Source organism: Corynebacterium sp. HMSC034H07 (genome assembly GCF_001815175.1).
In the GTDB taxonomy this organism is placed as follows: domain Bacteria; phylum Actinomycetota; class Actinomycetes; order Mycobacteriales; family Mycobacteriaceae; genus Corynebacterium; species Corynebacterium hiratae.
In genome coordinates, this window is record NZ_KV819536.1 from 55,775 (window position 1) to 104,604 (window position 48,830).

42 protein-coding genes and 4 tRNA genes (1 of these 46 cut by a window edge) are annotated in these 48,830 nt (G+C 62.0%); 29 read left to right on the forward strand and 17 right to left on the reverse strand.

The window, feature by feature from the left end; translation table 11 throughout:
• The 4 genes in view from HMPREF3009_RS09070 to HMPREF3009_RS09085 are tightly spaced (each overlapping or abutting the next) and all read right to left on the reverse strand, a layout consistent with a single transcriptional unit that may run on beyond the window.
• Positions 1-845, reverse strand: partial view of a metal ABC transporter permease gene (locus HMPREF3009_RS09070; RefSeq protein ID WP_010189755.1) — the 5' portion only. 10 nt of this gene lie to the left of the window's left edge; the window shows 845 of its 855 coding nt (coding positions 1-845); it begins with the start codon at positions 843-845; its stop codon lies off the left edge, out of view.
• Positions 842-1,696 carry a metal ABC transporter permease gene (locus HMPREF3009_RS09075; RefSeq protein ID WP_010189752.1) on the reverse strand — a complete coding sequence of 285 codons (855 nt, stop codon included), beginning with the start codon at positions 1,694-1,696 and terminating at the stop codon, positions 842-844. The genes HMPREF3009_RS09070 and HMPREF3009_RS09075 overlap by 4 nt, the downstream gene beginning before the upstream one ends.
• Complete coding sequence (locus tag HMPREF3009_RS09080; RefSeq protein ID WP_046647782.1) at positions 1,693-2,403, reverse strand: metal ABC transporter ATP-binding protein; 711 nt, start codon at positions 2,401-2,403, stop codon at positions 1,693-1,695. Before HMPREF3009_RS09080 ends, HMPREF3009_RS09075 begins: the two co-directional genes overlap by 4 nt.
• Positions 2,403-3,329, reverse strand: a complete 927-nt coding sequence (locus HMPREF3009_RS09085) for a metal ABC transporter substrate-binding protein (protein WP_010189749.1) — start codon at positions 3,327-3,329, stop codon at positions 2,403-2,405. Before HMPREF3009_RS09085 ends, HMPREF3009_RS09080 begins: the two co-directional genes overlap by 1 nt.
• A gap of 107 nt (positions 3,330-3,436) precedes the next feature.
• Between HMPREF3009_RS09085 and HMPREF3009_RS09090 the strand changes: the two genes are divergently transcribed.
• Complete coding sequence (locus HMPREF3009_RS09090) at positions 3,437-4,126, forward strand: metal-dependent transcriptional regulator (RefSeq protein WP_070681484.1); 690 nt, start codon at positions 3,437-3,439, stop codon at positions 4,124-4,126.
• Here HMPREF3009_RS09090 and menE read toward each other — a convergent pair.
• The 5 genes from menE to dcuC all read right to left on the reverse strand — a co-directional run bounded on the left by menE (position 4,123) and on the right by dcuC (position 8,964).
• A complete protein-coding gene (menE, locus tag HMPREF3009_RS09095) occupies positions 4,123-5,271 on the reverse strand; it encodes an o-succinylbenzoate--CoA ligase (RefSeq protein ID WP_070681486.1) in 1,149 nt (382 codons plus the stop codon). The genes HMPREF3009_RS09090 and menE overlap by 4 nt on opposite strands.
• Positions 5,272-5,293: 22 nt before the next feature.
• Positions 5,294-5,455: a hypothetical protein gene (locus HMPREF3009_RS13575; RefSeq protein ID WP_168162652.1), complete on the reverse strand. Its 162-nt coding sequence runs from the start codon at positions 5,453-5,455 to the stop codon at positions 5,294-5,296.
• 26 nt (positions 5,456-5,481) lie between these two features.
• A complete protein-coding gene (locus HMPREF3009_RS09100) occupies positions 5,482-6,462 on the reverse strand; it encodes a 1,4-dihydroxy-2-naphthoyl-CoA synthase (RefSeq protein WP_070681490.1) in 981 nt (326 codons plus the stop codon).
• A gap of 366 nt (positions 6,463-6,828) precedes the next feature.
• A complete protein-coding gene (locus tag HMPREF3009_RS09105) occupies positions 6,829-7,290 on the reverse strand; it encodes a DIP1984 family protein (protein WP_010189741.1) in 462 nt (153 codons plus the stop codon).
• Between the two features lie 264 nt (positions 7,291-7,554).
• Positions 7,555-8,964, reverse strand: a complete 1,410-nt coding sequence (gene dcuC, locus HMPREF3009_RS09110; RefSeq protein ID WP_070681493.1) for a C4-dicarboxylate transporter DcuC — start codon at positions 8,962-8,964, stop codon at positions 7,555-7,557.
• A gap of 89 nt (positions 8,965-9,053) precedes the next feature.
• Here dcuC and HMPREF3009_RS09115 point away from each other — a divergent pair, with 89 nt between their 5' ends.
• Genes HMPREF3009_RS09115 through HMPREF3009_RS09145 form a run of 7 tightly spaced genes read left to right on the forward strand, consistent with a single transcriptional unit; the run spans position 9,054 to position 17,132 of the window.
• Entirely contained in the window at positions 9,054-10,073 is a 1,020-nt protein-coding gene (locus tag HMPREF3009_RS09115; protein WP_175974027.1) for an o-succinylbenzoate synthase, read from the forward strand.
• A gap of 48 nt (positions 10,074-10,121) precedes the next feature.
• A complete protein-coding gene (locus HMPREF3009_RS09120; protein ID WP_049154840.1) occupies positions 10,122-12,473 on the forward strand; it encodes an ATP-binding cassette domain-containing protein in 2,352 nt (783 codons plus the stop codon).
• A 10-nt stretch (positions 12,474-12,483) separates the two neighbouring features.
• Positions 12,484-13,098 carry a hypothetical protein gene (locus HMPREF3009_RS09125; protein ID WP_046647774.1) on the forward strand — a complete coding sequence of 205 codons (615 nt, stop codon included), beginning with the start codon at positions 12,484-12,486 and terminating at the stop codon, positions 13,096-13,098.
• On the forward strand, positions 13,091-14,779 hold the full coding sequence (gene menD, locus HMPREF3009_RS09130; RefSeq protein ID WP_049154839.1) for a 2-succinyl-5-enolpyruvyl-6-hydroxy-3-cyclohexene-1-carboxylic-acid synthase: 1,689 nt from the start codon (positions 13,091-13,093) through the stop codon (positions 14,777-14,779). Before HMPREF3009_RS09125 ends, menD begins: the two co-directional genes overlap by 8 nt.
• Positions 14,780-15,223, forward strand: coding sequence for a DUF3592 domain-containing protein (locus tag HMPREF3009_RS09135; protein WP_049154838.1), 444 nt, complete (start codon positions 14,780-14,782; stop codon positions 15,221-15,223).
• Between the two features lie 8 nt (positions 15,224-15,231).
• Positions 15,232-16,431, forward strand: coding sequence for a glycosyltransferase family 4 protein (locus HMPREF3009_RS09140; RefSeq protein ID WP_046647903.1), 1,200 nt, complete (start codon positions 15,232-15,234; stop codon positions 16,429-16,431).
• A gap of 11 nt (positions 16,432-16,442) precedes the next feature.
• Complete coding sequence (locus HMPREF3009_RS09145; protein WP_046647771.1) at positions 16,443-17,132, forward strand: demethylmenaquinone methyltransferase; 690 nt, start codon at positions 16,443-16,445, stop codon at positions 17,130-17,132.
• 20 nt (positions 17,133-17,152) lie between these two features.
• Here HMPREF3009_RS09145 and HMPREF3009_RS09150 read toward each other — a convergent pair whose 3' ends face one another.
• Positions 17,153-18,391, reverse strand: coding sequence for a geranylgeranyl reductase family protein (locus HMPREF3009_RS09150; protein WP_070681497.1), 1,239 nt, complete (start codon positions 18,389-18,391; stop codon positions 17,153-17,155).
• 93 nt (positions 18,392-18,484) lie between these two features.
• Here HMPREF3009_RS09150 and HMPREF3009_RS09155 point away from each other — a divergent pair, with 93 nt between their 5' ends.
• Positions 18,485-19,489: a polyprenyl synthetase family protein gene (locus HMPREF3009_RS09155; protein WP_046647769.1), complete on the forward strand. Its 1,005-nt coding sequence runs from the start codon at positions 18,485-18,487 to the stop codon at positions 19,487-19,489.
• 76 nt (positions 19,490-19,565) lie between these two features.
• Positions 19,566-19,647 (forward strand) — tRNA-Tyr (locus tag HMPREF3009_RS09160).
• 50 nt (positions 19,648-19,697) lie between these two features.
• Here HMPREF3009_RS09160 and HMPREF3009_RS09165 read toward each other — a convergent pair.
• Entirely contained in the window at positions 19,698-20,801 is a 1,104-nt protein-coding gene (locus tag HMPREF3009_RS09165) for a glutathione S-transferase C-terminal domain-containing protein (protein ID WP_049154836.1), read from the reverse strand.
• A 244-nt stretch (positions 20,802-21,045) separates the two neighbouring features.
• Between HMPREF3009_RS09165 and HMPREF3009_RS09170 the strand changes: the two genes are divergently transcribed.
• The 7 genes from HMPREF3009_RS09170 to rplA all read left to right on the forward strand — a co-directional run bounded on the left by HMPREF3009_RS09170 (position 21,046) and on the right by rplA (position 24,246).
• Positions 21,046-21,121: transfer RNA gene (locus HMPREF3009_RS09170), tRNA-Thr, on the forward strand.
• Positions 21,122-21,155: 34 nt separating this feature from the next.
• Positions 21,156-21,227 (forward strand) — tRNA-Met (locus tag HMPREF3009_RS09175).
• A 127-nt stretch (positions 21,228-21,354) separates the two neighbouring features.
• Positions 21,355-21,430 (forward strand) — tRNA-Trp (locus tag HMPREF3009_RS09180).
• A 25-nt stretch (positions 21,431-21,455) separates the two neighbouring features.
• Complete coding sequence (gene secE / locus HMPREF3009_RS09185) at positions 21,456-21,782, forward strand: preprotein translocase subunit SecE (RefSeq protein ID WP_046647902.1); 327 nt, start codon at positions 21,456-21,458, stop codon at positions 21,780-21,782.
• A 138-nt stretch (positions 21,783-21,920) separates the two neighbouring features.
• Positions 21,921-22,835, forward strand: a complete 915-nt coding sequence (gene nusG, locus HMPREF3009_RS09190) for a transcription termination/antitermination protein NusG (RefSeq protein ID WP_046647768.1) — start codon at positions 21,921-21,923, stop codon at positions 22,833-22,835.
• Positions 22,836-23,000: 165 nt separating this feature from the next.
• Complete coding sequence (rplK, locus tag HMPREF3009_RS09195) at positions 23,001-23,444, forward strand: 50S ribosomal protein L11 (protein ID WP_010189723.1); 444 nt, start codon at positions 23,001-23,003, stop codon at positions 23,442-23,444.
• A 97-nt stretch (positions 23,445-23,541) separates the two neighbouring features.
• Positions 23,542-24,246: a 50S ribosomal protein L1 gene (rplA, locus tag HMPREF3009_RS09200; RefSeq protein ID WP_070681499.1), complete on the forward strand. Its 705-nt coding sequence runs from the start codon at positions 23,542-23,544 to the stop codon at positions 24,244-24,246.
• A gap of 103 nt (positions 24,247-24,349) precedes the next feature.
• On the opposite strand, the gene HMPREF3009_RS09205 is transcribed toward rplA, so the two are convergent.
• The 5 genes from HMPREF3009_RS09205 to HMPREF3009_RS09220 form a co-directional block, all read right to left on the reverse strand.
• Positions 24,350-25,738, reverse strand: coding sequence for a type III PLP-dependent enzyme domain-containing protein (locus tag HMPREF3009_RS09205; RefSeq protein WP_070681500.1), 1,389 nt, complete (start codon positions 25,736-25,738; stop codon positions 24,350-24,352).
• Positions 25,735-27,036: an FAD/NAD(P)-binding protein gene (locus HMPREF3009_RS09210; protein ID WP_070681504.1), complete on the reverse strand. Its 1,302-nt coding sequence runs from the start codon at positions 27,034-27,036 to the stop codon at positions 25,735-25,737. Before HMPREF3009_RS09210 ends, HMPREF3009_RS09205 begins: the two co-directional genes overlap by 4 nt.
• Positions 27,033-28,049 (reverse strand): pyridoxal-phosphate dependent enzyme, encoded by a 1,017-nt coding sequence (locus tag HMPREF3009_RS09215; RefSeq protein ID WP_070681507.1) that lies wholly within the window; start codon positions 28,047-28,049, stop codon positions 27,033-27,035. Before HMPREF3009_RS09215 ends, HMPREF3009_RS09210 begins: the two co-directional genes overlap by 4 nt.
• 33 nt (positions 28,050-28,082) lie before the next feature.
• Positions 28,083-28,376 (reverse strand): hypothetical protein, encoded by a 294-nt coding sequence (locus tag HMPREF3009_RS13820; RefSeq protein ID WP_232761058.1) that lies wholly within the window; start codon positions 28,374-28,376, stop codon positions 28,083-28,085.
• Positions 28,377-28,680: 304 nt separating this feature from the next.
• Positions 28,681-29,475, reverse strand: a complete 795-nt coding sequence (locus tag HMPREF3009_RS09220; protein WP_070681510.1) for a siderophore-interacting protein — start codon at positions 29,473-29,475, stop codon at positions 28,681-28,683.
• Between the two features lie 125 nt (positions 29,476-29,600).
• Between HMPREF3009_RS09220 and HMPREF3009_RS09225 the strand changes: the two genes are divergently transcribed.
• From HMPREF3009_RS09225 to HMPREF3009_RS09255, 7 genes are all read left to right on the forward strand, one after another.
• Entirely contained in the window at positions 29,601-30,545 is a 945-nt protein-coding gene (locus HMPREF3009_RS09225; protein ID WP_070681514.1) for an ABC transporter substrate-binding protein, read from the forward strand.
• Positions 30,546-31,613: a FecCD family ABC transporter permease gene (locus HMPREF3009_RS09230; RefSeq protein WP_083312732.1), complete on the forward strand. Its 1,068-nt coding sequence runs from the start codon at positions 30,546-30,548 to the stop codon at positions 31,611-31,613.
• A complete protein-coding gene (locus tag HMPREF3009_RS09235; RefSeq protein ID WP_070681516.1) occupies positions 31,610-32,662 on the forward strand; it encodes a FecCD family ABC transporter permease in 1,053 nt (350 codons plus the stop codon). Before HMPREF3009_RS09230 ends, HMPREF3009_RS09235 begins: the two co-directional genes overlap by 4 nt.
• A gap of 6 nt (positions 32,663-32,668) precedes the next feature.
• The gene (locus HMPREF3009_RS09240) at positions 32,669-33,463 is read left to right on the forward strand and encodes an ABC transporter ATP-binding protein (RefSeq protein ID WP_049154831.1); all 795 of its coding nucleotides are present in this window, start codon (positions 32,669-32,671) and stop codon (positions 33,461-33,463) included.
• 338 nt (positions 33,464-33,801) lie between these two features.
• Positions 33,802-34,323, forward strand: coding sequence for a 50S ribosomal protein L10 (gene rplJ / locus HMPREF3009_RS09245; RefSeq protein WP_010189711.1), 522 nt, complete (start codon positions 33,802-33,804; stop codon positions 34,321-34,323).
• Between the two features lie 86 nt (positions 34,324-34,409).
• Positions 34,410-34,796 (forward strand): 50S ribosomal protein L7/L12, encoded by a 387-nt coding sequence (gene rplL / locus HMPREF3009_RS09250; RefSeq protein WP_046647762.1) that lies wholly within the window; start codon positions 34,410-34,412, stop codon positions 34,794-34,796.
• 173 nt (positions 34,797-34,969) lie between these two features.
• Entirely contained in the window at positions 34,970-35,314 is a 345-nt protein-coding gene (locus HMPREF3009_RS09255) for a HigA family addiction module antitoxin (RefSeq protein ID WP_230308966.1), read from the forward strand.
• Between the two features lie 17 nt (positions 35,315-35,331).
• On the opposite strand, the gene HMPREF3009_RS09260 is transcribed toward HMPREF3009_RS09255, so the two are convergent.
• On the reverse strand, positions 35,332-36,576 hold the full coding sequence (locus tag HMPREF3009_RS09260; RefSeq protein ID WP_070681519.1) for an MFS transporter: 1,245 nt from the start codon (positions 36,574-36,576) through the stop codon (positions 35,332-35,334).
• A gap of 159 nt (positions 36,577-36,735) precedes the next feature.
• Between HMPREF3009_RS09260 and HMPREF3009_RS09265 the strand changes: the two genes are divergently transcribed.
• The 5 genes from HMPREF3009_RS09265 to HMPREF3009_RS09285 form a co-directional block, all read left to right on the forward strand.
• Positions 36,736-37,692: a cell envelope lipid trafficking protein PgfA gene (locus tag HMPREF3009_RS09265; protein ID WP_070681522.1), complete on the forward strand. Its 957-nt coding sequence runs from the start codon at positions 36,736-36,738 to the stop codon at positions 37,690-37,692.
• 294 nt (positions 37,693-37,986) lie between these two features.
• On the forward strand, positions 37,987-41,466 hold the full coding sequence (locus HMPREF3009_RS09270; RefSeq protein WP_046647757.1) for a DNA-directed RNA polymerase subunit beta: 3,480 nt from the start codon (positions 37,987-37,989) through the stop codon (positions 41,464-41,466).
• A gap of 102 nt (positions 41,467-41,568) precedes the next feature.
• Positions 41,569-45,564: a DNA-directed RNA polymerase subunit beta' gene (locus tag HMPREF3009_RS09275; protein WP_070516456.1), complete on the forward strand. Its 3,996-nt coding sequence runs from the start codon at positions 41,569-41,571 to the stop codon at positions 45,562-45,564.
• A 237-nt stretch (positions 45,565-45,801) separates the two neighbouring features.
• Positions 45,802-46,449 (forward strand): ECF transporter S component, encoded by a 648-nt coding sequence (locus HMPREF3009_RS09280; RefSeq protein WP_070516453.1) that lies wholly within the window; start codon positions 45,802-45,804, stop codon positions 46,447-46,449.
• A 366-nt stretch (positions 46,450-46,815) separates the two neighbouring features.
• On the forward strand, positions 46,816-48,830 hold a 2,015-nt coding region (locus tag HMPREF3009_RS09285; protein WP_198531133.1), incomplete at its 3' end, for a hypothetical protein.

Consider the following 48,830-nt stretch of genomic DNA (forward strand, 5'->3'; position numbering starts at 1 on the left):
ACTGGTGTGGTGTGCTGCGGCAATGAGCTGGTGCGTTGGCGAAAGCGGTAGATGATGAGCACTGCAACGAAAATAACGGCATTGGTGACTGTCATTGCGGCAGAGGTAGCCGCGTCAAGGACATAGGCAACCCAAAATCCCACGACCGCGCTGATAGCGGCAACGCCACAGGCGGTCAACACCAGCGTGGGCACGCGCTGAGTAAGCAGCCGCGCGGTCATCGTCGGGAATACCATGAGAGCGATGACCAGCATGGCACCGGCAGCGTGAAAGGCGGCGGTGGCGGTGCAGGCAACCACGGTCATAAATATGATGTGAAGAACGCGCGTGGGCACCCCGCGTGCGGCACAAAAATCGGCGTCAAAAGTCGTGGCGGATAAACGCGGCAGTGTAAGGGCGAGGAAGAGAGCATTGATACCCAGCACTGCGGCCATGATGTAGCAATAGTTGGGATTGGAGAAGGCCGCGAGGTTGAGATCACCGACGAGAACGGCGTGGACATCAAGGTGCACGTGGCTCATGTGCGTAGAAATCAGGATGACTCCGGCGGCAAACAGGGCGGGAAAGACCAATCCGAGGGCGGAATCAGCAGTCACCAGCGGGCTGCGCTGTAGTGCGTCAGTTCCCAACGCCACCACCAAGGCGCCAGCGGCCGCGGTAACGAGCAAGATGGGTGAATCTAGATCTGCGGTAAAGAGGTAGCCGACGGCAATTCCGGGAAGGACGGCATGGCCGATGCCGTCGATAAGCATGGCCTGGCCTTTGAGGACAACAAAGGTGCCGGGGATAGCACAGGCCAAGGCCGTCAGAACGGCAAGGAGACAAGCGGTCGCGGCGAGGGTCATGAGGCTAGCTTTCTACTGGTGAGGCTGATAGTGACGAGCGCCGCCTGAGCCAGGACGATGACCGGACCGGTGGGCAGCGGGCCGTGCGCAATGGAGACATAGCAGCCGAGAGCAGCGGTGGCCGCGCCGAAGAACCCGGAGAGCGCGATGAAAGGTAGCAAGCGCGTGGTCCAGGGGCGGGCAGCGGCGGCAGGGCTGATGACCACGGCGACCATGAGCACTACGCCGACGACTTTGACGCCGAGCACCGTGATGGCGGTGAGGGCGAAGAAACTAGCCGCGTTGAGGAACGAGGTGCGGATGCCGGCTACCTGGGCAAAACTTGAATCAAAAGTGACTGCGGCCTGCCGGGTGTGAATGAGGAAAAGAAAAAGCAGCACGCAGCCACCGATGATGAGTGTGGACCGTACATCCGCGCGAGTGAGCGTGGAGGCATTTCCCAGCAAATAATCCTGGATTCCGGCCTTGCCAGGCAATGGTCGGCGGGAAATATACTGCATGAGCAGCATTCCCACCGAGAAAAATGTGGTTAGCGTGGCCGCCATCGCAGTGGTTTGCCCCAGGGGAGTTAACCGCGGGATGAGGTGAATGCACCCCACCGCGAGGGTTCCGGTGAGCAGGGCGCCGCAAGAAAGAAGCCAGACATTTCGCCCGTCCCAGCCAATGGCGGTGGCCACGAGGAAGGCGGTGAGCAGTCCAGGCAGGGAAGAATGCGAGATGGCATCGGCCAGCAGGCTGGTGCGGCGAACATATACCAGTGGGCCTAGCGCGCCAGCGCAGCCACCGATGAGCACGGTGCCCAGGAGTGCCTGGGTATAGGTGTAGTTCTGAAGAAGCTCGAGTGGGTTCATGATGGCAGGGAAAACATGTCGGCAATGGCGGACTCGGTAAGTACCTGCTCGGTGGGGCCAGCAGCAATGAGCCGGCCGTGGCCGACCATGAGGACCTCATCGCAAAAGTCGGCGACCTCCGCCAGGTTGTGATGCACCAGCAGGATGGTCACGCCGTTCTCGCGCAGTTCCTTGAGTACATCCATGATGGCGCGCTGACTCGCGGCATCGACACCAGCGAAGGGCTCGTCGAGGATGATGAATTCCGGCTCGCTAACGAGCGTGCGCGCCAACAACACGCGCTGGCGCTGACCACCAGACAGGGCGGAAATCGGCAGCTGCGCGTGTGCCTGCATTCCGGTGCGCGCAAGTGCTGCGTGGGCGGCGTCTTTGTCAGCGCGGCTGGGCCACTGCCACCAGCGCAGCCCGGCGGTGCGGCCCATCAGGGCGATGTCGAAGGCGGTGGCAGGGTAATTCCAGTCGATATCCGCATGTTGTGGCATATATCCGAGCCGCTGCCGAAAATGTGCCAGATCGACGCCATCGAAGGTCATCGACCCGCAGGCTAGAGGCGGAAGGAGCCCTACCAGCGTGCGGACCAGAGTAGACTTTCCCGACCCGTTCGCACCCACCAGCCCGGTGATAGTCGCGGGGGTGAGGGTGAAGGAGGCGTCGTGAAGCACCGGCGTGCGGGGATAGCCGGCGGTGAGGTTTCCTACGCTGAGCATTAGCTTAGTGCTTTCGCCACGGCGCTAGCGTTATGTTCGAAGGCTCCGAGGTAGGTATCGGTTGGGGCTTCCGGGCCGAGGGTATCGGCAAAGAGCTCTTCATCCGAGATGGTGACGGTCCAGTTGCGGGTTTCTACGGCTTCCTTGAGAGAAGTGATGGCCTGTGGGTTCGCCTGGTTATCTTGGAAGATAACGGGGACCTTCTTCTCCGCGATCGTATCCGCGAGCTCGGAGATCTCAGTGGCGGACTTGGTGGCTTCGGTGGTCACGAAGTCGGTGGCTTGGACTTCAAAGTCGAAGGTCTTGCCGAAGTAGTTGAAGGCGTCATGGCCGGTGATAAGAACGCGCGGGGAGGCGCTTTCGAGTTCCTTAGCGGCCTTGTCGTGCGCGGCTGCAATCTTGTCTTCATAAGCATCGGCGGCCGCGGCATAGTCTTCGGCATTGTCAGAGTCGATTTCGCCGAGTTTGGTGCCGATATGATCGACGACCTGGCTCCACAGCTCGGGGCTATTCCAGATGTGCGGGTCGTAGAGTTTTTCGCCCTTGTCACCTTGCTCGGGCCACGGCAGAAGGTCAGCAGTATCGAGCTGTTCGCCGACAGCTAGCTGCTTTTCACCGAGGGAGGAGAGCTGGTCCACCATTTGCGCCTCGAGGTGAAGGCCATTCCAGAGGACGAGGTCGGCATCCTGCATCTTTTCAATATCGCGCGTGGTGGGCTGGTAGGTGTGTGGATCGCCGCCGGGGCCGACCATGGTGGTGATGTCGGCGTCCGGGGCGATATTGGCGGCCGCATCAGCCAAGTAACCGGTCGTGGCGAAGATCGTCAGGTTATCGTTCTGGGCTTCGGTGGAGTCGCTGCTGGTGCAGGCGCTCAGCGTGCTTGCGACCACGAGGGAAGCGAGGGGAAGCGCAATAAGTTTCTTCACGGGAAACCTCTCTTATTAAAAGTGAATGTCGATGTTCAATGGATTGAACTTGAAAGAGCATAAGTGCTGAAACCGTTGGAAGCAATAGGCTGAACTACGATGGGGGTATGCACATCAGCGAGCTGCCCGAACGCACCCAGGATTACCTCAAGATCCTCTGGACCTATGAGGAGAAAGAGGGCGCTAATACCGCGATGCCGCTGGGGGACCTAGCTAAAGCGGCGGGGCAGAAGCTGCCCACCACGTCGGAGGCGGTCAAGCGCCTGGCCGCGAAGGGGCTGGTGGAACACGAACGCTACTTTGGTGTTCGGCTTGTTGAGGAAGGCCGGCGGCTGGCTGTGGCAATGGTGCGCCGGCATCGACTCCTGGAAACCTTCCTCGTGCGCACTCTGGGCTATACCTGGGATGAGGTGCACGATGAGGCGGAAATGCTAGAGCACGCGACGTCCGACAGGCTCGTTGAACGCCTCGATTCTTTCCTGGGCAACCCCGCCCGCGATCCGCATGGTGATCCCATACCTGCCCCGGATGGCACTGCCGAGCCGGTCTCGCGCATTACGCTTATCGACGTCCCCGCGCAGACCCCCGTCACCGTGGAGCAGGTCACTGACGCGGATGGCGAATTTCTGCGCTACCTGGATAAAAATGGAGTGCGGCCGGGAGTGGAATTGTCCGTCGTTGCCCCCTCGGTTGCGGGTGTGCTCGAGGTTGCCGTCGACGGCGGTGCGCACTTCCCCCTCGGGGAATCCGCTGCGCGCGGCATTGCCGTACGCAGCATTAGCGAAGCGGAGGATTAGGCGCTCCACAGGCGGGCGACGGCGAGGCGGTCAACCTTGCCGGGGCCGGTGGTGGGGAGCTCGGTCAGGCGCTTGAAATCCTTGGGGGTTTGCCAGCGGGGAAGGCCAACGTCGTCGAGAGCCACAAGGATATCGCCGACATCCGCCCATCCGGTATAGGCAGCGACGACCATCTGACCTAAGCGCGGGTGGGGGATGCCCACGACGCACACGCCGTCCACTCCCGGCACGCGCAGGATGTGCTGCTCGAGCTGTTCTGGATGGAGCTTTAAACCGCCGGTATTGAGGATATTATCGAGGCGCCCCGTCACGGTGAGGGTATCGCCGTTCAACGCCCCGGCATCCGAGGTGGCAAACCACGAGGTGCCGGACTCATCGACCACGAAGGCATCTGAGTCCACGTTTCGGTAGCCCTGCGCAATCATGGGTCCGCCGAGGTAAATGCGGTTCTCCTCGCCGATGCGCACCCGCGCGCTATCGAGGGGACGGCCGTTGTAGACGCATCCGCCGGCGGTCTCCGAGGAACCGTAGGTGGTAACGATGTTGATGCGCAGCTTCTTCGCCGAGTCCAGCAGTTGCGGGTGGGTGGCAGCACCCCCGACGAGGATGGCATCAAAGGTGCGTAGGGCGTCGATTCCCTCTAGTGAATCCATGGCCTTGGCCAGCTGCATTGGGGTCAGCCCCGTGTACGAGCGATCTCCGGTGGCGGCCAGCTCGTGCGCGGCGTGGGCGAAATCGGGGATGGAAAAGCCTTCCGAGAGATCGAGGCACAGCGGCTCCACGCCCGCGACGAGCGAGCGGATTAATACCTGGATGCCCGCGATGTGGGAGGCGGGCATGGCCAGCAGCCACTGGCCGGTGCCGCCGAGAGCGCGGTGCGTGGCATCGGCGCTGGAGACCAGGTTGGCGGCGGTGAGCTGCGCGCCTTTCGGCGTGCCCGTGGACCCGGAGGTGGCCACGACGAGCGCGATGGAGGAATCGATGGGCTCGCCTGCGCGCATGTGGTTGCGCAGCAGCTGCGCGCGGGTGCGGTCCTCTGCCGGGACGGGCAGGAGCGTTGCCTGCCCGGCGATGGCCGCCTCCAAGTCGTCGAGGATGGCGGCGGGGTCATGTGGGTTGACGGACAGAGGGGAGAGGATAGTCACGGTTAGCTAGGTTACCGCTAGGTTACCGCCCGCGGTGTTCGTAGGGGTTGATGAGCTCGTCCTCCTGGTCGAAGGGGCGCTCACCGTCCCTTTGGGCCTGCTTGATGTGGCGCAGCATCCACACGCGAGATGCAATGACGGCAACCAGCGCGATGGCCGCGAGGGCGATGGCGAAGTAGAGCACTGTGGGTTCTCCTCGTGGACTGACGGTTAGTAGTAGTACGGGAAGTCATCCCAGTTGGGCTCGCGCTTTTCCAGGAAGGATTCCTTGCCCTCGACAGCCTCGTCGGTCATGTAGGCCAAGCGGGTGGCCTCACCCGCGAAGACCTGCTGGCCCATGAGGCCATCATCGGTGAGGTTGAAGGCGAACTTGAGCATGCGCTGGGCGGTGGGGGACTTCATGTTGATTTCGCGCCCCATCTGGATGGCGGCGTCCTCCAGCTCGGCGTGGTCAACTACCTCGTTGACCGCGCCCATCTCGTACATGCGCTGTGCGTCGTAGGTGCGGCCCAGGAAGAAGATCTCGCGGGCGTACTTCTGGCCCACCATCTTGGCCAGGTAGGCCGAGCCATAGCCGGCGTCGAAGGAGCCGACGTCGGCGTCGGTCTGCTTGAAGCGGGCTTCCTGGCGGGAGGCAATGGTCATATCGCACACCACGTGCAGGGAGTGTCCGCCGCCGGCGGCCCAGCCGTTGACCACGGCGATGACCACCTTGGGCATGGTGCGGATGAGGCGTTGGACCTCCAGGATGTGCAGGCGGCCGCCCTCAACTTTTTCGCGGGCGGTGTCGACGGTGGATTCGTCGGCAGTCGCGTCATCATGCGCGTGCTCCGTGGCATAGCGGTACCCGGAGCGGCCGCGGATGCGCTGGTCACCGCCGGAGCAAAACGCCCAGCCGCCGTCCTTCTGGGAAGGCCCGTTGCCGGTGAGAAGTACTGTTCCTACATCCGGCGTGCGGCGCGCGTGGTCCAGCGCGCGGTAAAGCTCATCCACCGTGTGTGGGCGAAACGCATTGCGCACCTCGGGGCGGTCGAAGGCGATGCGGACGATGCCGTCCTTGCGCTGGGGCTTTGGACCGTCACTGATGAGCCGGTGGTAAGTGATATCCGTCAGGTCCTCAAAGCCCTCGACGGGCTGCCAGAGCTCCGGTTTGAAAGGATTATCGGTGCTGTAGTTCTTCTGCTCGCTCATGGCACACCAGCTTAATTGGAAAGCGGTGCGCCGGAAGTATAGTCCCCATTCCCAAACCCTCACCCACACTCTCCGCCCAGCGCGGCGGTGATAATCAATACTCAATACTGCGGGATTTCCCGTCAATGTGCACGTGTACTCCGTACCAGCGCGGTACACCATACAGTGGGACGGAATCGAACCTCCCTGCCTTCTTGCGCTACGAAGGCGCCTGAGAAGCACTGGGCTCTTCCCTGCCCAGAAGGGGTGCGCTCGCTACGAAGGGTGTGGGCTACCGTCGCGCGCGTGGCGCGCGACATGACGTGCCGCAAAAATGCGACACAAAGCGAAAGCGCCGCAAGAATGCGGCACAACTAGCGGCAGACCTTATTTAGTTATCAGTTCTGTATTCCAGTTCAGCTGCTGGATGCGGGTATCTAGCTCGCGGTACTGGCGGGCCAGATCGTCGGCGCGCTCGCGCAGCTTCGGCACGGGCACCGTGGCCACGAACTTGATCTCTGAGCGGGAGTAACGGTCGTGGCGCGCACCCGCACGCTCTGCCAATCCCTGGTAGATGCGGCGCTTGCGCAGCAGACCATCACGCAGCGCCAGGGCTTCCATGAGCGTGATCTCATCGTCGAACGCGGTGGCCGTGTTCGTGGCGTTGATCGCGATGACGAGCTCATCGATGCGCTTGGTCACGCCCTCGAGTTCGCGGAGGAGATCCGTGGGGTTCTCATCCGGTTCATCGCCTTCCTGAATGCGGACCGTCGCCGCGAGGCGGTCACTCAGCGAGTTGAGGCGCTCCTGCGCCTGGGCGCGCTCGGCCAAGGCTTCAGCAAGTAGCATGGTTGCTCCTTCACCCTTGATGGGATTCATTGTCTAAGCAATTGTACGGCAGTCAGTAGGCTCCGCCTTAGAGCCGTGACGGTTCTAACAAATAGGGCCCCAAAACTTCGATGATCTGGGGCCTTATTTGATCGTTGTGTACGTTGCGCACGGTTGGTTGGTACGTTTTCGTAAATATGCCCGCAGTTTTTCGGATTTGGGGGACCTTATTTACCAAAACGTACCGCGGGCTCCGTGATTAACGTTGAGCCCGCGCGGAAACCGCTACCCAATAAACATGAACGCAAACAGCGTGTTGAGCACCGTCGCCACGATCATGGGCACGGAGGTGCGCTTGACCAGTTGGATGGGGTTGACCTTGATAGCGCCGGAGACAATGAGCACCGCGGCGTTGACCGGGGAGACCTGGCGCATCAGGTTGGAGGTACCCCAGATGGCGGTGAGCATCTGCGGGGCGTGGATGGAGGTCTGCGAGGCCAGGTTGGGCACCACCTCAGAGAAGGCGAAGTAGGGCGCGGTACCGGAACCGGTGAGTGCGGCCATCGCGGCGGTGGCAGCGACGAAGACGAGGACGATGAGGACGGCGGCGCCGGAGGAGCCCTCGGCGGCGTCGATGAGCATGTCGATGACACCCATCTGCGTAATACCCTCCACCAGGACAGCAGCAGCCACCAGCAGGGCCACGACGCCCGCAGCACCTTCGCCCATGCCTTTGAAGAAGCTGGAGATGGAATCCACAGCACCGGTGACGGTGCGCTTGCGGATGGACTCGATGATCATCGCGATGAACAGGGAGACCACGGTCACCGGGAGGATGCCGCCCTCAAAGGGGATGACACCCAAACGGTTAAGAATGGCGGAGATAATGATGAGCAGCAACGGCATGAGCGGGAGCACGGCGTAGTAACCCGGCAGGGAGGCTGCGCGGGCGATGGCTTCCTCGGTAGCGTCATCGTGCATCGAATCGGCGCTGACCTCACCGGAGCTTTCGGCCTTGCGGGCATCCACCTTGTCGCAGTGGCGTTGCCACCACATGTGTACGAAGGCCGTGATGAGGAGCGTGGGCACCGTGGCGTAGGCGACGGCGCCGTAGACGAACTCGGTTGGCGTCATGTTGGTGAGATCGGCGCCCTGAATGAGGCCGGCCTCAAGCGGCGTGGGCACGATGGTGGAGGAGGTCACCACGATGGCGCCCACGGTCAGGGGTGTCAGGCCCGCGGCGATGAGTGCCGGCAGGAGCGTGGCCACGAGTAATAGGGATAGCGCTGCAGCCGAGGGGATCACCAGCGAGAGCAGCGTGCCCAAGATGAAGCCCACTGGAACCAGCCAGTAGGAGCCTTTGAAGCGCTTGAGCGGTGAGGAGAGCACCACGACCGTCTTGGCATCAGCACCAATGTGCCGCATATAGGACACGAAGCCGAAGAGCACCATAATCGCCATGCCGATGCCGGAGAAGCGTGCTTTGAATAGCGCATCCACGACGAGCAGCTGGTCATAGAAGGCATTGCCCGTGGCTTCGATTTCGGTGGTGCGGAAGTCCGCGCGCCCGGTGAGAGCGGCGAGCATGAGCAGGATTACGCCAACGGCGAAGATGGAGGCCGCGGCGTGGACTTTCTTATAGATGAGATAGACAACTGCGGCGATGGCCAGCAGTGCGATGAGAAGGTAAAGCATCTGAGGATCCTTCTTCTGGTTATATCCACTTACCGTTATAACCTAACACCGGCTATGACAGGTGTCGCGCTGAGCCCCCCACACGTACGATGAACCTCATGCATATTGATGACGTCCTCGACCGCGCCCACGTGGTATCCCTTCCACTCGCCGTGAAATTCCGCGGCATTACTACCCGGGAGGCGCTGCTTATCGACGGCCCCGCGGGTTGGGGCGAGTTCGCCCCCTTCCTGGAGTACGGGGCGGAGGAATCCGCCCGCTGGCTCGCCGCCGGACTGGAGGCGGCTTACGAGGGCTTTCCGACACCCGTGCGCGAGTGGGTAGAAGTCAACGGCACTATCCCCGCGGTCCCCGCCGAGCAGGTGCCCGAGGTCATGGCGCGCTACCCCGGTTGCCGCACCTTCAAGATCAAGGTGGCGGAGAAAGGGCAGAGCTTGGAGGATGACATCACCCGCGTGGCTGCCGTCCGCGCCCATATCGAAGCTCAGGGCCGCGTGCCGGTTCTGCGTGTCGACGCCAACTGTGGATGGAGCGTCGAAGAAGCTGTTACAGCGGCAAAGGAAATGATGCCGCTGGATTACATGGAGCAGCCGTGCCAGACCGTGGAGGAGCTCAAGGAGGTGCGCACCCAGCTCATGCGCGCCGGGATTTTCGTGCGTGTGGCGGCAGATGAGTCCATCCGCAAGGTCAGCGACCCCTACCGTGTGGCGGAATTGCAGGCGGCGGACGTCGCCGTGGTCAAGCCCGCGCCGCTGGGTGGTGTGCGTAAGGTGCTCGAGGTGGCCTCCCACCTGCGCGAGCGCCACATGGACATCACGGTGGCCTCCGCCCTGGACACCTCGGTGGGCATCTCGATGGGCTTGGCCGCGGTGGCGGCACTGCCGCAGATCTATGACGACGAGGACATCGACGTCACCCCGGCCGCCGCGGGGCTGGCCACGGGGTCGCTGTTCCTGGAGGACGTGACGGAGCCACGCGAGCTTGTCGACGGTTTCTTGCGCGCCGAAGCCCTCGCCCCCGCCCCGGATCGCCTCAGCGCACTGGCGGCACCGGCGGCGCGGCGCGACTGGTGGTTCGAGCGTGTGCGCCAGTGCTGGCCGCACCTTTAAAAATACAGCTCACGGTCCATGTCCGGGGTGCAGCGTAGGCTGGCGGGCATGACCATTTCCGTGAGAGACGCGCACCTGCACAACCTTCGCAACGTCGACGTGGACCTCCCGCGCGGCCAGCTCGTGGCCGTGACCGGGGTGTCCGGCTCCGGCAAGTCCTCTCTTGCCTTCGGCACCATTCATGGCGAAGGGCAGCGCCGCTATCTGGAGTCCGTCGCGCCTTTCGCCCGCCGCCTCATCGCCTCAGCGGTGGACCCGCAGGTCGGCCGCATCGAGGGGCTGCCGCCGACGGTGGCGTTGCAGCAGTCGGCGTCGGCAAGCAGCGCGCGCTCCACGGTGGGCACGATCTCCGCCATGTCCAATTCCGTGCGTCTGCTCTACTCGCGCTGCGGTGACAACCCGGAGGGCCTGTACTCCGATTCCTTTTCACCCAATACCCCGGAGGGCATGTGCCCGGAGTGCCAGGGCACCGGCGTGGTGCATGAGCCCACGGAGGCCTCCATGGTGCCGGACCCCAGCTTGAGCATCGAGGATGGGGCGATTGCCGCCTGGCCCGGGGCCTGGGCGGGCAAGAATTTCCACGACATCCTCCAGGAGCTGGGCTATGACCTGGACTCGCCGTGGGAGCAGCTGCCGAAGAAGGACCGCGAGTGGATCCTCTTCACTGAGGAACGCCCGGTAGTAACCGTCAAGCCGCACCGCGGGGCGGATCAGATCCAGCGCAACTACGAGGGCACGTGGCGCTCCGTGGCTAGCTACCTGACCAAGACTTATGCGGAGACGAAGTCGGATACGCTTCGCGCCCGCGTCTTGAGTTTCATGGAAACCCGCCGCTGCGATGTTTGCGATGGGCGGCGGCTGACGGCGAAGGCGCTCAAGGTGACCTATGCCGGGCTGCCTATCGACCGTTTCAATGCCCTCCCGCTCAGCGAAACCTTCGAGCTCCTCAAAGCCCAGAAACCGCAACCGAATGACGCTGAGGACCTGCTCCTCAAGGCCCTCCTGCCGGCTTTCGAATCGGCCTTGGAACTCGGACTTGGGCACCTCAGCCTGGATAGGCCGACGGACACGCTCTCGGGCGGTGAGGTGCAGCGCCTGCGCCTGGCAGCGCAGCTGCGCTCCGGGCTCTATGGCGTGACCTATGTCCTGGATGAGCCCTCTGCGGGCTTGCATCCGGTGGAGCGGGGCGCGGTGCTCGACATGTGCCGTCGCTTCATCGCGGAGGGCAATTCGGTGCTGCTGGTGGAGCACGATATGGAGCTGGTCAAGCACGCCGATTGGATCGTGGACGTCGGCCCGCTCGCCGGTGAGCGCGGCGGCCAGGTGGTGTACTCGGGTCCTGTTGCTGACTACATTGCGGCCGCGGACTCCGCCGATACCCCGACTGCGCGTGCCTTGGCCCGCCCACGCCCCACGCCCAAGGCCGAAGCGCGCTCGGCTCACGGGGATATCGCGCTGCGCCAGGTGCACTCGCACACCATCGACGGCCTCGACGTGGACTTTGGGCTTGGCCAGTTCACGGCTATTACTGGGCTCTCGGGTTCCGGTAAATCCACGTTGCTGGCCGCGCTTCATGACACGCTCACGGGGCCAGAGTGTCCGGAGCAGGTCAAGCGCGTGGTCTCCATTACCCAAAAGCCAATCGGCCGAACCCCGCGCTCCACGGTGGCGACGTACACCAACCTCTTCGACAATGTCCGCAAGCTCTTCGCCGCCACGCCGGAGGCCAAGAAGAAGAAATGGACGGTCTCGCGCTTTTCCTACAACGTCAAACAGGGCCAGTGCCATACCTGCGGCGGTGCCGGCCAGATCGAGGTCGAGCTGGTTTTCCTGCCCGGCTCCTATACCCAGTGCCCGGACTGCCAGGGACAGCGTTATAACGATGACACCTTGTCCATCCGCTGGCAGGGCCGGACCATCGCGGACATCCTGGACCTCACGGTGGAAGAAGCCCTAGAGGTCTTTGCAGATGAAGCGCCGATCCTCCACGCGCTGCAAACCCTGGAAGCGGTAGGTCTGGGTTACCTGCGCCTAGGCCAGGGTGCACCGGAGCTCTCCGGCGGTGAGGCACAGCGCATCAAGCTCGCCACGGAGCTTCAGCGCTCCCGCAATTCGCACCGGGGCCATACCGTCTACCTGCTGGATGAGCCCACTGTGGGCCTGCACCCGGCCGATATTGACCTGCTCATTACTGAGCTGCACTCGCTGGTGGATGCCTCGCATAGCGTCGTGGTGGCAGACCACGACCGCCACCTCATCGCTGGCGCTGACCGCGTCATCGAGATGGGCCCGGGCTCAGGCGCGGAGGGCGGACAGGTCGTGGCGGATGGCACACCGGCTCAGGTCGCGGCGGGTGAGACGCCCACCGGCCGGGTGCTAAGTGGCGCGGGTGCACGATAAGGTAAATCCCATGACCAACAACAACGGCGACAACGAGACGCGGCAGTTCGGCCGCGTCAACGGTGAGAACGAAACCCGCCAGTTCGGCGCGCCCCAGCAGCAGCCGCCACAGCGTCCCCAACAGCACTTCCCGGAGCCCGGTTCCCAGAACACGCAGGCTTTCGGCCAGTCCTATCAGCAGGGCTATGACCAGAACTATCAGCAGCCGCAGTATGACCCGGTTCCGTCGAGCTACCAGGTGGAGGAGCCGAAGAAGGGCGGGGGAGCCCTGTCCTATGTCTTCGCGGCCATCGCCGCTATCGCCGTCGTTTTCGCCGGCGTGCTGTTCTTCCTCTGGCGCGGTGCGGCCGCAGATGCCAACAAACCCGCCCCGGAACCGGTCACCGAGACCGTGACCACCGAAGTCCCCACTACGGTGACCACCACGAAGGAATCTCCGTGGGATCGCCTCCCCACTGAGATTCCTACTGAGCTGCCGCCGGAGGTCCCGACGGAGCTGCCCCCGAGCATCCAAGATCAGCTGGATCAAGGCGGATCTGACCTAGAGAGCTTGCTCAACGATCTCTTCGGTGAATTAGAGTCGGGCAACGGTGAGCCCGGTGCGGGCGGTGCAGAGAATGCCTAATACGCCTAAAACACAGCCCGCGGAGTCTTCGCAGCCGGAGTCGATGCAGCTGGCTGAAGCACTAGCAGCTCAGCTCTCGCGGCACCTCACCGACGTCGTCCTCTGCCCCGGCTCACGCAACGCGCCGCTGTCTCTGGCGCTGCTCGCGCGCAGCGATATTCGCGTGCATACCCGCCTCGATGAGCGCTCCGCTGCCTTCGCTGCCCTCGGCCTCGCCCGCGTCCAGCGCCGGCACGTAGGCATCGTCATGACCTCCGGTACCGCGGTGGCCAACGCTTTGCCCGCGATGGTGGAGGCGCATTACTCGCATACCCCGCTGGCCGTCATCAGCGCGGACCGCCCCGCCCGCTTGGTGGGCACGGGGGCCTCCCAGACTATTGAGCAGCCCGGCATCTTCGGTGTGTATGCGGAGACTACCCAGGTGGAGACCACGGGTGATATCCCGCGCGTCGCCGAGCGCTTCCTGAATGATCGCCAGGTGCACATCAACGTGGCCCTCGATGCCCCGCTGGTAGGGGAGGAGCTGCCCGGTACCCCGACGGATCGTACGCAGCACCGCGCTCGTACCCCGCGCTGGTCCAACCACGGCGAGGTGGCCGTCGATCTCAGCCGCAACACCCTTGTCATCGCGGGCGACGAAGCCTGGGAAGTAGATGGGCTGGAGGACGTCCCCACCATCGCCGAGCCCACGGCACCCGCGCCCTATCACCCGGTGCACCCGGCTGCGGCCCACCTCTTCCGCCGCGCTCAGGTGTCCGCCAATGACTACGTGGTCAACACCAAGGTGGACCAGGTCATCGTCGTGGGCCACCCCACCCTGCACCGCGGAGTTCTGGCACTGCTCAGTGATCCCGATATCGACCTCATCTGCCTGTCCCGCACGGAGGACTTCACCAACCCGCGCGGTGAGTCCGCGCAGTTGGGAACCACCGTCAAAATCAGCGGCGCGCCCACCCGCGAGTGGATGAAAATCTGCGAAGGCGCGGCCCAGATGGCGGCCGACGGTGTTCGTGAGGTCTTGGCGGAGACCACCGGTGAGGACGCCACCAAGCCCGAGATCGGCTTTACCGGCCTCCACGTCGCCGCCGCGGTGGGGGACACCCTCGCCGTCGGCGACACCCTCGTCCTGGGCGCCTCCAATGCGGTGCGGGATGCTTCCTTTATCGGCCTGCCCTTCGACGGGGTCGAGACCTACTCGCCGCGCGGGGCTGCCGGCATCGACGGCACCGTCGCGCAGGCCATCGGTATTGCGCTGGCCGCTCAGTCCCGCGAGGCCGACGCACCCCGCGCCCCGCGCACCGTGGCGCTCATGGGGGATGTCACCTTCCTGCACGACGCCACCTCCCTCATCCTCCCCGAGGACAATCCGCGCCCGGAGAACCTCACCGTCGTCGTTTCAAACGACGACGGCGGCGGCATCTTCGAGGTGCTCGAGCAAGGCCGCGAGCCCCTGCGCCCCTCCTTCGAGAAGGCGTTTGGAACGCCGCATGGGGTGGGCGTCGCCAAGCTGGCGGAGGCTTGCGGCGCTGAGCACCGAGAGGTGAGCTCGGCGCAGGAGCTTCTCGATGTTCTCGCAGAGCTCAAGGAATACTCCACCGGCGTCACCGTCGTGGAGGCGCATACCACCCGGTCCTCGCGCCGCGCGCTGCAGGAGGCGCTGAACGCCAAGGTAGGCCAGTAAATGCCGCGGCGCCGGGTACGCCAGCTGATCCTGGTGCTGTATGCCGCGGCATTAGTGGGCATGGCGGGAATGGTCATCGGCCCTTTCTTGAACGACCGCACCATCAACGCCAACCCCGGGCGCGCCCTGGCCACGGTGACGGATGTCGGCACCTTGCGTACCTTCGTGGATTTCCAGGATGCCGAAGGTATCTACCACACCCCACCCACCGGGCTGCTGTATCCCACCGGGCTAGGAGAGGGCCAGCAGGTCTGGGTGCTCTACGCCAAAAGCAACCCGGACTTGGTCAAGGTAGAAGGCCGCGAATGGACCCTGTCCATCATTCCGGCGCTGTCTTCGGCAGCCGTCGCTACCCTGTTAGCGGGTGCCTTGTGGTGGGCAAGCGGGAAAATTAACCGGAATTTAGCACGTGCTTTACCAACCGAGCACTCAGGAAAGGAATGATGGGGCGCATGCGTGTTGCCATCGTCGCGGAATCCTTCTTGCCTAACGTCAATGGAGTGACCAACTCCGTGCTGCGTGTCCTCGAGCACCTCCACGAGCACGGCCACGAGGCCATCGTCATCGCCCCCGGCGCTCGGGATGGACAGGAGGAGATCCCTGATTACCTCGGGTTCACCATCGTGCGCGTGCCCACCGTGCGCGTGCCGTTAGTGGATTCGCTCCCAGTCGGCGTTCCCACCTCCGCTGTGGATGAGGCGCTACGAGAATTCAAGCCGGACATCATCCACCTGGCCAGTCCCTTCGTGCTGGGCGCTGCGGGGGCCTTTTCCGCCCGCCAACAACGTATTCCGGCCGTGGCGTTGTACCAGACTGATGTGGCAGGCTTTGCCACCAAGTACCACGCCTCCGCGCTGGCCTATGGGGTGTGGGAGTGGCTGCGCACCATCCACAATGCGTGCCAAATGACTCTCGCGCCCTCCTCACTGACCATCGCCGACTTGGAGAAGCACCACATCAAGAACGTGCGTCACTGGGGCCGCGGCGTGGATTCGGAGCGCTTCCACCCCTCGAAGCGCTCGGAGGCGCTGCGCCGCGAGTGGGATCCCACAGGAAGCAAGAAGATCGTCGGCTTCGTGGGCCGGTTGGCCGCGGAAAAAGGCGTGCACCGCCTTTCCGCGCTCAATGATCGTGAGGATATCCAGCTCGTGATTGTGGGTGATGGCCCAGAGCGCCCGCTGCTGGAGGCGCAGCTGCCGGAGGCGGTCTTTACCGGGGCGCTGGGTGGCGAGGAGCTCGCAGCCGCATATGCAAGCCTCGACATTTTCGTGCACGCCGGCGAGTTCGAGACCTTCTGCCAGGCTATCCAGGAGGCTCAGGCCTCGGGCGTGCCCACCATCGGCCCCCGCGCGGGCGGCCCGGTGGACCTCATCGAGGAGGGCTATAACGGGCTGCTTCTCGACGTTTCAACGTTCGTCGAGGACCTCCCCAATGCGGTGGACGCGCTGCTCAACCCGGAGATTCACCAGGAGTTGCGGGAGAACGCCCGGAAGTCGATTGCCTCCAAGACCTGGCCGGCGTTGTGCGAGCAGCTGCTGGGCTACTACGACGAGGTTTTGGAGAATGTCCGTGAGGTCCCGCTGACCATTTTGGGCCAGCGTCCGGAGCTGCCGCGTTGGGCCGCCCGCGCTCTGGGAGCGCGCGTCGCCTAAACTAGGCGCTTGTGTCTAAGGCAGATCTGGAGAAGAAGCCCTTCGATGTCGCGCGCATGTTTGACGCGGTGGGCAAGAAATACGACATCACCAACACGGTGCTGTCCTTTGGTCAGGATGCACGCTGGCGCCGGCTGACCCGCGAGCGGCTCAACCTGAAGCCGGGGGAGAAGGTCCTCGACTTGGCTGCCGGAACGGCCGTCTCGACGGAAGAGCTGTCCAAGTCCGGCGCGTGGTGCGTGGCCTGTGACTTTTCCCTCGGCATGCTTGCAGCTGGCGCGGAGCGCGATGTACCCAAGGTGGCCGGCGATGGAATGCGCCTACCCTTTGCGGATAACACTTTTGACGCGGTGACCATTTCCTATGGCTTGCGCAATATCCACGACTTCGAGCTGGGCCTGCGGGAGATGGCGCGCGTGACCAAACCCGGCGGGCGCCTGGCAGTAGCGGAATTTTCCAAGCCGGTCATCCCGGTCTTCGGCACCGTCTACAAGGAATACCTGACCCGCTTGCTGCCGCCGATTGCCAAGGTGGTCTCCTCCAACCCGGAGGCCTATATCTACCTCGCAGAGTCCATCCGTGCGTGGCCGGAGCAGCACGAACTGGCCGCTGCCATTAACCGCAACGGCTGGGAACAAGCAGGCTGGCGCAACCTGACCTTCGGCATCGTGGCGCTGCACTCCGCAGTGAAGCCCGCCTAGGGGCCCTAAGGCCAAAGGGCTCAGGACCAAACGGGAGTATCGCGGCGCAACGCGGAGACCGCCCCGCCGGCCAGCCGCCAGGCGCGGGCAAGCAGATCCTTGTCCTCGTCGGTGATGAGGTTGCCCATGAGGCGCGCTGCGGCCGGCATGAGCATGCGGCCCACCGGCCCACGCATGGCCACAGGTCCGGCCAGCGGCAGGAATTGTGGGTAGGTCAGCAGGCGCGCGGCGGTGCGGGCAAGTAGGAAGGCCTCGCCATACTCGGCGCGTAGCCGGTCTGGCCACGCCAAGGTGAGGTCCTTGGTGCCGAGCATCTCCACGGCGAGCGCCGCCGTTTCCAAGCCATAGTCGATGCCCTCGCCGTTGAGCGGGTTGACGCAGGCGGCGGCGTCACCGATGAGCATCCAGTTCGCGCCGGCAACTCCAGACACCGCACCACCCATGGGCAGCATCGCCGAGGTGACGTTGCGCAGCTCGCCCAGACCCCATTCCGAACGCTGCTGCTCAGCGTAGAAATCCAGCGCCTTCTTCGTGTTGAGGCGGGCCGGGCGGGCGGCCGTAGAGAGCGCGCCCAAGCCGATATTGACCCCCTGGCCCAGCGGAAAGATCCAGCCATAGCCCGGCTGCACCACGCCCTCGGGGTCCTTGAGCTCAACGTGGGAGTGCATCCATTCCTCGCCGTCCTGCGGTGAATCGGCATAAGCGCGTGCAGCAATGCCATAGACCTCCTCGCGGTGCCAGGTGCGGCCCAACTGCTTGCCAAATGTCGAGCGCACGCCGTCGGCCACGATGACCCACCGGGCGCGCACGCGGCGCTTGCCGACGGAGAACTCGACCAGCCGGTTGCCGTCCAGCTCCGGCTGCGTTGCCGTGCCGGTTATAAGCTGCGCGCCGACGTCTCGGGCGGCGTCAACCAGCAGCGCGTCGAATTCATAGCGCGGCAGCGCCGTGCCTTCGTGCGAGGGGTAGGCCTCAGGCCACGGAGCGGTCACGGTGCCGCCGAAGCCGTGTAGCTTGAGCCCGCGGTTGCGGTAGGACGCGTTGACCTCGATGCCGAGGAGCTCCAACTGGTGCATGGCGCGCGGGGTCAGTCCATCGCCGCAGGTCTTGTCGCGGGGGAAGGGGGAGGCGTCGACAAGCAGCGTCTCATGGCCGGCGCGTGCGGCGTGGATAGCGGCGGCAGCGCCGGCGGGCCCGGCACCTACGATGGCGACGTCAACAAGGGTGGAATCGATCTGCTCCGACATGGGGACTATCATTGCACGGGATAGTGGCCACAAGTGTGTTGAGGGCCGTGCCATGGGCTACGGTAAGTAAACACTAGGATTTTTGAGCTTAAAGGAACACGTTTAATGTCACACGGCCAAACTCACGCCAAGCACGTGGACTTGGGGGATGCGCAGCTCACCGAGCGTATCAACGCCGGGATGGCTGCTGTAGAGGACCTGCTGAATACGGAGCTCGACCGCGGGCAGGACTTCATTAAAGACAAGGTGCGCCACCTCTCCCTGGCCGGGGGCAAGCGTTTCCGCCCGATGATGGCGTTGCTGGCTTCCGAGTTTGGTGAACGCTCGCAATCGCCCGAGGTGATTAAGGCGGCCACCGTGGTGGAAATGGTCCACGTGGCCACGCTCTACCACGACGATGTCATGGATGAGGCGGAGCGCCGCCGCGGCGTGGATTCCGCGAACTTTCGGTGGACCAACTCGGTGGCCATTCTGGCGGGCGATGCACTGCTCGCGCACGCCTCGCGACTGATGAGCCAGCTGGATACCCACACGGTGGAGCACTTCGCGGAGACTTTCGAGGAGCTCGTCACCGGCCAGATGCGGGAAACCATCGGTGCTGGCGAAGCCAATGCCGTGGAGCACTACACGGCGGTGATCCGGGAAAAGACCGCGGTGCTGATCGCGTCCGCCGGCTACCTGGGTGCCTACCACGCGGGTGCGGGCCCGGAGCAGTGCGAGGCCCTGCGCCAAATCGGTGCGGCCGTGGGCATGATCTTCCAGATCGTCGACGATGTCATCGACATCTTCTCCGACTCCGAGGAATCCGGGAAGACCCCGGGCACGGACTTGCGCGAGGGTGTGTTCACCCTGCCGGTGCTCTATGCCCTGGAGGAGGAAGGCGAGGTTGGCGATGAGCTGCGCGCGCTGCTGACGGGCCCGCTTGAGGACGACGCCTCCGTACAGCGCGCCATCGAGCTGCTGTGGCAGTCGGGCGGCCGCGATAAGGCGCTGGCCGACGTTAACGCGTACCTGCGCGTGGTCGAGGACCAGCTCTCCCTGCTCCCGGAGTGCACGGCTAGTGAGGCTCTGCGCCAGCTGGCGGACTATACCGTTCAGCGCGTTGGTTAAAATACCCTCCTGCCTGGCGATTTGCATGTTGGGCGGGAGTTCGTAGTAAAGTACATAACCGCACTCAAGAGTGCTTGCCAGGTTGCCCGAGCGGCCAAAGGGAGCGGACTGTAAATCCGCCGGCATTGCCTTCAGAAGTTCGAATCTTCTACCTGGCACAACATGAATCCCGCAGACGCAAAAATGTGTCTGCGGGATTTTCTTATCGCTATCGCTGGAAGTCCGCGGGGTTCTTCAACTGCTCGGCCTCAGGCAACGGCCCCGGCAGGGTGGTGCCTTCAGCGAATGGTGCACCCGGCAGATGATCGCGGCCGTGGGGCTGGGCCAACCCAGACAGATCCGGACCGGCCGGCACGATTTGGGTGGGATTAATCTCGCGGTGGACGATGTAGTAGTGCTGCTTGATCTCCGTGAAGTCGGTGGTATCGCCGAAGCCCGGGGTCTGGAAGAGTTCGCGCAGGTAGCCGTAGACATTCGGCATCTCGCTGATTTTGTTCCGGTTCGTCTTGAAGTGGCCGTGGTAGACGGCATCAAAGCGGATCAGGGTGGTGTATGCCCGGATATCGGTCTCCGTGATGTGCTCACCCATGATGAACCGGCGGTGGGCTAGCCGTTCTTCCAACCAATCGAGGACCTCAAAGACATCCGCATAGGCCTCTTCATAAGCCTCCTGGGATGCGGAGAATCCCGCGCGATACACGCCGTTGTTGAGTTTCCTGAAGATGAAGTCGTTAATTTCTTCCATCTCCTCCTGCTGCTCGGCCGGCGGCAGCAGGTTGGGCGCGCCTTCTCGCTGGTACTCGGTCCACTCGGTTTGGAAGTCTCGCACCATGGAGTTGAAATCATTGGTCACGACTTTGCCGCTGGATTCCTCCACGATGGCTGGCACCGTGATGCCTCGCGGGTAGTCAGGGAAGCGTGCGAAATACGCATCCTGCAGGCGGGGGATGCGCAGGACTGGGTCGAGCCCGTCGGGGTCGAGATCAAAAGTCCAGGAGCGCTTGTCGTGGGTCGGGCCCGCCAAGCCTGAGGAGATGACATTTTCCAGTCCCAACAGGCGCCGCACGATGACGGCGCGGTGTGCCCACGGGCAAGCGCGCGCGGCGATGAGACGGTAGCGGTGGGGCTGCACCGGCCAGTCCAAAGTCTCGCCACTGCCACTCACGGAGGGCTGTGGATTGTCACCAGTGACTGAGGCGAGGATGCGGTCACCGATGTAGTTGGTGTCTCGCTTGAATTCGCCGTCCGTCGAGGCATTCTGGGCGTCGCCGGCCCAGTCCTTCGGTGTCTGTTTCTGGGTACCAGAGCTCATGTGTCCTCCCTAGAGCACATAAAGTATTTGATACATCAACAATAGCTGGATTTGGCGCGCCTGGAGTGGGGGTGGTCTACCGCGAGAGTGGTGCAAGGGTGATGCGTGTGAGTTTAGGTGCCTGAAAAGTGCGCAAAAACCCTTGTCGTACTGGCGATTTGTGTTGTTTAAGCGTTTCGGGTTAATCTTTTCAAGGCTTCAACGAGAGCACAGCGGAAGAAACTCCGTGACTCAAAGAGGCTGTGCCCCCTTAGCTCAGTCGGCAGAGCGTTTCCATGGTAAGGAAAAGGTCGACAGTTCGATTCTGTCAGGGGGCTCCATTCATGTTTCTGGAAGCTTTCAGAAAGTGAATATGGCGGTGTAGCTCAGTGGTAGAGCAAGCGACTCATAATCGCTGTGTCGCGAGTTCAATTCTCGCCATCGCTACCGGGAAAGAAAAGCGCCCGCATACGGGCGCTTTTTCACTACCGACTCCCAGCCTTATACGGCACGTGGTTTCCATGGGGAATCATCGTTCTGGTAGGGTTGTGCGTTGTCCCAAAAGGGCACGCAGAGGGGCGTGGCGCAATTGGTAGCGCAACGGTCTCCAAAACCGTAGGTTGCAGGTTCGAGTCCTGTCGCCCCTGCCACATCACTTCCAAGGAGGGAATCGCCGTGAGCGATGAAAAGCAGCCGAGCACCGGGGCTCCGCGCCCAACCGGCAAGCGTCAGCTCTCTGGCGCAGCGACCACCTCTACCGGCTCCTACACTGACAAGCGTGTTGTGCGCGTCGAGGACAAGAAGGAAGATTCCTTCGGCGGATCCGTCGGCTCCTTCCCGGGTGAGGTTGCCTCCGAGCTCAAGAAGGTTGTCTGGCCGACCGGCAAGGAAATGGTTCAGTACGTTCTGGTGACCTTCGCCTTCCTTATCGTCCTCACCGCTCTGGTGTGGGGTGTGGACGCGCTGACCGGTCTCGGAGTTGAAGCAATCCTCGCGCCTTAGTAAACTAATTACATACTTTCATCCCGCCGCCTTCCCGCTAGCTCGACTAGGGGAAACGGCGGGATACTTTTTGCCCTAGTCCGGCCGAGTACCCTGGTGGGGACTAGAAGAATAAATACCAATTTGGAGTAGCAGACAATGAGCGAAGAAAACACTGGCACTTCCCTTGAGCAGGCCATGATCGATAACGTCCAGGAACAGGCCGCTGAAGCGGTCGAGGCTACCGAGGAGGTCCAGCAGCCGCAGGAGGAACTCTCCGCAGAGGAGAAGGAAGCCGCCGAGAAGGAAGCTGCCACCAAGGCCGCCGAAGCCGCTCTCGGTGGCGGCTCGGACGAGGCTGAGGCTGAAGGTGAGGGTGCAGGGGAGGCGTCGGCAAGCGCTGACGCGGACGCTGCCGCAGCAGCCGACGCTGAGTACAAGTCCCGCCTGCGCGCCTTTACCCGCGAGCTGAAGAAGCAGCCTGGCCAGTGGTACATCATCCAGTGCTACTCCGGCTACGAGAACAAGGTAAAGACCAACCTCGATATGCGTGCTCAGACCCTTGAGGTGGAGGACTCCATCTTCGAGGTTGTCGTCCCGGTCGAACAGGCCATTGAAAAGAAGGACGGCAAGAAGAAGGTAGTTAAGCGCAAGCTGCTGCCGGGCTACGTGCTGGTGCGCATGGAGCTTAACGACGCTGCCTGGTCCGTCGTTCGCGATACCCCGGGCGTGACCTCCTTCGTGGGCAACGAAGGTAACGCCACCCCGGTCAAGATCCGCGACGTGGCTAAGTTCCTCATGCCGAACGATCCGACGGTCTCTCCAGAAGCTTCCGCAGCAGATTCCGAAGGCGAGCAGGTCGTGGCTATGCCGGAGAAGGAGGCCGCCAAGGCCTACGCGCACGACTTCGAGGTGGGCGAGGCCGTCACCATCCTGTCTGGTCCGCTGGCCTCCGTGTCTGCCACCATCTCCGAGATCGACCCGGAGACCGGCAAGATGCAGGGCCTGGTGTCCATCTTCGGCCGCGAGACCCCGGTGGAGCTGTCCCCGACGGAGATCGAGCGCATCTCCTAAAAAGCGATTTTGAGCTGGGCGCACGGTGTTCTAAACTTGAACGCCGTGCGCTTTCGCGCATGTTGAAACGTTCATCCTCCGGTGGCCCACAATGCGTGAGCATCCGGACGGGGCGCTGTTATTCATCGTGGCGGCACTCCGGTACCACAGGAAAGAGGTAATTCGATGGCTCCCAAGAAGAAGGTCACTGGCCTGATCAAGCTCCAGATCGAGGCAGGCGCTGCTAACCCGGCTCCGCCGGTCGGCCCGGCACTCGGTGCCCACGGCGTCAACATCATGGAGTTCTGCAAGGCCTACAACGCTGCGACCGAGTCCCAGCGCGGCAACGTCGTGCCGGTGGAGATCACCGTCTACGAGGACCGCTCCTTCGACTTCAAGCTGAAGACCCCGCCGGCAGCGAAGCTCCTGCTCAAGGCTGCTGGCATCAAGAAGGGCTCTGGCGTTCCGCACACCGACAAGGTTGGCTCCGTGACCTGGGATCAGTGCAAGGAGATTGCACAGACCAAGTTCGAGGACCTCAACGCTCGTGACATCGAGAACGGCGCCCGCATCATCGCTGGTACCGCTCGCTCCATGGGCATCACCGTTGACGGCGTCCCGGCTAAGTAAAAATTCGATTTAATGCGCGATACGTTCTGTGTCGCGCGTGGCAGGGCCAGCTTCGGCCCGCTAACACCACATCAATCCAAGAAAAGGAATTGCACTTATGAGCACCAAGTCCAAGGCATACAAGGCTGCCGCTGAGCTGGTAGACCGCTCCCGTCAGTACCGTCCGATCGAGGCCGCCAAGCTGGCCAAGGAGACCTCCTCCAAGAACTTCGACGCTACTGTCGACGTTGTCTTCCGCCTGGGCGTTGACCCGCGTAAGGCTGACCAGCTGGTTCGTGGCACCGTCTCCCTCCCGCACGGCACCGGTAAGGACGTCCGCGTGGCCGTCTTCGCTGAGGGTGACAACGCTGAGGCCGCTAAGGCTGCTGGCGCCGACATCGTGGGCACCGAAGAGCTGATCGCTGCCATCAACGAGGGCAACATCGACTTCGACGTTGCTATCGCCACCCCGGATCAGATGGCCAAGGTTGGCCGCGTTGCACGCGTGCTGGGCCCGCGTGGTCTCATGCCGAACCCGAAGACCGGCACCGTGACCGCCGACGTGACCAAGGCTGTTGCTGACGTCAAGGGCGGTAAGATCTCCTTCCGCGTTGACAAGGCTTCCAACCTGCACGCCATCATCGGCAAGGCTTCCTTCGACGCTGAGAAGCTGGCTGAGAACTACGGCGCGCTGTATGACGAGATCATTCGTCTGAAGCCGTCCTCCGCTAAGGGCGTCTACGCTAAGAAGATCACCATCTCCACCACCTCCGGCCCGGGCATCCCGGTCGATGCTTCCGTGGAGAAGAACTACACCGAGTAAATCGGTCTAGCGCATCGCGCTAAATGACAAAGGGCTTCGAGCTTTATCCTCGGAGCCCTTTTCCTATGCGCTGCCAGTCCCGTGCAGATAGCGGCGGGGATTGTTAGGCGTCGATATCGTCTGGCACCCAGCCCCGGCTGTCTGCGTCCAGGTAGACATTGCGTGCTAACGGAATCTGGTGAGAGGCAGATTCCAAAATATGCATGAAGTAACCGGCGGTGTTCGGGATAGCGAGGGTATCGCCCACCGCTATGCCCTCCGGGAAATCGAGCTCGCGGCGTAGGATGACTTCATCTTCGATGCAATAGGCCCCCACCACGAACCCAGTGCGCGGTTCCCGGTCCACCGCACCGCGGTCTCCGGCAGTGGGCACGAGGAGCGGGTCGAGCAAGATATCATCCGCCGCGGTACGGCACTGGGTGCGGTTCATGGCGGCGCCGATGAGAGGTAGGCCGTCGGAGCGCTCTTTGAGGAAGCTGACCTCGGCGAGGATGATGCCGCAGCCATCGAGCAGGCTGCGTCCCGGCTCCAAGTGAAGAGAAATATTCCGCTCGCGCAGTGCACGGCCGGTGGGGCCAAACCCGGCCACCTCACCAGAAAGGAGTTGGTCTAACCACCGGCCGCGGGTAGGCGTCTGCCAGAAGGGGTAGGTATTAGAGAGCGGGTCGGACTTCCACGTAAAAGGCTCACCCGTGCCGGCACGCTGGGCTGCGATGCGCTGCTGGTAATACTCCCATTGCTCGCGGGATTCGAGGTAGCTCATAGGAACACCGCCGCCGATATCGATGAAGGAAGCAGGCTGGCCAACTAAGCGGAGGTGCTCGATGAGGGCGATGGCCTCCGCGAGTGCGGTGCGGCGGTCCGATTCGCTATAACCATGCAGGTGTACGTGAACGCCGTCAGCGTGGATGGTTTCGGGCCAGGCATGGCTTTGCCATGCGTGAAGGAGCTCACCGAAGCGCGTCGGCGGAAGGTTATCCGGGTTGGGGGCAAGGCGCGGTGCGACGTGCGCGGTTTGGTTGAGGGTCTTGGCAAGGGCAGCGATGCGCTCGGCTTCCGCTCGCGAGTCGCAGGAAATGGTGACTCCGCGGTCGATAGCTAGGCGCAGCAACGCGTCGGTCTTAATAGCCGCGCTGAGGATAATCCGCTCGGGCGCGACTCCACGGTTAAGCACTTGGCGCAGCTCATTTTCACTGGCGACGTCCACGCCTAGGCCAGCCTCGCGGGCGGCATCGACGAAGCACAAGGCTTTATTGGCCTTGCGAGCGAAAAATACCTGAGTGTCCACGCCATGAGAGGCGCCGGCATCGAGGAGCTCTTGGGCGTTGCGGCGCAGCGGCGCGGGGTTGAGCACATTAACGGGCGAGCCATACTCGGAGGTAAGGCGGGAAACTTGCTGTGGGTCGTCCACCAATTCCGTCATCCACTCTTCCCACCGCGCGCGCAGCGCAACGGTGCCATGAACGGGTAACGGGGTGGTGTGGTTGGTCATGGGTTTCCTACTTTCTCCGCCCAACGGGGGATGTCATCGTGCACGGAACGGTTCAACGAGTCATGGCCGGGAAGCTCAAGCTCATTCATGCGGCCGATTTCCACGACGCCGGGGACATCGTGGAAAGGGGTGGGGATAGCTTGGGGAGCTACGGTGGCATCGATAAGCAGATCAATGCCACCCTGCTCGCGCCAGTGGTCTATCTGGTCCGGGGTGGCGAGGTAGCGGGTATCTACCCCGCCTGTGCGGATGAGCTCGAGCAGGCGCCGCGCGGTGACCGGTGGTGGGCCAAAGGCCACGCGCTCGAGGGTGCGCGAGAGCTCACGGAAGCCGGGCATGGTGCCATGAGTCTTATGCCATTCAACGCATTCTTGAAAGAGTCCCCGAAACGCCGCGCCTACAGCCCCAGCCGGGGTAAGCGGCCCTGTGCCCTCGGCGGCGCGGAGGGAGGCATCCAGCTCCGCGACGGCATCGCCGGAAAAGTCGTGGCCGTCGAGCACTGCAGCGAGGTCCCTGGTGGAAAACTCACCCATCGATCCGGCGGCCGCCAGGAGGATGTCGCGCAATTCATCGGCATTGTGCACGCCGGCACAGGCGCGCCTTACATTAGCCGGGATCTCGGGCTGCGGCGTGACCGGCGCGGGTTTGACCTCCATAAGGCGCCCGCTGCGGCTCACCGGGAAGATGACCTCGGCGGTATCGCCGTACAGCAGGCAGACATCGATGAAGCTCAAGGCAGCACCGCGCACCCCAATCCGTCGCGGGGCACTGGGCAAATCGGCGCCGAAGTAGAGTCCGGTGATCGGAACGCGGGAAGGCTCGTGGACTAAGGCACCGGGGTGGAGGTGATCGTGGCCGGTGCAGACGAGGACTTCGTCGAAGGGCGAGCCATCGACGATGAACCCGTCGTCAGCGGCAGACACCGAACGCACACGCTGGGGTAGGTGTCGAATGCGTACGTGCTGCGGGGCGCGGTGCAGGGCAGCAGCCCACGTATCGGCCAGGAATTGCCCTACCTGCGCGCGCGGCGGGAAGGCATCGGTGGTGGATTCCCCGCGGCGGGTACGCCAAGCGTTGAAGCTATCGTGTGCGGTGGTGACGATGGCGCAATTGACGTTAAGGCGCCATTGCGGCGGCTGCTGCGGGCGATACACCGCGCCGGCGCCGGCGGGGTAGGGATCAAAGACGGTGATATCCACGGGGATGCGGGCACGCTCGATGAGCTCTTCTACGGCCCACAGCCCGCGTGGGCCGCCGCCGATGATGGCGATGCGGCGGGAAGGTTCCTGCGGGCTCACTCTGAATCTCCTTCGACGCGCGCGGCGAGCTCGAGAGGAGAGATATCGAAGTGCTCGCAGACCCAGGAATCGTTGTAGATGGTATCGAGGTAAGGCTGGCCACCGTCGTGGAGTACGGCCACGACCTCCGCACCGGCCGGAAGGGTAGGCACGAGACGCTGGAATGCCGCGATGACCGCGCCGCCGGAGGCCCCAGGCAGAAGGCCTTCGGCCTGGGCGAGGCGACGGGCTGCCACAATGGCATCCAGATCAGGCACACGCTCTACTGAGGACGGCGAGAATTTGGTGGATAGATCGGTGACAATGCCAGCACCATAGCCCGGCAGCATGCGGGTACCGCGCTGGCCCCCAAACAGCACGGAGCCTTCGGCATCGACACCGATGGTCTCCGTATCAGCGCCAAGCTCAGTGAGCTTGCGCACGCAGCCGCCGAGAGTGCCGGTGGTGCTCATAGCGACGAGCAAGTGGGTGGGCGTCTGTCCGAGCTGGTACACGATTTCCGTCATTGTGCCTTCGGCGTGGGCGTAAAAGGCGGCCTCGTTGGAGTACTGGTTGAGGTTGAAAGAATCGGGGATCTCTTCTAGAAGCTCGGCCACGCGGGTGCGGCGAGCGGTGAGCCAATCGCCGGTTTCCGGGTCCGGGTGATCCAGCAATTCTACGTGGGCGCCGTAGGCCCGCATCGTGGCCACGGTGGAGGAATTGACGCGCGGATCGACCACGCAGTGGAATTTCATACCCGCAAGTGGGGCCTGGCGGGCCAGTGCCATGCCAAGGTTGCCCGAGGAAGACTCCACCAGGGTGGATCCGGGGCCTATGTCGCCGGCGTCAAGCGCGGCTTGGATGAGCGCGCGTGCGGTGCGGTCCTTGGCGGATCCACCCAGGTTGAATTGCTCTAGCTTGAGGTAGAGGTGCACATCGGTACGGGGATTAATGGCGTCCACGCGCATCAGCGGGGTATGGCCAATAGGTGGTTGGGCTTGAGTATGAATCCGCGGGCTCATCATTAGCCCCATGGTAGACCTCTGCCTGCGGCTTTTGTTGCCGGCTTAGTCTTTGATCTCCGTATAGGCATCGAGGGCAGTTTGGTGCGATTCCTTGAGAGCCATAATTGGCGGCGCGGACAAGGCGGGTGCCCAGCGGCGCACATAGTCGCCGTCAGGAACAAAGCGCTTGGCCTGCGTTTCGGGGTCTTTCCCTTTTCCAGTGTTGGATTTGTGCAGGGTAACGGCACTTTTCTCACTAACAGGCAATTGGCAGGTTGGTGGTATGGGATTACAAGGAACGTGCCGCATAATAATCTCGTGCGTTTGAGAGAGGCGCATGAGAGATAGAGAGAACACCCTGAGTCTTGCAGGGCGGGCGGCGTGAGAAACCGCCTGATAGTCAAGACCCCTTACAACGCGGGTCCCAGATTTCACGGGGACCCGCGTTGTACTGTGTGCGGAGACTTTAGCCCCAGCTGGCTTTAGCCCCCAGCGCACCTGAGGCACGTGACTGGAGGAGGGGAAGGGGGACCAGACTAAAGACACCATATGCAGCGCTGAATCGAGATAAGCCCAGGTGAATGCATGCGGCCCTTTGCATAAGGTGTCATTGCTTTGGTCCCTGTGCCCCAGGCAGCAGGCTCTAGAGGTGAAGACTGCTCTAAGGCCGCGGCCTCCCTTTCATCCAGTACACGGACCAGATGACGTCTTCGCGCGGAACGCCCCAGTCATGCACGGCTAATGAGCGCACAGCTTTTGCGAGATCCCCTTCACCGGAAACCCATACCGAATCTGGTGCGGTATCGGGGGTGAAGCGGGAGCCGAGAAGTTGTCTGGCGCGTGTGCAGTGTTCGTCGTGTGGAGCTAGGACCATGGTGAGTGAGCGGACCTTGCCGCGCCACGTCTCCTCCAAGCCGTCTTCAACTTCAGCGTCGTCTGTGATCATGGCAACGACGTCGACTGCACCCAAGGTTTCCGGTGAGAAGGCTTCGTAGTGCTCGAGGATGTGCCACAGCGCCGGTAGAGCAGCGGCATCCGCGAGCAACAGTTGTGACTTCCTAGGGGCCTGCCACAGTGCTTGGCCGGTATATATTCCGGCGGTATCCCCGGGTTGGGCGTTGAGGATCCAGCGTGAGCCTGGGCCGTTATCACCATGAGTTACCACGTCGACATCGATGGTGCACGCTTCCTGGTTGAGCCGGCGAATTGTGTACCAGCGCAATGCTGGGCGAATGCCGGCAGGCAATCCAGTGACGGCGGCGCGAACATTGGCATCGTCGACCGGGAAGGGCGAAAAATCCTGCCCGTCTTGGGGCATGAGGAGCCCAAAATACTCCTCAGGCCCGGCTAAGGGGTAGCCACTAAAAGCCGGCGAGTGAAAAGTTAAACGGTGCAGCCGCGGCTTGAGGCGGGGGTTCCCGGGGAGGGGGACGGGCAATAAGCGGTGATGCGTCAAGGGAAGCGTTCCTAGGTGGGAGGAAAATTTGTCACCATTATAAAGAACAGGTTAGGCTAACCTCAAATAAGTTAGGGGGAGCGTTAATGTGTGTGCCGCTTCCCTGTGAAGGAAAGGTTTATTCCATGGTTGCTATCAACCGGCGCGCAAAAACTGTGCTCGCTATTGTCTCAGCGGCAGCGATTGCTTTAGCGGGGTGCTCGCGCGGAAGTGGCGAGGACAGCGCGGGTGCGGGCAGTGCTGAGGAGGTGCGCGTTGCCAGCCTGGGCCTCGGTGATGCCGATACCGTGCTGGCCCTCGGAATCACTCCGGTTGCCGTGGCGCCGTGGGGTTCGCAAGGCGACGGTGATGGCTCCGGCGTTGGCCCATGGGCGAAGGAACTTTTGGGTGACGCCCAGCCCGAGGTGATTTATAACACCGCTTCCGGTTTCACGGCAGAGGTTCTTGAGCAGGTCACTGCCTCGGACCCCACGCAGATCATCGCCGTGAACCAAGCTGTGGATCAGGAGGCGAAGAAATCCCTCGAGGATATCGCCCCGCTGACCGTGAAGCCCGAAGGTTTCGAAGACTGGCAGATTCCCTGGGAGGAGCAAGTTAAGACCATCGCCTCTGCCGTGGATAAGGAAGAGGAGGGGGAGAAGCTCATTGACCAAGCGGAGGACGCCTTCGCGCAGTTCAAGGACTCCCCCCCGGAGCTGCAGGGCAAGCGCGCAGCCATCGTTATGCCCTATGAAGGGAAGCTGGGCCTCTACACAGCAGAGGACGGCCGCGGCCAGTTCATCGAATCCCTCGGCTTTGACATTCCGCAGGAATTGCAGGGTGATGGCTCCAGCTTCTTCGTGGACTACGCACCGGAAAACTACTCCCAGCTCAACAACGTGGACTACCTGTTCGTCTTGGATTACAACGGCGCGGCCGATGAACTCAAGAAGGACTCCACATTCCAGGGCCTCGACGTGGTCAAGGATGGCCGTGTTCGCTACCTGGACACGGACACCGGCAATGCGATGAGCATGCCAAATCCGCTGACGATCCCGTGGGCCGTCAACAAGTTCGAAGAGAAGCTCTAAGTGCTCGCACTACCGAGGAAGGCTGAGGCTATCCACGGTGCTGCGGGCGCACACCACGGCGACAAGGCAGCCACGCTGGACTCGCGGGGGAGAAGCCGCGCGCGGCTGACCACGGCCCTAGTTGTGTCGACCCTCCTCCTTTTGCTGTGCTCATTGGCGGTGGGCTCGAGGGCTATTCCGTTGCCGGATCTGTTGTCTGCGCTCCTCCGCGGAGGCGAAGCAGATATCGAGAACGTCGTGTGGGATTTGCGTATTCCCCGCACGTTCGTGGCCTACTTCGCGGGAGCAGCAATCGCGGTATCGGGTGTAATCGCCCAGTCCTGGACTAGAAACCCCTTGGCGGATCCGGGCTTCATCGGTATCACCGCGGGAGCTTCGTTCCTGGTTGCCCTCGGGACGGCGCTAGGTGTCGCCACCTCAACCGGGATGCGGACAGCGCTCGCCCTCGTAGGCGCCGGCCTGGCCACAGCATTAGTGCTGGGTGTGTCCCGCAGGTTTCAGGATCCCCTGACGCTGGTCTTGGTCGGCGCAGGTGTTGCTGCTGCCTTGAGCTCTAGCGCCATGTTGATCGGCCTGTACTCCACGGATGTCCTCGACAGCATGCGCCGGTGGACCATTGGCTCCACGTTTGGGCGCGGCCCAGAAGACGTCGCCATCGGGGGTGCCGGATTGTTCATCGGGTTTATCATCGCCGCACGTGTCGCGCGCCCGCTCGATCTTCTGGCAATGGGGGAGGAATCCTCGGTTGCTCTAGGTGGTTCTCCCACGCTGGCGCGGCGCGGTGCTGCCTTGAGCATCGTTGTCCTAGCGGGATGCGCTACCGCGGCGACGGGGCCCATTGCCTTTGTCGGATTCGCCATCCCCCATCTGCTGCGTCGGTTCACGGGGCCAGAAGTTACCGCGATGATTGCTCCTGCCGCATTGCTCGGTGGTTGCTCCGTACTCGCTGCAGATATTCTGGGCCGCCTCATCGCGGGCCCCTCTGAGCTGGAGATGTCCATCGTCTTGGCCTTTGTTGGCGCACCATTTCTCATTTGGGCCGTACACCGTGGGGAGCACAAGCTATGAATGGGCGGGTGAAGGGGGACGTCGCCAAGCATCTGCGTTCCCAAGAGCGGCAGCGCCGGACATGGATATGGGCAGCGACCTGCTTCTTTGTTCTGGTCGCAGCAAGCTCCTATGTCCTCCTGCTGGGTCAAGGACCCGTGGACTTGAGCCCGGGGCGGGTCCTGGAGATCCTCAACGGCGGCGGAAGCCGAAGCGAAATCCGTGTTGTCTGGGATCTGCGCATGCCGGTAGCGCTAGCGACCCTCATCGTGGGTGCCGCGCTCGGACTGGCGGGGTCGTGGACGCAATCAATGTCGCGCAATCCGCTGGCCTCGCCCGACATTCTTGGCGTGACTGGTGGCGCGTCCGTCATGGTGGTCCTCGGAACGGTAGTCTCCCGGCCGCTGCTTGCCGACGGGCTCTCCATGTTCTGGTGGCGGGCCGGACTCGCGCTGTTGGGTGCGGTGCTAGCGGCCATCCTGCTGGTGGCACTTGGGGGAATCGGCACGAGCAACCGCATCGTCATCGTCGGAATCGCGCTCTCCCTGCTGTTTCAAGCGCTGGTGGCGTATCTCTTGCGCGCAGCTGAGCTCCTCCGCGCGGCGCAATCGCAGCTGTGGCTGGCGGGCACCACGGGTTTCGTGCGGATGGAGGGCATTCTTCCTTTGCTCGTGGGGTTGACTCCTTTTGTGGTGCTTGGCCTGTGGTGTGCTCGGGAGCTGCCGCTCCTTGCGCATGATGATCTCTCGGCCCTTTCCCTCGGGGTCAACATCACGCGAACACGGGCGCTGCTGCTGGTGGCAGCTACGGGCATCTGCGCGGTGACCGTATCCGTGGCCGGTCCCATTGGTTTCATCGCGCTTCTGGCCCCGCATGTGGGGCGCATTGTTGCCCGGACGCCCACGCCTGTGCCACTGGTCTCCTGTGCTGCAGGCGCTGCCTTGTTGAGCGCGTGCGCTGTCATTGCTGGAGCGTTGCCGATGGACGCTCCGGTGGGTGCAGTCTCCTCCATCATCGGAGGGTGCGCCCTGGTCATCTTGGTGTGGAATGCCGCACGGCGGAGAGGATAAAAGCGAGTGAAAGACAGAGAAATTACGGCCACTGGTATTCATGCTGGCTATAAGGATGGGGAAGACATCCTGTCGAGTGTTGACTTGGTGGCCCGCCCGGGGGAGGTCACCACGCTCATTGGACCGAATGGTTGCGGCAAGTCCACGTTGCTGAAGACCTTGTCTAAGGTTCTTCGCCCGCGGCAGGGGAGCGTGCGCATCGGCGAGCTGGACGTGCACGCTATGAGCCCGAAAGAAGCAGCTGCCCACGTGGCGCTTCTTCCGCAGCAGCCGATGGCACCGGATGGGCTGCGGGTGGGCGAGCTCGTCGCGCGCGGGCGCTACCCGCACCTGGGCCGTAGTCGGGGCCTGTCCGCGAAGGACCGCGACATCATCGCACAGGCCTGCGTGGAGACTGGTATTACTGACTTCATCGACCGTGACATCGCGGCGCTCTCGGGCGGCCAGCGCCAGCGGGTCTGGCTAGCGCTGGCCTTGGCGCAGGACACGCCGGTGCTGCTACTCGACGAACCCACAACCTTCCTCGATCCAGCCCATGCCATCAGCGTTTTAGAGCTCGTGCGCAAACAGGCCGATGCCGGGAAAACGGTCGTCGTCGTGTTGCACGATCTCATGCTGGCCGGCCAGTACTCCGACACCATGGTGGTCATGAACAACGGCGAGGTCATCGCGCAGGGAACTCCTCAACAGGCGTTGAAGAAAGAAGTGCTGGCGGCTGCCTATGGCATCGACGTCGAGATCTGGGATGACCCGCGAAGCGACGCCCCCGTCATCGTTCCGCGCGGAGTGCTCAGCGACTGACAACGTTCATACAGGAACCCGCGTCGAAAGCTCTCAGCGGAGCGATTTGGAGTTATGGCAGGTCGGGTTGTAAAGTACCTCGCGAAGTTTGAACGGCCCGCTGAGGCCGAGTCAAAGTTCACCGAAGACCGTCGGTCATCCGGATATCCGGATCGAAGGTTCCTCATCCTAGAGGGCGGCCCACGCAGGAGACACTTTGCGAATAAGCGCGGAATTCCGCGCGCGCCCTGTGCTCTTGCACGGGGCTTTTGTTATTTCGGTTGTCCATCGGGCAAGCGGAGTGGGGAAGGCCCCGGCGGAAAACACAAGAGATGTTTCGAAAGGAGGCGAAGTAGAAAATGGCAAACCCGAAGAACACCGCAGACCTGGCGGCACTGAAGGAGAAGCTCGAGGGTGCAAACTCCATCGTGCTTACCGAGTACCGTGGCCTGACCGTGGGTCAGCTCCAGGAGCTGCGTAACAACCTCGGCTTTGACGTTGAGTACTCCGTCGCCAAGAACACCCTTTTCAAGATCGCTGCCAACGAAGCTGGCATCGAGGGTCTTGACGAGCACCTGACTGGCCCGACCGCTATTGCGTTCATCAAGGGCGAGGCAGTGGATGCTGCGAAGGTCATCACCAAGTTCGCTGATGACAACAAGGCACTCGTTATCAAGGGTGGCTACATGGACGGCAACGCTCTGTCTGCCGACCAGGTTGAGGCCATCGCCAAGCTGGACAACCGCGAGACCACCCTCGCAAAGCTGGCTGGCGCCATGAAGGGTTCTATGGCAAAGGCTGCCGCCGTATTCAACGCTCCTGCAACCAAGATGGTCCGCACCGCTGCGGCCCTGCAGGACAAGAAGGCTGCGGAAGCTTAAGACGCCAACTAAAGGCGCACAACTTAAACACACACACTTATCTGGCTGCCTAGCGCGGCCAGGAACAATGAGAAAGGATGCCAATCATGGCTAAGCTCACCAAGGACGAGCTCATTGAAGCTTTCAAGGAAATGACCCTCATCGAGCTCTCCGAGTTCGTTAAGGAATTCGAGGAGGTCTTCGACGTTGAGGCCGCTGCTCCGGTTGCTGCTGTTGCTGCTGGTGCCCCGGCTGCCGGCGGTGCCGCTGAGGAAGAGAAGACCGAGTTCGACGTCGTTCTGACCGACGCTGGCGCTAAGAAGATCGGCGTTATTAAGGCTGTCCGCGAGATCGTCTCCGGCCTGGGCCTGAAGGAAGCTAAGGAGCTCGTTGAGGGTGCTCCGAAGGCTATCCTCGAGGGTGCTTCCAAGGACGACGCTGACGCTGCTAAGGCTAAGCTCGAAGAGGCTGGCGCTTCCGTCGAGCTCAAGTAATTCACCTGAATTACTCAGCTTTCCTGCGCGGCACATTCGCTGCGCTCCAGCAACCCCGTTCCGCTTTTTGCGCGGTGCGGGGTTGTTCCCGTTTTGTAAGGTCCGACGGCCTTGAATTATGCACTCGCAGTGGCGCATCATATTCAAGTGGACACCCGAAGGAGCTGTTGACGTTGACTTTATCGACTACCACTGACGCGCATACTCATGTTGATGTTGTTCCTGTTCCGCATCCTGGAGAAATCCTTCTCCTAGAATTCCTCAAACCCTGTGGTATTACCCAGTATCGCCTGGCCAACGACATTGGCACTACCCGCTCTCAAGTCTCCAAAATTACCCGCGGTACGCTCGGTATCAGTGCCGATATGGCTTTGCGTTTGTCGGCCTACTTTGGGAACTCCGCGGAGTTCTGGCTCGGACTCCAAGAGGAATACGATCTGTGGAAAGCTCGCCAGATCACGGATGTCAGCGCCATCGTTCCGTGGAATCACAAAGAAGAAGCCGACTCGCACTCGTAGAAACAGTTGACTTACGCTTATGAGTGGCTAGGGGAGTCCTCTTTCTCCTTCGCGTCTGCTTGCGCAAGGGCGCGATCGGCTCGGCGCACAAAGATGAGGGCGGGCCCGATAGCGAGGAGCCCGGCGAGCGCATTGGCCCACAAACCTGTGGTCAAGGTCCAGCGATGAGACAACGCGGCCAGAGGGGTCGACCACACACTGGAGAGTGAGACGACGGTGCTCATTTGGATATTGGTGACTCGGCCAAATGTTTCTTCTGCCATAAGTCTGTGGAGTGCGGCATAGGTTACCGCGCCGGCGGCTGGGGCTGTAAGAACGGACAGTCCTAGCGGGATGATCATCAACAGGCTGGGGCTGAGCAGGGCGCCACAGGCGATTGATGCAGCAACCCAGACACACGTGCCTACCTGAAGGGCTGCGAAGGAAAACTTCTTTTGCATCCAACCCGTCGACAAAGCACCCACAATCCCGATGAGGCCGATGGACGTGCGGGCTAGTCCCGTTACCCATCCAGGGTTGTTCCCCTCCTCCAGTATGAGGACAGCCATGAACAGTGAGCCGTTAATTGCACAGTTCGACAGTGTTTGCATGGCAATGAGCCCGCGAAGTAGGGGCGAGCGAGCCACGATGGCTAAGCCTTCCTTGGTTGTGCGTAGGAGCTTGTTCTCTGCCTTCTTTGCGGGGTCTAGGTTAGCCCTGATGAAGAGGAAGAAGACGATGGTGAGGAAATTTGCCAGACCGACAAAAACGAAGGGCAGTGCCACATTGACTTCTAGAAGTGCGCCGCCCACAGTGGGGCCGATGAGTCCCGCAAATTGCAGACGCGCTTGGATGAGCCCTTGTTTGGCGGCGAGTTGTTCTTCCTCAACGAGCTGGGGCAGGCAAGGGTCGGAGCAAGCTTGGCCTATTCGGTAAAAGAGCATCATGCTCCCGAGTAGCGCACCGAAGACGATGGGGGAGAAGCTTCCGGAGAGGATGAGACCCGCTAACGCGAGGTTGAGCACCCCAGCCAGCGCGTTGGTCACAATGATGAGTGGCTTGCGGCGCCACATATCCGCAAGAGAGCCTCCGATGATGCCGCCTGCCAGTGCAGCTATTCCGGTGATGGTTCCATACAGACCGGCAAGGGTAAGGCTATCGCTCAAGCGTAGAGTGACCACCGGAATAGCAAGCCCGGCTCCTACCCCGGCTATCTGAGCCACGAGGTCTGACCATAGGTAGAGGCGGAAGTCTCTGTTCTTGCGTTGGGGGTCATTCTTCATTGATTACTGCCAATCCCATGATGCGATCTTGAATGTGAGCTGGAGCACTTAGTTTAGGTTATTTAACACTCCTTTAGCCCCCGTCAATGCCGCGTGAATGTGAAACGCACCCTCCGGGGAAATGTGTTTTGAGCAAACGAATCGGTAGGATAAGCCACCATGCTGCCCAAGTCCCGCATCTTCTCCGTCCTCCTGCTCGGCCTCGGCGTTGCGCTGATCGCAGCTGGCCTGGCGGCGTCGAGCTTCTTGAGTTTTAGCCCGCGCCTGCCGCTGGACATCAAGGACACCACGTGGACGATGCAGGATGAGAACGCCACCGCGCAGGAGCTGTCGGCAGAGGGCGCCTCGCAGTACGAGGGGCCGATGACGTATCAGGTCAACCTGGACATCCAGGATCCAGCGGACAAGGACACCGCAACGCTGCGAGTAGGGGAGTCCGCCATCCGCGGTGGCACGGGCAACGTCGAGGACTTGAGCTTTGCGCGCGTGTGGAATTATCCCGTCGACCGCCTCAGCGGTGAGGCCACGGGCCCAGCGGCGCTCTCCCACACCATGGGCTCGCCCACGGCGGAGGTGCCCGTCGAAGGTTACTGGCTGAAGTTGCCGGCTGACGCCGAGCAGACCACCTACCCGGTCTTTGACCCGGTGCTGCGCAAGGCTGCCGACGCCGTCTTCGAGGAATCCCTCGACATCGACGGCCGCACGGTCTACCGCTACCACCAAGAGATTGAGCCCACCAACGTGGCCACCCTCTACGCCGGTAGCACGACCACCACGCTGAGCAATGAGGACGGCTCCGCCGAGCAGGGCTACCTCTTCCACTCCGCGACGCGGGACCTTTTCGTGGATCAAGCCACCGGGCTGGTCGTGGGCATGGACGTTGATGTGCGGGACTACTGGGCCGACCGTGAGGGTAACGAGCGCGAGGTGCAGTTCGCCTTCAACGGTGCCACTGATGAGGAATCCCGCGCGGAGCTGCTTCAGCAAGCAGAGCGCTTCCCGCGGAGTGCTGTGGGGCAGTGGGTGCGCTGGGGCGGCGTCGGAATCGGCGCGCTTCTGGTGCTGCTCGGGGCGCTGGGCGCTTTCCGCCGTCCCGCCAGCCGCCACTCCCGCTAGCCGCTCGCGCAAGAGGCCCGCGCGTGCGGATCTCCGTAGCGACACGCCGGAGCTGCGTTTCGCCTTTACAAGGCTGCCATTATGCTATAGGCTATTTCGTTGCGCTGGAATCTGGATCTTTAGTGCACATTTAGCCTTTCGAGCGGTGATGGCAAAACCGACTTGACAAGGTGATTTTGTGCATTCTAAACCCAGTCATTCCACAGCAGACCGAATGCTAAATCTACCAGCGGTTTTGCACCTCACCGGCCAGGGTGGGGAGGCAATCCGCCAGAGGTACTGGAAGGACCCATCTTGGCAGTCTCCCGCCAGACCAAGTCAGTGGCCAACATCCCTGGAGCCCCGAAGCGATACTCCTTCGCTAAAATCAGCGAGCCTATCGCCGTCCCGGGCCTCCTCGATCTACAACTCGATTCTTACGCGTGGCTCATCGGCACCCCCGAGTGGCGCGAGCGCGAGCAGGCAGAGCGCGGCGAAGACGCACGCGTGACGAGCGGCCTTGAGGATATCCTCGAGGAGCTTTCTCCGATCCAGGACTACTCGGGCAACATGTCCCTGTCCCTGTCGGAGCCTCGCTTCGAGCCGGTGAAGAACACCGTGGACGAGTGCAAAGAGAAGGACATCAACTACTCGGCGCCACTGTACGTCACCGCAGAATTCATCAACAACGACACCCAGGAGATTAAGTCCCAGACCGTCTTCATCGGCGATTTCCCGATGATGACTGAGAAGGGCACCTTCATCGTCAACGGCACCGAGCGAGTCATCGTCTCGCAGCTCGTGCGTTCCCCGGGTGTCTACTTCGACCAGACCATCGACAAGTCCACCGAGCGCCCGCTGCACTCCGTGAAGGTCATTCCTTCCCGCGGTGCGTGGCTCGAGTTTGACGTCGATAAGCGCGACACCGTCGGCGTGCGCATCGACCGTAAGCGCCGCCAGCCGGTGACCGTGCTGCTTAAGGCCCTGGGTTGGACCGAGGAGCAGATCAAGGAGCGCTTCGGCTTCTCCGAGCTCATGATGTCCACCCTCGAGTCCGATGGCGTGGCCAACACCGATGAGGCTCTGCTGGAGATCTACCGCAAGCAGCGCCCGGGCGAGCAGCCCACGCGTGACCTCGCGCAGGCACTGCTCGACAACTCCTTCTTCCGCGCGAAGCGCTACGACCTGGCCAAGGTGGGCCGCTACAAGGTCAACCGCAAGCTCGGCCTGGGTGGAGACCACGACGGTCTGATGACCCTGACCGAGGAAGACATTGCCGTCACCCTCGAGTACCTCGTGCGCCTGCACGCCGGTGAGCGTGAGATGAAGGCCCCGAACGGTGAGATGATCTCCATCCACACCGACGACATCGACCACTTTGGTAACCGTCGTCTGCGCACCGTCGGCGAGCTCATCCAGAACCAGGTCCGCGTGGGCCTGTCCCGCATGGAGCGCGTCGTCCGCGAGCGCATGACCACCCAGGACGCAGAGTCGATTACCCCGACCTCTCTGATCAACGTTCGCCCGGTTTCTGCTGCCATCCGTGAGTTCTTCGGTACCTCCCAGCTCTCGCAGTTCATGGATCAGAACAACTCCCTGTCCGGCCTGACCCACAAGCGCCGTCTGTCCGCGCTGGGCCCGGGCGGTCTGTCCCGTGAGCGCGCCGGCATCGAGGTGCGAGACGTTCACGCCTCGCACTACGGCCGCATGTGCCCGATTGAGACTCCGGAAGGCCCGAACATTGGCCTGATCGGTTCGCTGGCTTCCTACGCCCGCGTCAACGCTTTCGGCTTCATCGAGACCCCGTACCGCAAGGTTGTGGACGGCAAGGTCACCGACCAGGTGGAGTACCTCACCGCCGATGAAGAGGATCGCTTCGCTATCGCGCAGGCAGAGGTTGAGAAGGATGCCGACGGCACCCTGACCGGCGACCGCATCGAAGTCCGCCTCAAGGACGGCGATATCGGCGTGACCGACGCCGCCGGCGTGGACTACGTCGACGTTTCCCCGCGCCAGATGGTTTCCGTGGCTACCGCCATGATTCCGTTCCTCGAGCACGACGATGCTAACCGTGCGCTCATGGGCGCGAACATGCAGCGCCAGGCCGTGCCGCTGGTTCGCTCCGAGGCCCCGTACGTGGGCACCGGTATGGAGCAGCGCGCTGCCTACGATGCTGGTGACCTCATCATCACCCCGAAGGCGGGCGTGGTGGAGAACGTCACCGCGGACCTCATCACCATCATGGATGACGAGGGCCAGCGCGATACCTACATGCTGCGCAAGTTCGAGCGCACCAACCAGAACACCAACTACAACCAGACCCCGTTGGTCTCCCTGGGTGAGCGTGTCGAGGCAGGCCAGGTGCTTGCCGACGGCCCCGGTACCCACAACGGTGAGATGTCCCTCGGCCGCAACCTGCTGGTTGCCTTCATGCCGTGGGAAGGCCACAACTACGAGGACGCCATCATCCTCAACCAGCGCATCGTGGAGGAGGACATCCTCACCTCGATCCACATCGAGGAGCACGAGATCGATGCTCGCGATACCAAGCTGGGCCCGGAGGAGATCACCCGCGAGATCCCGAACGTCTCCGATGACGTTCTGCGTGACCTCGACGAGCGCGGCATCGTCCGTATCGGTGCTGACGTCCGCGCGGGCGACATCCTCGTCGGTAAGGTCACCCCGAAGGGTGAGACCGAGCTGACCCCGGAGGAGCGCCTGCTGCGCGCCATCTTCGGTGAGAAGGCTCGCGAGGTGCGCGATACCTCCATGAAGGTGCCGCACGGTGAGACCGGTAAGGTCATCGGCGTTTCCCGCTTCTCCCGCGAGGATGATGACGACCTGGCCCCGGGCGTCAACGAAATGATCCGCGTCTACGTGGCTCAGAAGCGCAAGATCCAGGATGGTGATAAGCTCGCCGGCCGCCACGGTAACAAGGGCGTTGTGGGCAAGATTCTCCCGCCGGAGGATATGCCCTTCATGGAGGATGGCACCCCGGTGGACATCATCCTTAACACCCACGGTGTGCCGCGTCGTATGAACATCGGCCAGGTTCTCGAGGTTCACCTCGGCTGGCTGGCACACGCCGGTTGGAAGATCGATACCGAGGATCCGGCCAACGCCGAGTTGCTCAAGACCCTGCCGGAAGAGCTGTACGACGTCCCGCCAGAGTCGCTCACCGCAACCCCGGTCTTCGACGGTGCCACCAACGAGGAGATTTCTCGCCTGCTGGCTTCCTCCAAGCCGAACCGCGATGGTGACGTCATGGTGGATGAGCACGGCAAGGCCCGTCTCTTCGATGGTCGCTCCGGTGAGCCCTACCTGTACCCGGTATCCGTCGGCTACATGTACATGCTCAAGCTGCACCACCTCGTCGACGAGAAGATCCACGCTCGCTCCACCGGCCCGTACTCCATGATTACCCAGCAGCCGCTGGGTGGTAAGGCACAGTTCGGTGGCCAGCGCTTCGGTGAGATGGAGGTGTGGGCAATGCAGGCATACGGCGCTGCCTACACCCTGCAGGAGCTTCTGACCATCAAGTCCGATGACGTGGTCGGCCGCGTCAAGGTCTACGAGGCCATTGTCAAGGGTGACAACATCCCGGATCCGGGTATCCCGGAGTCCTTCAAGGTCCTCCTCAAGGAGCTGCAGTCCCTCTGCCTCAACGTGGAAGTTCTCTCCACCGACGGCACGCCGATGGAACTGTCTGGCTCCGACGAAGACGACATGGACGGCGCTCCGTCCCTGGGCATTAACCTGTCCCGCGACGAGCGCTCCGACGCAGACATCGCCTAGCTTTTGGTCCGCCGCTTATCTACGGCGGCGGGCATAACGAAACACCACCTACATACAAAGCCATCAACTTCCCCCTGACGGGGGATGAAAGGGAGACATTACGTGTTTGACGTAAATCTCTTCGACGAGCTCCGCATCGGGCTGGCCACCGCAGAGGACATCCGTCGCTGGTCCAAGGGCGAGGTCAAGAAACCCGAAACCATTAACTATCGCACCCTCAAGCCGGAGAAGGACGGCCTCTTCTGTGAGCGCATCTTCGGCCCGACCCGTGACTGGGAGTGCTCCTGCGGTAAGTACAAGCGCGTGCGCTACAAGGGCATCATCTGTGAGCGCTGTGGCGTCGAGGTGACCAAGTCCAAGGTTCGCCGCGAGCGCATGGGCCACATCGAGCTGGCCGCGCCGGTTACCCACATCTGGTACTTCAAGGGCGTTCCTTCCCGCCTGGGCTACCTGCTGGACCTGGCTCCGAAGGACCTTGAGCGCATCATTTACTTCGCTGCCAACATCATCACCTCCGTGGATGAGGAAGCTCGCCACAATGACCAGTCCACTCTGGAAGCAGAGATGCTGCTGGAGAAGAAGGACGTCGAGGATGACGTCGAGGCAGAGATCGCTGAGCGCGCTGCCAAGCTCGAGCAGGATCTGGCCGAGCTGGAGGCCGCCGGTGCAAAGGCCGACGCCCGCCGCAAGGTCCAGAACGCTGCCGATAAGGAAATGCAGCACATCCGCGAGCGCGGTGAGCGCGAGGTTGCTCGCCTCGACGAGATCTGGAACACCTTCATCAAGCTGGCTCCGAAGCAGATGATCATCGATGAGACCATCTACGAAGAGCTGGTTGACCGCTACGAGGATTACTTCACCGGCGGCATGGGTGCAGAGGCTATCCAGACCCTCATCCGTAACTTCGACCTCGAGGCTGAGGCCGAGGAGCTCAAGGAAATCATCAACAACGGCAAGGGCCAGAAGAAGATGCGCGCCCTCAAGCGCCTGAAGGTTGTTGCAGCCTTCCTGCGCTCGGGCAACGACCCGGCCGGCATGGTGCTCGACGCTATCCCGGTGATCCCGCCGGAGCTGCGCCCGATGGTGCAGCTGGACGGTGGCCGCTTCGCGACCTCCGACCTCAACGACCTCTACCGTCGCGTGATCAACCGCAACAACCGCCTCAAGCGCATGATCGACCTCGGCGCTCCCGAGATCATCGTGAACAACGAGAAGCGCATGCTGCAGGAGTCCGTTGACGCGCTCTTCGACAACGGCCGCCGCGGCCGTCCGGTCACTGGCCCGGGTAACCGCCCGCTGAAGTCCCTGTCTGACTTGCTCAAGGGTAAGCAGGGCCGCTTCCGCCAGAACCTGCTGGGTAAGCGCGTGGACTACTCCGGTCGTTCCGTGATTATCGTTGGTCCGCAGCTCAAGCTGCACGAGTGTGGTCTGCCGAAGCTCATGGCTCTGGAGCTGTTCAAGCCCTTCGTCATGAAGCGCCTGGTGGAGAACGACTACGCACAGAACATCAAGTCCGCTAAGCGCATGGTGGAGCGCCAGCGCCCTGAGGTGTGGGACGTCCTCGAAGAGGCCATTTCCGAGCACCCGGTGATGCTGAACCGTGCACCGACCCTGCACCGCCTGGGTATCCAGGCCTTCGAGCCGAAGCTGGTCGAAGGTAAGGCCATCCAGCTGCACCCGCTGGCTTGTGAGGCCTTCAACGCTGACTTCGACGGTGACCAGATGGCAGTCCACCTGCCGCTGTCCGCCGAGGCGCAGGCTGAGGCACGCGTGCTGATGCTGGCCTCCAACAACATTCTGTCCCCGGCTTCCGGTAAGCCGCTGGCTATGCCGCGCCTGGATATGGTTACCGGCCTGTACTACCTCACCATGGACAAGGGCGAGGACGAGATCGGTGGCGCGGGAGCTTACGCTCCCGCAGACGAAAACGGACCGGCCCAGGGCGTGTACTCCTCCTACGCGGAGGCCATCATGGCTCGTGACCGCGGCGTTCTGGGCCTGCAGGCCCCGATCAAGGTGCGCATCTCCCACCTACGTCCGCCGTCAGACATTGAGGCTGAGCAGTTCCCGGATGGTTGGCAGAAGGGCCAGGCTTGGCTCGCTGAGACCACCCTCGGCCGCATCATGTTCAATGACCTGCTGCCGTGGAACTACCCGTACCTCGAGGGCGTCATGGTCCGTAAGGGCGGCGCTGGCAACAAGATGCTGCTGGGTGACGTCATTAATGACCTCGCTGCGAAGTACCCGATGATCACCGTTGCCCAGGTTCTGGACAAGATGAAGGACGCGGGCTTCTACTGGGCCACCCGTTCCGGCGTGACCATCACCATGCACGACGTTCTGGTTCTGCCGAACAAGACCGAGGTTCTCGAGTCTTATGAGAAGGAAGCAGAGCGCATCGAGCGCAAGTACTGGGAGCAGGGTGCCCTGACCGAGCGCGAGCGCTACGACCGCCTGGTTGAGCTGTGGAAGGACGCCACGGACACCGTGGGTAACGCCGTCGAGGAGCTGTACCCCGACGACAACCCGATTCCGATGATCGTGAAGTCCGGTGCTGCCGGTAACATGCGTCAGATCTGGACCCTGGCCGGTATGAAGGGCATGGTTGTGAACTCCAAGGGTGACTACATCACCCGTCCGATTAAGACCTCCTTCCGCGAGGGCCTGTCGGTTCTGGAGTACTTCAACAACTCGCACGGCTCCCGTAAGGGCCTGGCGGATACCGCTTTGCGTACCGCTGACTCCGGTTACCTCACCCGTCGTCTGGTGGACGTGGCGCAGGATGTCATCGTCCGCGAGGAAGACTGTGGCACCCGTCAGGGCGTGCGCGTCCCGATCGGCGTCGAGGTTGCCGAAGGCTCCTACGACCTGCACGAGCTGTGGGAGACCTCCGCATCCGGCCGCGTCGTGGCTAACGATGTCAAGGATGAAAACGGCGAGGTTATTGCCGAGGCAGGCACCGACCTGACTGAGGAACTCAGCCGCAAGATCGTCGCCGCTGGCGTCCTGGAGATCAAGGTCCGCTCCGTGCTGACCTGCCAGACCCCGGCTGGTGTTTGTGCGAAGTGCTACGGCAAGTCCATGGCCTCCGGCAAGTTGGTCGATATCGGCGAGGCAGTCGGCATCGTGGCTGCACAGTCCATTGGTGAGCCGGGTACCCAGCTGACCATGCGTACCTTCCACCAGGGTGGTGTCGGTGGCGATATTACCGGCGGCCTGCCGCGTGTTCAGGAGCTCTTCGAGGCCCGCAACCCGAAGAACCGCGCTCCTATCGCTTCCGTCGACGGCACCGTGTCCCTGTCCGATGAGGGCAACTTCTGGACCCTGACCATCACCCCGGATGACGGTTCCGACAACGTGGTCTACGAGAAGCTGTCGAAGCGCCAGGGCCTGGCTCAGGTTCGCCGCCCGATGGAGTCCAACCCGGACGCCATGATCGAGCGCTCCCTGCGCGACGGTGACCACGTCAGCACCGGTGACCGCCTCATGCGTGGTGCGGCTGACCCGCACGACGTCCTGGAGGTTCTCGGCCGCCGTGGCGTGGAGAAGCACCTTATCGACGAGGTTCAGGCTGTCTACCGTGCACAGGGTGTGGCCATCCACGACAAGCACATCGAGATCATCATCCGCCAGATGCTTCGTCGCGGTACGGTCATTGAGGCCGGTTCCACCGAGTTCCTGCCGGGTACCCTGGTTGACCTTTCTGAGGCCAAGCAGGTTAACGCCGCTCAGGTTGCCGAGGGTGGCCAGCCGGCACAGCTGCGCAGTGAGATCATGGGTATTACCAAGGCCTCGCTGGCTACGGAGTCTTGGCTGTCTGCTGCGTCCTTCCAGGAGACCACGCGTGTGCTTACCGACGCCGCTATCAACAAGCGCTCGGATCAGCTCATTGGTCTCAAGGAGAACGTCATCATCGGTAAGCTGATTCCGGCTGGTACGGGTATTTCCCGCTACCGCAACATCAGCGTGAAGCCGACTGAGGCCGCACGCAACGCTGCGTACTCCATCCCGACCTACGGTGATTCCATCTACGGCGACGATGGCTTCGGTGAGTTCACCGGCGCTTCCGTCCCGCTGGAGGAGGACTACACCTTCTAGGACCTGGTCCTTCAACGAGCTAGTCCTTAGCCCTTCAACGCCGAGGGAAACCAACGCCCCGCACTTCCCCCCGCCAGACACTGGTGGGGACGAGGTGCGGGTCTTTTTCTATCGGTAGCACCGAACCGGGACGTCCCGCTCGGAGCCCCGCCCTGCGAGAAAATTTGGGTTCTCTTACAATAGCGTCAACAAAGCCACAAGAACCCCAGTGCTCATGCCCAGGAAAGGTACCGACCGATGACATTTCCAACCACAGGATTCGAAAAGCCTGCCCCGAAACCACGCGCGTGGACGGGCGTTGATGCTCTTGTTGTTGCCGGCTTTGTCATTGCTGGCGCGCTCCTATTGTGGGGAAGGGGAGCGTTTATTAATCGCTTGGTCATGGGGGAAGATGAGCCACTCCCAACGCATGTGTTGCTACCGCTGCTTTCCGGGACGGCGGCGCTCTTCCCCTTGGCCGGGCTATGTGCGGCCTTAACTGTCCAGAAACCGCTGGCCGCATTTGTGGGTTATGTCATGTCGGTCATGCTGGGTTATGCATTCAGTGGCGTCGTAGGCCCCAGAGCCGTAGTGGAGGTAGTAATCATTGGCGCGGTCATAGAAGCCGTTTTCTTCGGCTGCAAATACGCCCGCTTTGATTTTCTTAGCGGGAGCCTCGCCGGTTTTGCTGCGGTAGTGGTAAGCGGACTCGTGGGCATTATCGCCGGTGGTTTTGATGTGGAGCATCTTGCAACCCAGTTCGGCTGGATGCTTATTAGGCTCCTGGTCACCTTGGTCGTTGTGGTGCCGCTGGCCTATGTCATCGCAAAGGCGGTGCGGGCGGTGCTTCGACGCCATGTCCACGGGTGGGAGAGTGATACACCTCCGAAAATCAAGTCTGTGTAAGACACGCCGTGAATGGGCGATAGTTTTAGCTTCTCGTTACCCCCGTGAACACCCCATGGATAGGGGTGTAGCGGGGGTAATTTGCATGAGGCTTAAATTACGAAACTAATTCAACCTGTGAACGGTATAAACATTGGAGCTACCCGTGGCCAGCAGTTTTAGACATTTATGTTGATCAAACAGGCTATGACGTGCAAGTACACGGTTAACCGCTTCCGAATTTTGCTCTTGCGGGAGGGGGGGGGGGGGGGGGTAGGGTCTCAGCTTGAGTCCAGTCTGCCTTCAGGAACGCCTAAGTGACTTCGGAATCTAACCGAGGGTGGGCTGCTGACCGGTTTCTTAATTGTTCTCATGAAAGGATTCTTCATGAATGTGAAGAAATTCAACGGTTCTGCCCGTCGTCGCGGTACGACGATTGCAGCTGCCGCGCTCTCTGTCGCGATGGTTGCGCCCTTCGTTCACCCAGTCGTAAGTCCGAATGCTGCGCCGGCCGCTATTGCTCAGGACACCACGCCTGACCAGAAGCCCAGTGTGGATACCCGAGGCACTTCGGAAGCGACCGCTATCCGAGCAGATGGTACTTGGGGTCAGAAGCAGGGATACCAAGGTGCGGTCTATTTGGATCGCGACTCCGGACCGGAGGCTCAGAATGAAGCTGACGAAGCTATGTCCGGTGTCAAGGTCTTCTTGCAGTACGTCAACGGCAAGGGTCAAGTTTCGCCAATCTACTACACCACCTCCGACTCTGAGGGTAAGTTCGTCTTCGACCTCTCTAATGCGCCGAAGGATGGCCTAGGCAACCCTATCGAGTTTAAACTGTCCGGAGATTCGAAGTTCCAGGTTCGAACCTGGGCTGAGAACCCGGATCCGGCAAAGTACACGCTAGCAGGCGGTGGCGACATGTACAGCGGCCGCTTCCACAACCGTTTGACCCGTAAATGGGAAAGCTGGGACTTTACGGCTGGCATTAACCGCATCGTGGGCGCCAAGGTAGTATTCCAGGAGCGTCCGAACGTGGATGGTTGGCTCGCCAAGCCTGAAACTGAGTGGACCGAAGCGCCCACTGTCGATAAGAAGTGGCCAGAGGGTGGTATCTTCGGCACGGCGCGTGGCAGTGTTTGGTGGGAGAATAACGAAAACGGTGGCACCCTAGCGCAGAGATACTTTAAGGATTCTTCAGACCGAGCTGCTACCGACGTTAAGGTTGTTGGGTCTTATGTTAACGACGAAGTGGCCCGTCAGTTCGATGCTTGGAAGGACTCCAACAAGAACTACACTCGTGAGCAGTTCCGTGTCGCACAAAAGGAAATCGTCGACAAGTACCAGGCTGAGCACGGCGTAGGATCCCACATTGCTGAGTCGCGCGTAGCCTATGTAAAGGATGATGGTACCTTCTACCTGCCGTTTGCTGGCTTGTATGGCGCAACTCACGACAAAAAGGGAAAGCAGACCACTGTTGAGGAGTGGGGCAAGCTCGTTTCTGCTGAGGAAGAAGAGCATGGCAATCTGATGCAGTGGAACGGTACAGCTGGCCAGCGTCACCGCCACATCAACGAGGACTATATGTACCTGTATCCGGTAGTTGGTGAGAACCGCGACCTGTGGATGGGTAACTACCAGGACAACATGTTCCAGCCCTCGAATGAATGGTTCCTCGGCCAAGCGAACACGTCAGCGAATATTTCTGTCCAGAACTTCGCTCTGCTGACTCCGCGCCCGATTCACGACGTCATCAACTACGATAACGCCTCTGCTATTGCTGCCCCTGGAGATACCGCCAAGTCGAAGACCACGGGCTTGGTTCCCAACCAGCAGTACGCTATTGAGTGGTTTGCAGACGGTGAATCCACCGGTGAGATCTGCACCGTCACGGCTAACGAGCTTGGTGAGCTGGAGTCCTGCGACTTCACCGTTCCGAACGATCTCTCCAAGCCAACTGTGTACTCTTCTCAGGTATTCGCTGCCGATGCTTCGGGTCAGCCAACGGGTACGCTCCTTTTGGCCGACTCCTTCTTGGCAGATCCGACCGTCGTTAAGTATGACGAGACCAAGGGCACTGCCAAGGAAAAGGATCTTGAAGCAAAGCCTTCTTTCGACAACCCGAATACTGATGCCGTTGAGGAGATGCCGGAAGGTGCAACCTTCGAGTTCGCAGACCCTGCCGCCGCCGAAAAACTGGGCCTGACAATCGACGCTAAGACCGGTGTGATCACCTGGCCTGCAGATAAGCAGGTTGAAGGCCAAAACGAGGCCCTGGTAAAGGTTACTTGGACCCCGGCTGAGGGGGCTGACCCGGTATCTCGCGAGGTTCCTGCGAAGTTTGACCTGAAGGCACCTGCTGCAAAGGACAATGAGACTTATGATCCGAAGGGTCAGGATCA

Coding starts and splice junctions, on each gene's coding strand:
- HMPREF3009_RS09115 (WP_175974027.1), top strand. CDS start 9,054: ATGAACCTCATGCATATTGATGACGTCCTCGACCGCGCCCACGTGGTA.
- rplK (WP_010189723.1), top strand. CDS start 23,001: ATGGCTCCCAAGAAGAAGGTCACTGGCCTGATCAAGCTCCAGATCGAG.
- dcuC (WP_070681493.1), bottom strand. CDS start 8,964: ATGCTTTACCTTCTCATCGCACTGCTGGCCATCGCCGCAGTTGTCTAT.
- HMPREF3009_RS09090 (WP_070681484.1), top strand. CDS start 3,437: ATGCACATCAGCGAGCTGCCCGAACGCACCCAGGATTACCTCAAGATC.
- HMPREF3009_RS09120 (WP_049154840.1), top strand. CDS start 10,122: ATGACCATTTCCGTGAGAGACGCGCACCTGCACAACCTTCGCAACGTC.
- HMPREF3009_RS09225 (WP_070681514.1), top strand. CDS start 29,601: ATGGTTGCTATCAACCGGCGCGCAAAAACTGTGCTCGCTATTGTCTCA.
- nusG (WP_046647768.1), top strand. CDS start 21,921: ATGAGCGAAGAAAACACTGGCACTTCCCTTGAGCAGGCCATGATCGAT.
- menD (WP_049154839.1), top strand. CDS start 13,091: ATGCCTAATACGCCTAAAACACAGCCCGCGGAGTCTTCGCAGCCGGAG.
- HMPREF3009_RS09215 (WP_070681507.1), bottom strand. CDS start 28,049: ATGGGGCTAATGATGAGCCCGCGGATTCATACTCAAGCCCAACCACCT.
- HMPREF3009_RS09235 (WP_070681516.1), top strand. CDS start 31,610: ATGAATGGGCGGGTGAAGGGGGACGTCGCCAAGCATCTGCGTTCCCAA.
- HMPREF3009_RS09150 (WP_070681497.1), bottom strand. CDS start 18,391: ATGATAGTCCCCATGTCGGAGCAGATCGATTCCACCCTTGTTGACGTC.
- HMPREF3009_RS09075 (WP_010189752.1), bottom strand. CDS start 1,696: ATGAACCCACTCGAGCTTCTTCAGAACTACACCTATACCCAGGCACTC.
- HMPREF3009_RS09140 (WP_046647903.1), top strand. CDS start 15,232: ATGCGTGTTGCCATCGTCGCGGAATCCTTCTTGCCTAACGTCAATGGA.
- HMPREF3009_RS09265 (WP_070681522.1), top strand. CDS start 36,736: ATGCTGCCCAAGTCCCGCATCTTCTCCGTCCTCCTGCTCGGCCTCGGC.
- HMPREF3009_RS09260 (WP_070681519.1), bottom strand. CDS start 36,576: ATGAAGAATGACCCCCAACGCAAGAACAGAGACTTCCGCCTCTACCTA.
- HMPREF3009_RS09155 (WP_046647769.1), top strand. CDS start 18,485: ATGTCACACGGCCAAACTCACGCCAAGCACGTGGACTTGGGGGATGCG.
- HMPREF3009_RS09105 (WP_010189741.1), bottom strand. CDS start 7,290: ATGCTACTTGCTGAAGCCTTGGCCGAGCGCGCCCAGGCGCAGGAGCGC.
- HMPREF3009_RS09280 (WP_070516453.1), top strand. CDS start 45,802: ATGACATTTCCAACCACAGGATTCGAAAAGCCTGCCCCGAAACCACGC.
- HMPREF3009_RS09165 (WP_049154836.1), bottom strand. CDS start 20,801: ATGAGCTCTGGTACCCAGAAACAGACACCGAAGGACTGGGCCGGCGAC.
- HMPREF3009_RS09125 (WP_046647774.1), top strand. CDS start 12,484: ATGACCAACAACAACGGCGACAACGAGACGCGGCAGTTCGGCCGCGTC.
- rplL (WP_046647762.1), top strand. CDS start 34,410: ATGGCTAAGCTCACCAAGGACGAGCTCATTGAAGCTTTCAAGGAAATG.
- rplA (WP_070681499.1), top strand. CDS start 23,542: ATGAGCACCAAGTCCAAGGCATACAAGGCTGCCGCTGAGCTGGTAGAC.
- HMPREF3009_RS09205 (WP_070681500.1), bottom strand. CDS start 25,738: ATGACCAACCACACCACCCCGTTACCCGTTCATGGCACCGTTGCGCTG.
- HMPREF3009_RS09100 (WP_070681490.1), bottom strand. CDS start 6,462: ATGAGCGAGCAGAAGAACTACAGCACCGATAATCCTTTCAAACCGGAG.
- rplJ (WP_010189711.1), top strand. CDS start 33,802: ATGGCAAACCCGAAGAACACCGCAGACCTGGCGGCACTGAAGGAGAAG.
- HMPREF3009_RS09135 (WP_049154838.1), top strand. CDS start 14,780: ATGCCGCGGCGCCGGGTACGCCAGCTGATCCTGGTGCTGTATGCCGCG.
- HMPREF3009_RS09080 (WP_046647782.1), bottom strand. CDS start 2,403: ATGCTCAGCGTAGGAAACCTCACCGCCGGCTATCCCCGCACGCCGGTG.